The following is a 57,671-nucleotide window of genomic DNA, read 5'->3' on the forward strand; positions in this document are numbered from 1 at the left end:
GTGGGGAGTATGAAAAGGATTGAATATAAAAAAAGCGGAGAGTTTCATCTCCGCTTTCTCATTGATTGGAACCTCTTGTTTAGAACAAAAAGATTCGTTTCAACTAACGATTGGTATCGTTATTTTTTTGCTGTAACAGAAGGACCAGTTAAGTTTGCAGTTTTTCCTGAAACTGTGACACAAACATCCGGAAAGAGAAATCCGTCAACCTGTGTAGTTGTTTTCATTTCAAACAATACATCCCCATCGGTTTTCTTCAATGCACGGTGAATCGCCGCTGCTTTTACAGAATAGTTAGGAGAAGTTGCTTTATATGCATAATAAACCCCACTTGTAAATCCTGTTAGAAACCACTCAAAAAGTGAGAGTTCTGGCATTTCATCATTCATATTGATACCTTCATGATTGAACCAACCTAACTCATAGTTACAAGCTTTTGCAGATGTTTCTTGTCCAACATCGTAAGCTGCTGCAGCTAAAGGCAAAGTTGCTACTCCGGTTGAGTATCGAGAGGAGCTAGCAGTTTTACAGTTCATCATGATGAATGTAACTGAAAGTAGAACAACAATGATTTTTTTCATGTGCGCTCTCCCTTATTTCACAGGGCCAGTTTTTAAAGTGACTGCTTTTGCCTTAACCGTAACACAAGTACTAGAAGCAATGAAGTAGTTTGTAGATTCATACTCAAATCTTGGGTTTACAAGGTAGTTTGCACCTTCTACTTTAGAAATTGCGTCAAAGATCGCTTGTTGTTGAAGTGGGTCTGGTGTGAAAGCAGTTGATACAAATCCACTTTTGTTTGTAATACCAGTAGGGAAAATTAAGAATCTTCCACCACAAGATTTACCAGTTGTGTCACCGCTGATTGTGTAGTCTGCAGGAGCAAGAGCTACTGTTTCAGTGTGTAAGCCAGGGAAAGTTTTTGTAGTTGATGAGCAATTAGCAACGAACGCTACTGCTGCGATTAAAAAAAGTAAACTTTTTTTCAAGTTGAGTTCCTCCGAGAGACTAAGATTAGATACACGGTTATGAATCAGTCAAACAAATTCTAGATTTGTTCCCCAATTTCTTTCCAAATTTTTTGGAAGTTGCGAGTGCGGTCTAGGTAATTGTAGCGGTTATTCTGCAGTTCTTTTTGTTTTGATTCTAAACCTTCCACGTGTAAAACGGTCTTTGTTTCCATTTGGACCCAAACTAGCAAAAGTTTTGCTCTGACCCCTGCCATACAACCCCAGTCTTGCCCATTGAACCAACCGGCATTATGTGAGTAGGCGTATTGGATGATCGGAACCAGTAAAACCCCTTTTTTCCCTTTAAAATCAGCATTAGAAGAGACTGTCAGTTGTGGGATTTCGTTTGGGATATTGACATTGTCTGAACCCTCGTCTGCTACTTTGGTGAGATCCCTTTCAAACTGGATTTGGAATGATTTGGAAGGTTGGAATATGGTAAATTTCTGATAGGTTTTGAACTTGTTTGTCACGATGGATCGGACATAATTTACGGATTCCCCCTTAACCCCTGTTTCGTTTAGGAACTCGATTTGTTTGGTGACCACTTGTTCCCCCCAAATCGTTTTTTCGCGCGCGATTCCCCCTGAAAAATTGAGATCCCCCACAAACAGGTTTTTGTTGAAGATTTCCTTTTTGTTTGTGATGGGGATGAGGTCTTTTAAAAGAAAAATTTCTTCCGAAACAAAAAGTTCGGACTCGCCGAATGCTGGCAAACGGGTCAATGCAGAGCTTGCCGATCGGCAAGTCCAGAGAAAGGAAAGGAGAAGTAAAAGAAAAACAGGTCTTAGAGTGATCATTTCTGCTATTTCTATGCCGATGGACGGAATCAAAAAGCATTTTTTCATTTTGGCCTCTTCGGGAATTCTGACTTGTGCCTTGGAAAAAATGGGAAATAGGGAGGATCGTTTTTTTTGGAATCTATCTAAGCGTTTCCATTTTTGATATCCTTGCCAATCCAAAACCTGTTTGGGAAAGGGAAGCAAAATCCATGAAAGTTTGGGGTGGGCATACACCCACAAACGAATCTGATCAAAACTTATTACAGTCTTTACTGGATAACCCGAGTGTTAGGCGGCTTGGCTTTCATCCCGAATGGCTTGGACTTCTCCATTATAAACTTGTTGGAAAGGAAACCTACAAGAGCCAGGTGAAGGGATCATTGTTTTTTTTTGATGAAGACGGAGAAAACAATCCAACAAAGGAATTAGAGGCGACCCTTCGCAGTTTTTTGCTTGAGACACCCATTCCGGAGGGACAAATGCATCCCATTTGTTCCTTTCCTGCTCGGTACCAGTTCATAAAACGAATGTTTGGTGTTGATTTACAACATAAAAATGGAATTCGATGTGAACGGTTTGAACAATGGAAAGAGTCCTTAAATGTGGATTCTGTTTCCATTGTGTTTGCTTCTTATTATATGATGGCGCCAGCTTCTGTGTTTGGTCATACCATGGTGAAGTTCAATCAAAAATCCAATTCCGAAAATGATTCCGAAATTTTAGACTATGCGGTGAATGTGGCAGCCGATGTGCCAGAGACAGATCCCTTTCGGTATGCCTTTTACGGACTGTTTGGTGGCTACAAAGCAAAGTATACCTTGTTTCCTTATTACTTAAAGGTGAATGAATACAATGATTTAGAAAACCGAGACTTGTGGGAATACCGTTTGTCTCTGAAGCAAAATGAGTTGGACCTACTTCTAACCCATTTATGGGAATTGTCCCGGGGAGAATTTGATTATTATTTTTTAAATGCAAATTGTGGAACCTTTCTTGTGGAATTATTGGATGTCGTAAAACCAGAATTGAATTTGAAATCAAAGTTAGGTGCCGTTGTCAGTCCAGTGGATACGATTAAAATTTATACAAACACTGATGGATTGGTTGTCAGTGAAAAATACCGACCATCCTTATATTCGGAAATTGTAAATTTGGTAAAGGAGATGGATCCCGAGGAAAAAAAAGTATTTTGGAAGATTTTGGATGAACAACCAAACCAAACTTTAGATTTTACATCCTTGGAACCAGAGGGAAAAAAGATCCGAACTGCGCTGGTACTCGATGCCTATTTGCTTACAAACCGTTACCAAAAATCAAAATCCCAAAATTTAACTGAAAGTCAAAATATCAATTTTCAAAAAGCACTCGAAGCCCGATCGAAATTTCCTAGTGTCTACGATACAACACTTTTGAAGGAAATTCCCACTCCACCAGAAGGTTCCCATCCCAAATCGAGGGTGAGCTTGGGAGGAGGTAGTTCCAATTTTGGAAATTTTTTAGAATGGAAGTATCGGTTTGCCTACCATGATTTATTGAATCAGTCAAAAGGATCACCACCAAACAGTGAATTGGTGTTTTTTGATGCTGCACTTCGCCAATACGAAGGGAAACGATTGGAATTCACTTCTTTCACACTTGTACGGTTGGTTTCCCTTACCCCTTACAATGCCATCTCCAAACATTGGTCCTATCTTTTGGATTTAGGAATCCAAACAGCTCTCATCAAAAACAGGCAGAATGTTTGGTTTCGGGAAGGAATGGAAATTGAAGAGAAGCCTTGGCAGAGAAAACAGGTTCCGAATTTGGATGTGGCTTTCGGATGGACGTTTTCAGATGAATTTTCGAAAACAAAGGAGAGATGGGGGAGTGTATCGTTTCTTATGGGATTCAAATCGCAATTCCATCCCTTTTGGGATTTTGGTGGGCGGTATGGGCCAAATGTCCAAACGATCTACCAAAAAGAATGGGGAAACTGGAAGTTGTTAGGTGGAATACAATTCCAACATTATGTGAGCCAAACTCCAGAAAATTTATTACTTTCTAGTATCAGTTTGCGGTATCTTTTCTCCGATGTTACGGAACTAAGATTGGAAATGAAACAGGATCCAGTTTACCAAGAAGCAAACGGATCCTTTTTGTATTTATTTTAATCTAAATCATCCATGTAACAGTAGTTTTGTTTACGACCAATCGATTCCAATTGCATCCTGGAACCCACCTTATTTTGGATCAAAAAAACATGGCAAGTTTTCAAACTGTTTCTTTTGGTTCACCAAACCGTTTTTGGTTTCGGTAGTGGGCAAAGTAGGTGATGAGTACAAGAGTTCCCACAGGTACAGCAAAATAAATATGAACCTGGATGAGTCCTGCAATCATTCCGAGGATTCCACCTAAGAATTGTATGACGACAAGATTCCCACCCGTGTTGTCGAGAATCATTTTTTCTAAATCATCAGTGTCTAGTGCCATCACTCGTTCTTCGACAAGAGCCGTCACGTTGATGTTGTGGACAAACTTTTCAATATTGGTTTTGAGATAGGTTTTTCCTTCTTCACTATTCATAAACTCAAGAAGGCGTTTTTTTACCCAATCTACCGCACGAAAAAAGTTTTTTTCAATTTCTTCCCAATTATTCGGATCATCTAAATAGGCTTGCAAGCGTTCGATGCCGGAAGGTAATAGGTTTTGTCTCGCATAATCACCACTTGCCTCTAACCAGTTGGAAATTTTACCCGTAATGAATTCTTGGGTTTCCTTCGAATTGAGTCTTTCTTGTAATCCTGCCATCATATCATCCATCATTTTCATGAACTGATCCGATGTTTCAGGGTCTTTGACAAATCGTTCTAAAAGTTCACGAATGGCATCTTCGTTGAAGGAAAATATTTTTTTCACACCAATCCCAATTTTACCAAGCGTACTTCTCGTTTTTAAATATTCTTCAAGCCCTTCGTTCAGGAGGTTTGCGAGCTTCGGCATCTCTTCAAGTAAAACCACACGAAGTTGTTGCCCAAGTTCTTCTCGATTTGTTTCTTCCGTTAAGTAATACGTTAGGCGGTTTCGAGTGTATTCCCAAAGTTTTTGGACTTCCTCTGGGCGTTCTGCCATTTTTTTCATTGTCTCTTCTGAAAAATCAAAGATGACTTCTAAAATTTCTGGCCCACGTTCTTTTAACATGGAGATGATTTTTGTGACTAGGATGGTACGGATTTCGTCGTTGTGAATGGCTTCATCAATTTCTTTGACTATTTTTTGAATGCCAGTCTCCACCAAGTTCCTTTCATAAATATAAGCAAGGATGATATCGGGATGGAGTAAGTTACTTTGGATACTTTCGCCGAGTGATTTGGCAATTTTGGATTTGTTTTTGGGAACAAGTCCTGACCAACCTAGCACCTTACCATGTTTTGGTTGGAATAACATTTTGATTGCAAGGAAATTTGTATAATATCCTACCATCCCCGCCATGAGTACGACAAAGATTGCGTTGATCCAAACATTCCCTTCGTAGTATACCTGGAATCCTCCACATATAACAGAAGATAGTACAAGAAGTCTGCGATACCAAGTATCTAGTTTAGCGACATCCATCTTATTCCTCTTCTAGTTTCAAATATCGGCCACTCAGTTTTCGTAAAAAACCTCTTGGGATCAATTCTGATACAGTAATGGCACCTTGGTTAAAACTTCCTGTGATACAAACAGCTTGGTTGTATTTGAGCGCACTTAACGACTCTTCGACGACTTCATCTGCAGTTTGCCACATAAAGGATGGGTATTTGGATTTGTTGATCCCTGCTCTTTGATGGAAATCGGAATGAGTGAGGCCTGGGCAAAGAGCCTGCACATGGATTCCGTAGTTTTTTGCTTCTTCATGAATGGATTCAGTGAATGATTTTACAAAGGCTTTGGTTGCCGCATAAATCGCACTGCCTGGTGCTGGCAGATAACCTGCGATAGACGCAACATTGATCAAAAAACCTTTTTTATTTTTTTTGAAACGATTGAGGGCTGTGTGACTGAGGTGAACCAATGTTTTTACATTCAGATTGACTTCATCCAATTCTTTGTCTAAGGGGAGGGCGGCAAATTCACCAACGGTTCCAAATCCTGCATTGTTCACTAGAACTTCCGCATCTTTGTCTTTTTCAATGAGATTTGCTAGTTCTTCCACATCCTTTTTTTTAGTGAGATCCAAAGCATAATACTTTAACATCCCTCTCGACTTTGGTTCAAGTTCGACTATCACTTTTTTTAGGTCTGCTTCTGTACGTGAAATTAAAAATACGTTATAATCTTTGCCAAGAGCCCTAACAAATTCTTTTCCGATACCTTGCGATGCGCCAGTAACATATGCATTTTTCATTCGATGGGATTCCTCTTCATTAGAACGGCAGTTGATCCGTCCGGATAATATTTTTTACGTCTCTCGAGTTCAAAAAAACCAGCAGACAAATAAAGTTTGATTGCAGGTTCATTTGATTCTTTCACTTCTAAAAAAAATTCCTTTTTAGGAAATTTTTGGAAAAGTTGTTCTAATAACTGTTTTGCGAGACCTAATTTTCTAAATTTAGGAAGTGTGGCGATTCGGAAAATTTCAATTTCCCAAGGCGTTTCACAAACTAACGCATAACATTGGATCTCTGGGTTTCCCATTCCAAAAGCCACATGGAATTCCAAATGGGTTTGGATCATTTTTTCGGTCCATTCTTCGCCCGGAAAACATAAGGATTCCAAGGTTAGGATCTCTTTGAGATGATCTTCCCCCAAGCTTCGAAAACTAAGAGACATAATCACATTTTTTTCTTTTCATCCAAAAGAAAGAAACTAAAATCGAACCGATGGGCACAAAAAACAGCAGGTTTTCGTTGGTTTCCGCACTCAAAATGGGAATGCTCTTGAGTTTGGTGTCTTTTTTCACCCACTGCGAATACTTAAAGTCTCTGACCGAATCTAGGTACCGCAAACGGATTGGGGGAGAGCCTGCTTCCGAAAAAGACATCGTCAATTGGAAGGAAAAACTGGCCTTGGAAGAAGCAGAGATTGAGGAGATGGAAAAACGGATCCGGAAGTTGGTCCAAAAATCCAATCAGTCTGCGGCTCTCTCTTGGAAAATTGCTCGGGCTTACATGAGGGCAGGTTCTGCTGATGTGGGCGTTCGGTATTACGAAGAAGCCATCTCGGAATCCATTCCCAATGCCAAACAAGGTGGATTTGAAATCCATTCGTATGAATCTGCCTTACCTTATTTTGAAAAGGCCATCCAATCGGGAAAACTGGATAAACAGTTGTTATACGAGACTGCCGTTGCCTATGCAAATGCATCCAAAGATATGGGATGGGAAGTGACGCGGAGAAGCCGAGCTATATCTTTATTCAAACAATTGGTAAAGTTGGACAAAGAGGACACTCGTTTTCCTTTCCAAATGGCATTGATTTATTTTGATTCTTCTTTGAAAGATGAAGTTTGGAATGGAAAACTAAGTAGTGGTTATGAAGAAGTTGAAATCGCATTCTCCCTTCTCGACCAAATTTTAAGGAAAGAACCTTATAATGTCCCCACTCGATTTGCAAAGGCAAATTTTTTATACCAAGTGGGAAAAACGTCTCTGGCTTATGATGAATACTCTCGCATCAAATCCATTTTGGAAGAGATGAAAGAAAAAGGTAACATCCGAGAACCATTGGAAGAAAATACATCCTACAAAAATGTTTTAAAAAATTTGAACCTACTTGGGGCCCAAAACAAATCAAACTGACCTAATCCATTGTGGTTGTTTCCATTTTGGGTCATCCCAAGGTCACCTCTTATTTACGCAAAACAAAGATTTGGCGAAGTTACAATTCCTTTCCCAACTTATACAATGATTTACCAAAATTTTTTGTTAAGGAAGATTGGGAGAGGTGGCTTTTTGAATGCCAAATCTGGGAAAAAAATAAAGACCCCAATTGGCAGTTAGTCCATTTTTATGACGAATCTTATCCCCAATTATTAAAAGAAATTTACGATCCACCGCTTGTCCTCGTTTGTTTGGGAGATCTTTCCGTATTTCAGAGAGAACTTGTTGCCATTGTGGGAACAAGAAAATCCTCTCCCATCTCCCTTGTGGCAACAAAGGCCCTGGTGCAATCGCTTGCAAAAAAAGAAAAAATGGCAATCGTCTCAGGGTTGGCACTGGGGATCGACAGACAAGCGTTTGTCTCCGCACTGGACTTAGGAGTGCCCGTCCTTGGAGTCCTTGGAACAACACTCGGTATGGAATACCCTCCGGGAAACCGAGACCTCTACAAACGGATTAAATCGGACACAAAACAGTTGTTAATTTCTGAATTTCTTATGCAAACAGAACCGGCCAAATGGACTTTTCCCAAACGAAATCGGGTGATCTCAGGTCTTTGCCAGAAGGTCTACATTTTGGAATCAGGAAAAAAATCGGGGACCATTTCCACTGCCACAAGCGCCATGGAACAAAATCGTGAAATTTTTGTTTTTGATCATCCCCATCAATTTGATAATGAGGGTGGTAAGATGTTACTACGACAAGGTGCTGGACTTTTGACTGGGGAAATGACAGAACCATCAAAACAATGGATTGAAAAAAAAATCTTGAGTTATGAGGAATGGAGAAAACAAAAATCCACCAACTTCCTATCGAAAAAGGAAGAGGTGGAGGTGAATTTCAAATTTATCCTTTGAAGATAAATCCTGCAATTGTCGCCATTGCATAAATGATGAGTAAAAACACACCAAACGGGCGTTTGATTTTGTCTTTTGAGAATACAATCCCAAGGCGGAATAAAATCAAAACGGTGAGCATGGAAGGAAAATAAAAACTGAAAAAACTCACTGGAGCTTCGAGGCCAGTCCGAGTCACAGCCGCAGCGGCACCTGAGACAAAGAGCACATTTAAAATATCAGCACCGATGATATTTCCCACAGCAAGTTCGGAGTGGCCACGCCTTGAGGCTTGGATGGCTGTCACAAGTTCTGGTAAACTGGTTCCAAAGGCAACAAGAGTGGCACCAATAATGGACTCAGGAATCGACAACCGAACCGCTGTTTCTTGGACGGAAGGGATGAGAACTTTTGAAGACAATATCACAAGGGTGATCGCCACCACTAGTTTTAACAACACAATCCAAAATGGAGATTCGTCGTATTCGGTTGTGTCATCAATCCCTGCTTCGAGTTCGCCAGGTTTTGACCTTGACCAACGGATGCTAAGGTAAATGTAAACTCCAAGTAAGATTAAAAAGACAACGCCTGTTCCTTGGTCGATCCGCCCACCTGTGGAAAAAACAGAACTAAGGTTTGACCAGGGTAGTGCAGCAAATACCAGTAAAAACCCACTGAGCACTTGGATCCAACCTTGGCGGTTCACAAGACGTTTGTCGATGTCAGGTGGTGAGATGAGAATGGCGATCCCAAGGATGAGACCTGTATCACAGATGATGGAACCCACCGCATTTCCCAGGGCAATGCCTGGATTCCCTTCGAGTGCCGCAAGAACGGAAACGGAGACTTCAGGGAGAGTGGTCCCTAAACTGACAATCGTTGCCCCAATGATCATCTTGGGTACTCCCCATCTCGTTGAAAGGGAGACGGCTTCGTCCACTAAAACATCGGCGGCTTTCCCGAGGACAAGGATGGAGCCGATGATGACGAGAATGAGTATGGGTAAGGGAAGGGTTTGAAAAGTTGCAGTCAGAAATGCATCCATGGATAAAGGTCAGAATATGGATTACTTACTTCGACTGCGACTCTTTCTTTGGCTTGGGGCTCTCGGTTTTTTTTCGCCTAGTTACGGAGAACCACGAATGCCAAAAGAACCAACCCTTCCTTCCGTACCAAACGAAGAATCGAAGGAACCAAGGAATGCGCGTGGAGACAAAGATTCAGGTGAATCTAAGGTATTGAATTTGACCCTTTGTGATGGAAGGACTGTCCGGGGTGAGTCAACTAGCGGCAGTCAAACGATCTTTTTTGAACATACAAAAGATGGAATTTTATACAAAAAAAAATTGAGCTCGAATGAACTTGATTCTATCAAAATTGATTCCTGGGAGCTCAAATTAAAACGGGAAGAAAAAAAAGGGACTACCTACGAAGCTTTACCTAAAAAAATCCGAATCCGAACGAAAAACGGAGAAGTGTTTTATAAAGAAACCGGCATTGGTGATTTAAAACTCCTCAATATCGAAATCAAAAACAATAACGGTGAAACCACACTCTTCACCTATTGGGTGGATTTAAAATTCCCGGATGGAAAGTGGTATTCTGGTCTTCCGACGATTAAAGCTGACCATTTGGTTCGGGAAGACTGTTTGAAAGATGTGGTGCGAATGATGGAATGGGAATGAAGGATAAATTCAATTGGTTGTATCGATTCGATCAATGAAAACACCGATTGCTTGGATTTGAGGGATCGAATGAATAGGATCATTGTAGACAATCAATGCAGGTAATCAGTTTCCATTGAACTTCTAGAACCAGAGGGGTTTTTTTGTCGCCACCGTCTGGTTCTAGGGACCATTCCGATCTTAGATTCTTTTTTTTAAGATTCCATCACACAATCTACAAAGTAAGATAAGTGTCCTGTCTCCGATTTTTCTTCCACGAGGCCATGGATGTCTGTTTCAAACCCAGGGAACTTTGTATTAAACTCACGAGCAAATTGTAAATACCGAATGATGGTCGTATTGAACTTTTCGCCAGGGATGAGGAGAGGGATTCCGGGTGGGTAGGGAGTGAGAAGGACAGACGTAATCCTTCCTTCCAATTCATCAATCGGAACTCGTTCAATGTCACGGTGTGCCATTTTTGCGAATGCCTCTGAAGGCTTCATCGCAGGGATCATGGGACTCAAATACATTTCCGTTGTTAGGTGGGAAATGTTATTTGCCCGATACACTTCATGCATGGATTGGCAAAGATCTCGTAATCCAATCCGATCGTATTTCGGATAGGCTACCGTAAACTTTGGCATCACCCTCCAGAGAGGTTGGTTCGAATCATAATCATCTTTGAATTGTTGTAATTCAGTGACCATTGTATTCCAACGACCCTTTGTGATCCCGATCGTAAACATGATAAAGAAACTATAGAGTCCAGTTTTTTCGACGATGATTCCATGTTCTGCTAAGTATTTGGTGAGGATCAGCGCAGGGATTCCCCAATCCGCAAATTCCCCCTCCACACTCATACCAGGAGTGATGACAGTTGCCTTGATCGGATCTAACATATTAAATCCTTCTGCAATGTCACCAAATCCGTGCCAACGATCGTTTGCTTTTAGGATCCATTCATCCCTTTCGCCCGCACCTTCATCGGCAAGGGCTTCTGGACCCCAAACACTGAACCACCAATCTTCTTCTAATTCCAAACCTACTTTGCGCATGGCTCGCCGGAAATCCAATGCTTCCTCGATGGACTCTTCCACAAGAGCATTCCCACCAGGAGATTCCATCATGGCTGCCGCCACATCACAAGAAGCGATGATGGCATATTGTGGACTTGTGCTTGTGTGCATTAAAAAGGCTTCGTTGAATAAATTTCGATCTAAGGTCTCTTTTTCACTGTTTTGGACAAGGATCTGACTTGCTTGTGATAAACCTGCTAAGAGTTTGTGTGTGGACTGCGTGGCAAAGATCATACTTTCTTTTGGACGTGGTCTGTCAGATCCAATCGCATGCATCCCAGTATAAAAACGATGAAACGATGCGTGTGGTAACCATGCTTCATCAAAATGAAGTGTTGAGATTTTACCATCTAACTCTGATTTAATGTCTTCGACATTGTATAAAATTCCATCATATGTACTTTGTGTGATGGTAAGAATTCTAGGATTCCCTTTGACTTCTTTGGCAAACGGGTGTTCTGCGATTTTCTTTTTAATGTTTTCCCAAGTGAATTCTGATTTTGGGATAGGTCCAATGATTCCAAAATGGTTTCGTGTTGGCATAAGGAAAACTGGGATGGCACCAGTCATTGTGATGGCATGTAAGATACTTTTGTGACAGTTGCGGTCAACGATCACAACGTCTCCAGGAGCCACGGTGCTATGCCATACAATTTTATTGGAAGTAGATGTTCCATTTGTCACAAAATACAAACTATCACATTGGAAGATACGTGCTGCGTTTCTTTCACTGGCAGAAATGGGGCCTGTATGGTCTAGGAGTTGTCCGAGTTCATCAACCGCATTACACACGTCAGCTCGTAACATGTTCTCACCAAAAAACTGGTGGAACATTTGTCCCACAGGGCTTTTTAAAAAGGCAACGCCACCAGAGTGCCCAGGGCAGTGCCAACTATAACTTCCATCATGTGCATATTGGGTGAGAGCTCGGAAGAAAGGAGGAGGAAGGCTATCTAAGTATGATTTTACTTCTCGGTGGATGGCGCGTGCCATAAACTCTGGTGTGTCTTCAAACATATGAATGAAGCCATGGAGTTCTTTGAGGATACTATTCGGAATATGGCGACTAGTCCTTGTCTCCCCATACAAAAACAGTGGTATGTCGGCGTTTCTGTGACGCACTTGGGTGACAAAGTCTTTGAGTTGGCGAAGGGCATCGGGCACTTCCCCTTCTGTTTCGGGAGTGAACTCTTCATCGTCAATGGAGAGAATGAATCCGCAAGCCCGACTCTGTTGTTGTACAAAACTAGTAAGATCTCCGTAACTGGTGACACCCAGAACTTCGATTCCTTCGCCTTCCAAGGCCTTTGCAATTGCTCGAATGCCAAGACCACTGGCATTTTCGGAACGAAAATCTTCATCAATGATGATGATAGGAAATTGTACGATACCGTTTTGATACATCAACTCCATAGGAAGAGTGACCCACAGAGAATCAAATGATTTTAGTTTCTAAACTCGTTTTTTCGGAAGGTATTTATAATACTCCATCTCAACTGTGTTGATGAGATAGGTGTAGTATTTGACTAATTTTTTATCGAACTTCTTTTTGTTCATTTCTTCGCGGTAAAAATCAGCCAATTGGCTTCGGAAGAGTGCCGACTTCATATCATTTCGATTGATGAGAATGGTATTGGGTTGGTCTCGGACGGCCACGTCATCAGGGATCACCACAGTCGAGACGGATTGTAAAACCGCATATTCAACTGTGGATGCCACTTTGTCGTCGTCTTTTTCTTTGGCAAGGGTCATGTTGTTACGTTTGATATTGTCCAAATTTTCGTAGATGCGAGAACGTAAGGACTTTGGATCTAACACTTTGTCTGTGATTTTATTGAATCGTTTTGGGAAAACAAAATTGTCTGCCGCTTTGTAAATGTGCGAAAGTTTTTCTTCTTTTTTACTCGTTTCTTGTTCTTCTTCATAACTAGGAGTGGAACCAGAAGAATAACTTGGTTTTCCCCAATCGCCCACTCCAGAAAATTTCCCGGAATTTTTGATGTCTTCACGAATTTCTTCTGTCGTTTTTTCCCTGAAATAAATGGCGGCTAAAAACCCGAGTACCACAGAAAAAGGAACTCCAAAAAAGATTGGCATCGCCGAACGGAGATAATACGCACCAGTGATAAAAATCATTGTACTCACAACAAAGGTTAAAATCCCTGGGATGACATTAAATCGAGATCGGATTTCGTTGGACCTTTCTTTTTCCAGTTCCTCCACTTCCATGTTTTTGACATCGGCATTGAGTTTAGCGATTAACTCAGGTTTGAGTTTGCTATTGAGACCTGGGTGTTTGGGGTTAGAGAGTTTGTGATTGATGATTTTGGCATAACCCAATTGTTTTTTGTATTCGGGATTGTTTCTGCCTTCAAACGCAAGTTTGTGGATGACTGCGGCCATATACCCGTGGTCGACCACATAGTATACCGATCTACCATCAGGAGTTTTTTCTTCATGATACGAATGTTCGGATAATACATCATCTTTTAGGCGTTTGATGTATTCCGATACTTTTTCAGGATCTGTGATCCCAGCATTTGCCACTTCTTCTTCAAAGTTGATGCGAAGCAGTGTGTTATGGTTTTTTGTATGTTCTGGGATTTTACTGATGACAGCATTTTTTACCGTTCCGTAAATACTATCATCCTTTCTTGTTAATACGGAACCTTTTTCTTCAGAGAGTCGTTTTAAGATTTTGACACTGAGATCGATGGTTTCTTTGATCGAAAGAGCTCTGTTGTTTTTTTCAACAGGGAAAGGAAAGTTTTCAATGATGGATAAAAACTTTTTCACTTCCTCTTCTGGATTCATCTTAGTTTCCAAAGAAGAAAATTTTGGATTGGATGTGTATTCGTTAAACTGAGCTAGGAAAGATTCGTATTTTGCATCTTTTGCAAGTTTCGTGAGTTGTTCTTTTGTGAAATGTTCTAGTCCATTCAAATGAGCTAGGATTTGGTTCACTACTTCTGGCAATCGTTTGAAACTTCCATCTGGTAAAATATTGAGTTCATCAATGACAATATGGTAATCCGTTAGAATGGGAAGGGCTAAGTTTTGTTCTCTTGCAAACAATGTGAAGTCTTGTAAAAAGTCTGGCATTGGGATGTAAGGTAAGTTTCCAAAACCCTTTCGCACGAGAGATGAGATCTCCGCTTCGAGAGAACCTAACTTAGGATATAACCAAGTATTCCCATCTTTGTTTTTTTGTAAGAGCAAAGAACCTGGATTATCTTCGTCCCAGTTCCTTCCTTTTTTAGCCCGGTTTTCGAGTAAAACTTTGATGAGTTCTTGCGAAAAACGAAAACATGCCTGTCGATAGGGTTGTGTGTCCGTCTTATTCTCGTTTTGTGGTGCGATGAGTGCAATTTTAGATGTTATTTTGCTTCCATTGCGGATGAGGTATGGATACGCATAAGCGGCTCTGTTTTGGCCACGGTGGTCGATATCTAAAATTTGGCGAAGTGCATGGTGGATCGAGTTTTCGGATCTGCCTTGGGCACCTAGGTTTGTGTACTTCCCAAGTGCTTCGGGAAGTTTGTCCACAGTCATGAGATAGGATGCGTGTTTTTCCTTACTACCGTGTTTTTCTACACGTTTGTGCCAGTCTTTGAGTTCATCCAGGATACAACGTGCCGTCGGTGTTAGGCTACCAACAGAATCAGATAAAAAAATATAGGATTGAGCAGAAGGCCTGTCGGTAGAATTTTCATCACGGGATGAAGGGTTCTCTAAGACTGTGTCAGATAAATCGATACTATCTTCGCTCATTTGGATTTCGCCTGGTGAGAGGCCACAATTTCTGCTAGGATTTGGGCTCCCCTGGCTAATTCTTCTTCCTTACGGCAATATGTCAAACGTATGCAATCTTTGGTATGCGAAAAATCAGAGTTTAAGCCTGGAAAGAAATAATGTCCTGATACAATGAAGAGCCGTTTATCTTTACAAAGGTGATACAATTCATGATTGGTGATGGAAAGTGATGGGAACCTGACCCATAGGAAAAACCCACCCATCGGATCGTGGATTTCGTAATCCACACCCATTTTTTCAAAGGTTGTCGTGAATACGCCAAGCGCAAGATCGCGTTTTGATTCATAGAACGGACGTAAGATGTGTTTTGATAATTCGGGAAGGACCTTCTTTTGGAAGAGGATCTCCATCATGTACAGTCCCAAGTTCCCAACGGCAAGATTCCCAACAGCAGCAAAGGAAGAAAGGGTTTCAATTGTTTCTTCATCGGAAACCACGATTCCCAAACGAACACCAGGCAATCCAATTTTTGAAAAACTTAAGGAAAGGGTACGACCTTTTTCATAATGGATCGGAGCTTCGTTTCCAATCAAATTGGGAAATGGGTTTCCATACGCGAGGTCAATGAGAAAGGGAATGTTTTGTTTTCTCGTTCTTTCTTCCATCCATTCCAAATCGGAAAGGGAAAGAATATTCCCTGTTGGATTGGTTGGTCTCGAAATCGCAAGAACACCAACACCATCTAAATCAAATGCCTCTTTGTTCAATTCGTAACGGAAACGATGTTTTCCTGTCGGCACTACATTGGGTGGTGTTGCAATAAAAACATCGTTTGTGATTGTTTGGTCCGCATAACCAATGTATTCTGGAACAATTGGCAAAAGAATTTTTTGAAAACTACCATCTGCCATTGGACCGGAATGGAGGTTGAGAAGGAATGAATAGGCATTTTGGCTTCCGTTCAAAAAAGCGATGTTTTCTTTTTTTAGATTCGCACCGAGGTAGGGAGAGAGGGATTCAGCAGCCAGTTCTCGGAAGTGGTCGTTTCCAATCGGTGCTTGGTAGTCACCGAGAAGAGAGGTAAGGGATGGTTCTTTTGCCAAACTTAAAAATATATCCCGAAAAATGGCCTCTGCTTCTGGGATATGGGCGGGGTTCCCGCCACCGAGTAAGATTTCATCAGGATGGCCTGTGACTTGGCCTAAATCTTCCATCAGAGAACGAATCCCTTGGTTTTGGCGGAGTCGGTGGGCCCAGGAGGAGTAAATTTGGTCCATGGTTTCGGTCATTTTTTGCAAACTTCGTCTACTCAGAACCAATTTTCCTTGGAAATTCTAAAATTATGTTCGCATTTCGAAAAATGAAGTGACATAATTCGTAAATGGGTTACTTAAGTGACATAATAAAGAGGAGTGCTGTTGGATGAGCACCGAAACAATACAAAGACCGATTCGAAAAGAAAAAAACATCGAATTCTTCAAACCAACCCTTTCGAGAGAAGATCTGAAAGGTGTTTTAGAATGTCTCGTGGAAGAACATCTTTCCACAGGTGAAATCGTAGAACGATTTGAAAAAACGTTTTGCCATACATTTAAAATTAAATACGCGATATCCTCTAATTCATTAACATCTGCTTATCACCTCGCATTACTTGCATTAGGTGTAAAGGCTGGTGATTCTGTATTGTTATCTAGTTATGCACCTATCTCTGCTTTGGATGCCATTTTTTTAATCCAAGCAAAACCAGTGCTTATCGATTTAAAACGGAATTCTTTCCATCCATGCCCCGAAGAATTTTTACGCAAAAAAAATGAATCTGGTGCCAAGTTTGCTTTGTTTGATCATAGTTTTGGTTCCCTCATTCGATTGAATGAGTATTCAATTGAAGGATTGGAGGTGTTAGAAGATTTCACCGAAGCCATCGGTGCCACGTCTGAAAGTATCACAGTGGGAAAACAATCTAAAATTGCAATCTGTGGACTCAGTGCTGAAAACATCATCACAACTGGAAATGGTGCGATGATCATCACTTCTGAAAGTAATCTTGCAAGTAACGTAAGATCGTATAAGTCTGGAACATCCGCCAAACGTAACTTTGGTGAACCAAAATATGATTATAATTTGGTGGATTACCAAGCAGCGCTTGGGATCGAACAATTATCAAAACTTGGTGTGATTTTAGAACGTAAGAAAAAAATTGCATCGGCTTATTTACAAGCAGTGCAAAACTCACGTCTGGAAACCTATTTCCAAAATCCAAACGAAGACACCTTCCAAAGATTTCCGATCGTTGTCTCTGGACAAAATTATGAAGAAATCCAAAGGTATTTTAAATCCATTCATATTGGAACGCAAAGAACAGTAGAAGAACCTCTGCACCGTGTTTTGGAAGAAAACCATCTGGAGTATCCAAATGCGGAAAGGTTGTACCAAAGGGGTCATTGTATTCCGATTTATCCTAACTTAACAAAAGATAATGTACAGAGGATAGCAACTGCCATCCGACGTATCTATTGATTGGTGCCAAAGTTATACTATCTCGACTCATTATTTGAGTATCGCCTCCACTCTCCTCCACTAGGCCTCGATTCCTCTTTAAAAAGGAGGAACCGATGTTTGGAAAAACTTTTTTTCCCGATCACAAATGAAGATGATTATGTTTACGTGGATGAACTTCCAAACGATGAGCTCTATTCCCATTGGAAAGAGAAAGGACTCACGCCTGGAATCCCTTGGGAAATGGGAGGATTGTTAGAAAGTGTAACACTCGTGGAATGGGGGAATCGACACAATTGGGATGCGGGTGAACTGAGAATCGATCCCCTCCAAGAGGAAACTTCCAGATATCTCAATTCAAAAGTCACTCAATTGGATTTTCGAAAAAACCATTCCCCACTCAAAGCAAAACTAATTTCTTCCGAAGAACATCTGTTTGCTGAATTAGAAGAGTCAAAACTACCTGTTGTTTTAAAAAGTGAATATGGACTAGCAGGGCGAAACCATATTATTTTTAAATCGCCATCAGATTCATGGAAACTCGCTCAAATCAACAAACGTCTTTTTGGTTTTCCTCTTGTCTGCGAGGAGTGGGTAGGCGATTTTCGATTTTTTGATTTTTCAACCCTTTGGGATGTAAAAGATGGAGATTTTTTTTATCTCACATCCACGACGATGTGGATTGATCCTGAGGGTGGATTTCGAGGCATTCGGATTGGTGGTGGGGAAAACGAATATGAACCTCTCTTCCTTCCCAAAGTGTATGATTTAATCAAAGATTTAAACAACCTTGTGCCAAAAGAATATTCTGGTCCATGTGCGATTGATGGCTTTTTATATTCGGAGAATGGACATACTGTTGTGCAACCTGTATCTGAGTTTAACTTTCGTTATTCGATTGGTCGAATTTTATGGGAAGTTCGGAAAAAAAGAAAAACAAAGCCTGAAATCGTTTCTGGACTATTGGTTTTGCCTTATCCAAAACAGGGAAAACTGAAAGAATGGTCTGTCATCGAAAAATTAGAAACAGAGCTCAGTATTGAACTGATTTTGTTAACACCCGTTAGAGATCTTTCAGGGAAGGCTTACCAAAATGCTGTATTGTATTTTGAAACCACAGTAGAAAATGAAACTACTGTGGTGGAAACAATTTGGTCGGCTTGGACCGATCCTATTTGAAATAAACTTCGTTATACTTCGTCTCGGTTGAGAACAAACTCGTGTTTTCCGTTGATTTCAATAGTTGGGTCGGTCGCATTTCCCCTACGTTTGATTTCTAAGATATCTGTGTTGGTAAGAGGCAACGTTGCCTCTAAGCTAACAATGACTTTGTCACCTTTTTCGGTCCAAGTGCATAACATCTTTGCCGTTTCGTAACCCATTTCACAAGTTCCATCATTATGAAGTTGGATCCTTGCGATATTGGATTTGGTTTTCCATTTCCCAATGGCCCAAGTATTTTTGGGTGGGACAAGGGCTGAACCTGCTTGTTCTGAGTCAAACATCAGTTCGGCGATCGCAGTGTTTTCTGTATTGGTACCTTTGTAAACTTCTTGAATGGTTAAGGAAATTTCCTTTGCTCGAATTTCATTTTTAAACTCGATGACTTGTCTAGAAAGTGAATCTTTCAGTGTGACAACTTCTTCATTGCCAGTTTCCGTTGTGATCTTTAGTTTTTTAATTCGATTATTGGCAGCCCAAAGTTTTGGATCACCAAACCCATTGTAGATGGAAAGTGAACGAAAATTGATCGGAGATTTGTATTTGATTTGAAGAGTTTCACCGACTCCTTCTCCTTCCACTCCTTCCACCCAGCTGGTTTTGAGTTTTCCATCCATGGCAAAAACAGGTATGTATTTTTTTGTTTTTGGTTGGAGTTGGCTTGTGGACGTGATGGTAGGTGGATTTAATGATTCTGAAAAGAGTGGTAAACAAATGCTAATGATGAGGATTGTGAATTTGGAAAAAGAACGATTCATAGAGCAAAATCATAAGTATCTAATAGAATGGGCAAGTAGGAAATCAAAATAATGGAAATAGAAAAGAATTATGTGACAGTTTATACTACTTTTCCTTCAAAAGAAGAAGCAAAAAAGACGGCCAAGATTGTGATTTCAGAACAATTGGCCGCATGTGCAAATCTAATCGACAAAATGGAATCGATTTATGTCTGGAACAACCGTTTGGAAGAATCAAACGAAGTGGTTTGTTTTTTAAAAACGACAGCAGAAAAATCGGATTCACTCATGCAAAGGATCAAAGAATTACATTCCTATGATACTCCTTGCATCGTGGTTTGGCCAATACTCACTGGAGATAAAGATTATTTGGATTGGATTCGAAAGTCTTTGTAAAACTCCTTAATTTTTTCAAATAAAATGTCATATCCAAGATTGTTCCTCCATTGGAGGAAAGGTTCAGGCATGGTGACGGAAGTAAACCATGGATAAGCAGGGGATTCTTTTGGTTCAGAAAGCATTCCCATTAAGCTAGCAAGGGTTAAATCAACTCTTCCAAAAGAATTCCCATTAAAATATTTTTTCGATTTATAAATTTGAATGAGTTCTTTGGAACATTCATCTAAGGCAAGTTTCACAACTTCCAAGTTTTTGGGAGTGATTTTATACCTTCGTTTCAGAGACAAAGCAATCAATTCGAAATGTTCTGGAGGTGCAACCGTTTCAGAAATGTCAGCTGGCTTTAGTAAAAATAATTTCCCCACAATTTCGGGATAATCCAATATAAAATGGTATAACAGGGTTTGTAGGCTTTTCCCGATTTGGTTGTCAATTTTTTCTTCCATCTGTTTTTCTTCATCAGAGGCACGTCTTCCAAATGCTTTTTCTTCTACTAAATCTAAAATGGCACCGGATCCTTGTATGATGCCTGAATCAGTTTCCAGTACTGGAACATATAATTCAGAGACTTTAGGTTTTAAAGTTTGGATGTGTTGGCCAGGGATTAGTGGATTTAACTCGTAAGGATAATTTGCTAAATCAAGACCCCATCTGGCTTTTTCAGAAAAATGAGAAATTGGGAATGTATATAAATTTGCACTCATCTGTTCACATTCATAAAAAATAAATCTTTAGGCAACTCAGTTTTTCCTTATGAAAATGGATTGTCGAAAGAGTTCTCTTGTTTAATATGATTCCATCTTTATGAGATTTTGGTTTTTTTTGGTAACATTTATTTTTCCCTTAGGGTTGTTATATGCCAACGAACCACAATCTTACTGTTCCATGAATCGTGTTTGCGTGGATTTTGTTCCGAGTCGCAATGGAGTGGATGTTTATTTTCAAAATAAAATTGCTACGAGTGCCACTGAGACTTCCCTTTTAGTGGATGCGATTGTTAAGAACATGAAAAGTTCTAAACCACTACCCATTTTAACCATTTTGAAAGGAAACAAAAGAAAAAAACTCTTTCAATTTAAAGCCACTCAATCCTTAAAAAAGGCATCTTATAAAATCCAATATAAATGGATCCTAGGGAATTATAAAGTAACGCATAATTCACATTATATTTATGAATTACCATTTGATCCAAAACTAAAAGTAAGGGTATTCCAAGGGTATCACGGAAAAAAAACTCATACGGGAGACAATCGGTTTTCGATCGATTTTGGATTAAAGGAAGATGATTTGATCACGGCAGCAAGACCTGGAACTGTCATTGATACGGAAGAAAAAAACAATGAAGGAGGATTTGATCCGAAATTCAAGCAGTCTGCCAATTTTGTAAAAATCCTTCACGAGGATGGAACGATTGCCGAATATGCCCATTTACGTTATATGGGAGTTTTGGTCAAAAGAGGCCAACATGTAGGAACTGGAACACAGCTTGGTTATGCGGGAAGTACAGGATACAGCGAAGGGCCACACCTTCATTTTGAAGTGTACCAACCCACAAAATCACTCCGGAAAAAAACAATTCCGACCAAATTTAGAACACAATCGGCTGACTCCGAATATCTTTCTGAAGGAGCACTTGTTTGGCGGAGAGAGTCTTTTGTACCAAGCGAAAAGAAGTTAGTCGATGTAGATCAGATCCACTTGTGCGACAATATTGACATTGTTGCAGCAGTCAATTGTAACCAAACTGGCTTTTCGAAATTATCTCCTATTTACATTACACTTCCTATTTTAAGACCAGATGTTTATTCTTTTCAGTTGAATTTGCGTAAAAAAGATAGTAGTATGATATATGAATACACTTGGGAATCCAAAAAAGAAGATTGGATGTCCTCTTTTATGATCCCCATCCAAGATTTTCAAGAACCATTGGAGGGAGATTGGATCGTAAGTGTATCAGTGAATCAAAATTTCCAAAAGAAAATTGAATTTCAGATAACGAGTTTAAAGTGAAAAAGTTAATTTTAGTCTTAATTTTATATTCGATTGGTTTTCCAATATCAGCATCACCAGAGCTCGTTGGTAAGGAAGAATGTATTGTCGAAAATACATGTACGATCCTTGTTCCAATTGAAAATGGATACGAATTGTATTTGAAAAATAAAAGTCCTAATTTGGAAATCATTAAGTCAGTTGTATTTAATTTATCGGTAAAGAATTTAATTTCAAATCAAGAGTTCCCCAAATATTTCGTATTAAAAGGAGGAGAACCTGTATTTGTCACTAGGCTTACAATTGATGATCCATCTAAATCTAATTTTTTTTCATATTCCATTACTGTGAATATTGGAGATTGGGATGCCATTCACGATGATTCGATAACATATTCACTGCCTTTTCCAGATGGAATACGATCGAGAGTCGGGCAGGGATATAACGGAGGATTTACACATTCTGGTAATTTAAAATACTCAATCGATTTTTCCTTACCAATTGGGACTCCGATCCATGCTGCAAGAAAAGGGACAGTTGTTTCTTTAGTCAAAAAGTATACGGAAGGTGGGATTCGAAAGGATTTATTGTCAAAAGCAAATTACGTGATGATCCAACATGAAGATGGAACGATCGCCAATTATGCACATTTAAAGAAAGAAGGAGTTGTCGTCAGTGTTGGAGAAACAGTTACGGAAGGTCAGTTGATTGGATATTCAGGTAACACAGGTTACTCGCAAGGACCTCATTTACATTTTGAAGTTCATAAACCAACAAAAGATTCTCAAATCATAACATTACCTACTTATTTTAGAACTCAATATTCCGATCGCGAAACTTTGTCACAATCTTATTTATACTGGCAACCGAGGCAGGGGATTGATCCACCATTAACAAATTTATTAGAAGAAGACATTCTTCTTTGCAAATCTAATGGAAGAGAAGTGTTGCAACAATGTAAAGATACTCAGTTTCGTTTAGGTGATCGGTATGCGATACAATTGGAATATGCGAAACCCACAAAGAATCAGATTGAACTTTTTTTAACGATCGATGGAAACACTGTGGAACCTTTTTATTTGAAATGGTTTTCCGAAAGAGAGAATGCGATTGAAATTCGTTTTTTTGAAATTCCCAAATTTTCGAATTTTATCGGGAAATGGAAAATGGTCGTAAAGGTGAATGGAGAAGAAAAAAAAGTATTTTTTTTCCAAGTGAGTGCGTAATCGTTTGACAAGCAAATATATGTATAGTAGTATGGCTTTGGGCTTTCCAAGACCATTTGGTCGTACTGTGGGGGTGTAAACCCCCATCTTTTTTCGGCCCTTTCCCCAAGAAACAACTTCCCCAACTTGCCCTCGCTTGTTTCCTTTACATTTGGTAGGAAAATGGACGAATCTTTAAATGTACTTGGTGGGCCACTTTTGCCTTGTTCTACGGATCCTTTGACTGGATTTTTTCGTGATGGGTGTTGCAATACTTCCGACGAGGATTTTGGTTCTCATACTGTCTGTGTGTTAGCAACCAAAGAATTTTTAGAATCCCAAAAAGAATCGGGAAACGACCTCATCACACCTTGGCCTGAATATGCCTTCCCTGGAGTCAAACCGGGCGAACATTGGTGTTTATGTGCATCGAGATGGTTGGAGGCATACCGCAATGGGGTTGCTCCAAAAGTATTTTTAGAGTCAACCCACAAACGAGCGTTAGAAATTATTCCATTGGAACTACTCGAACGTTTTGCTATCGAACCTATCGACTAATTTTTTTTTGGTAAGGCATCCAAATATGCCCTTGTATGTTTGGATGTATTTCTAAGTAAAGATGCTAATATTGTATGGATTGGATGGTTTTCCTCATACAATGTTTCATACTTTGGAATGTTTAAATTTTCCAATTGTTCATCTGTAGGTTCGCCTGCATCATATGCTTCTTTGCAAACATTGACACGCAGGTCATCTAAACTTTTCCATTCAACATGATCATTGGCACCAAATGCCATAATCGAAGTTACAACTGGGTGATTCCAATTTTTAGTCATAATTAGATTTTTGATTAGGTAATATTGGTATTCTTCGATCAATGTATGGCGACCAGAAACAAATTGAATCATGTTATCCTTCGGAGTTTGGTAACCTACTATCGATACAAGCTGAACTCCAATTTGTTTCGATGCACCCACTCTTGGTAACACGGATGAATGGTAAGGTTGAGTCAGATCTTGGATATAATGGAGAGCCCATCCAGCAAATCGATAACCCCAATAAGGATGTCCTTTTGAAAAAGCTAACTTCGATAATTCGGTAAATTGATGGATTCTTAATTCAGGATAGGTACGTTTTAAAAAACCTGCTAATGTAAAAATGATTTTTGGTTCATAAAAAAATCCCATATGGAATGGTGCTTGTGATGAATATTCGACAGCAGGGTTTCCAAAAGGTTGGTAACCAAAACCGTATACTTTTCCAACCTCACTGACACTATCTTCAAACAGATGCAGGTCCAAATCATAGTCAGGTTCATCAGTAGCTGATACTAATACTTCATCTGCGCCAATCATCTGTCCTTCTTGCAAAGAAAGAAAGGTTTCATTTACCAACTTACCTTTTTCATTTAAAGTAGTGAGTTGTCCAAGCGGATGGAGTTTTCCATTCTTTTTGGGAACAGATTGGACATAGAGAGTTGCTTTGTGATTGGGATTCACACGGAGTGCTTTGTAAAATTGTGTCACAATATCACTTTCTTTTGTGAGATTGGAAAATTTTAACTCATCTTTGGTTTTTGTTAGATGAGGAAGTCGTGCCAAAGCCCATTCTTCAGAAATGGAAAGAGTTTCTTGGATGGAGTTTTTTTCTTTCGTCAAAAATGATTTTAACGATTCAACTTTGACCATTGGAGTTTTTTGATCCTTCCAGTGGTCCTTTAAGATTAGATAGGTGATTCCTGCATGGTTGTTCCAAGCAAAACTTGGAAATGAAAAAGCGATTAAAGTTACGATGATGATTTGTTTTTTCATTCGATTCTATTTTTCCTTTTTTTGAAATAATGATCCATTCCAAGTATATTCCGTTTGGTAATAGTCATGTTGGTTTGGATCCTCCACATCGAAACTATGCATCACTTCGATGATCGTGTTATCTTTCCCTTTTACCAATTTACGAGAGATCTTTTTATCTTCTGGTAAAGTATCCTTTGGAAATACCAACCATGTCTCAGAACAGGATGGTGGGTCACATGCTCCGGGATTCCAAGAAAACTGTGGTGAAATTTTATTCTCTGAGTTCAAAATGAATATTTGTTCATTTGAATAACCATACTCAATTTCTGAAAAGATTAAAAATTTGATAGCAAATAATGCATTTGGACTTGGTGAAAATTGTTTGGATTCGTAAATCGTATGGTCCCATGTTTCATTGCTCATTGGGCCAACTTCCCAACTACCGTGGCTTAAAAGTTTGGAATCCTGAATGATTTTTAATTCTAATTTACGAGTTTTGATTCCTAGATTTTTACAAAGTACCAAATATTCTTTGAATGGGAACGAATAGTCTGCAATTAAACCACCCCAAAGATAACCTATCTCTTCACCAACTTGTACCTTATACCAGTATTCTTTTACTGAATTCTGTTCTAAGATTTGGTTCGTTTTTGTGAGGACTTTAACAGAACTACCTAAATTGAGTTTTTTGATTACCTTTCCGTTTATGTTACTTGCATCTCTTAGATTTACATTATCACCAAATATTGGATAGGTGGATCCAATATTTTTTTCAGCTATATAATCTTCCCAATGATTTTGTGAATAAAGGGAGGATATGAAACATAGGACTAGTATAAAAAAGGATACTTTGTAACCCGACATAGTGTTATAAAATGGGAACTTTTGAACGAGAGTCGATCTCTTTTCGATTCGGAGGGTATTTTTCTGAACGATAGAAGACGATACTTTTAGAGAGCTTCGTTTGAAGAAACGATTTTATATGTATTTGGACCCAGTATGAAACCCTATTCGTTAGAACAAATTCGAATCTTAGAAGAGAAGATGATCACCTATGAAATCTGGGTGTTCGTATTGGTATTATTTGTTGCCGTACTTCTCCTAATCGTTGTCATGCAAAGACTTGCTTTGGCAAAATTGAAATCTTCGGAACTGTTTCGGATCAAACAAAACCTCAAATCTAATGATAAAGAATCAATGAGTAAAGAATCAATGAGTAAAGAGTTGTTTGATACGAACATGATTGATGTTCACACAGTGACTCAAACACCTCTCCATAGCGAGTTGATCGTTTCAGGGAAAGACTTACCGGAACCAGGCACGCTTTATAAGTTTTCAGTCCCAAGTGAAGGTAATCGATTGTTCATGATTGGCCAGAGAGAAGGGAATGTGATCACTCGTTCATCTGAAGTATTAGATCACCATTTGACAATTGAGATAAACCCATTCGATCAAACGAATGAAGAATATTTATCATATCAGATAGAGTTTCGAAGAGAAGGAAAGGTTTTAGTCCAACTTCCTGATGGTAAAGATTTTATAGAGATGGATATGAAAGAAACTGTTTTGATTTCTCCAACTCCATCCCAAGAAAAAGTTCCATCATTCTCGCATGTGAGCATGAATTCACCGATTCGTTTTCGTTTGGGAGGTAAATTGAATGTGGATGGGAAATTTAAACTTGGTTATCTTGAATTTCATTTGTATATGAAAGATATTTTAGAGCGAACGAGTAGTGGAACGAAGCGAAAAGAAAAACAATTTTATCTGAAATTGTTTAAGATCTTTCCAGGTTACGATACCGCAAGGCAGTCTCGGGATGGGATTGTCCCGATGCTTGAGAGGTTTGGTGGGAAGGTGTGAATCTAGTATCCCCGCCCTGAATTGGGTGGGGTTAACCACCCGCCACCCAATACGTCCTCTCTACCACAACCCATCCTTTCTTACAAACCTCTTCCGAAAAACCGGAAATTCTTTTCAAAAGAGTTCACCTTTTGCATCATTCGATTTCTTAAAATATTTCCCCACAAAAAAAGCCAAGGTGTTACCCTTGGCTTTTTAATCGATCTTTCGAACGAACGTAATTGAATCTTAGATTCGAATTATGGTCTTTCTACAATCATTGATCCTGCAATTCCACCGTGTGCACAAGCAGTCACGAGAACCTTTTTTGCATCTTTGTTTTCATGGAAGTCCATGATCGCATTGTGTAGGAGGCGAACCCCAGTCGCACCAAACGGGTGTCCAATGGCGATAGATCCACCATTTGGATTGATCTTTTTGGCATCAAAGTTCTTTTCCCAATCAAATCCTGTTCTGATTTTGATTTCTTCAAGAGCTGCCACTGCAGTTGCTGCGAATGCTTCATGGATTTCGATCACGTCGATGTTTTCCACTTTTTCGCCAACTTCTTCGAGTAGTCCAAGAGTTGCTTCTGCTTGTCCAAGTCCCATAAGGTTAGGATCCACACCTTTCATTTTGAAACCTGTGACCACTGCTTCTGCTTTCAGACCTAATCTTTTTGCAGCAGCTTCAGAAGCGACAATGATTCCAGCCGCTCCATCAGAACGTGGGCTTGCATTGAAGATGGAAACCGTAGGGCCATGTGATTTTTTTAAATCTTTTCCGTACTTTTCTTTCCAAGCATCAAATTTCATTGCTGGGTTATCAAACATAAGCATTGCGCGACCCATACGAGTTGGGTTTTTCACAAGACCTTCACGAAGGAGAACTGCTTCGTCAGCTTGTAACATGTTCCCTTCATCGTCTTTTACTTCCATAATATACGGTTTGTAACGACCTTCTTGAGTTGCTTCGAAAGCTCTTTTGAAAGATTCGTAAGCCACTTTGTCTTGCGTTTCACGTGGAAGTGCGTAGTTTTGTGCGAGGATTTCTGCTGTGACTTGCATCCCATAAGAAGTTTCTCCATCACCAAGACCATCTTCCAATGTATCACGAAGTTCCACACCTTCTGGAAGGTCGTTTGGAAGGAGTTTTACAAGTGAATCTAAGCTGTTTGTTTTTTTGTTGAGGCGAGCATTTTTCACAACGAAAGGCATAGAAGTTTGAGATTCTTCACCAATCACGAGGAAAACTTCCCCTTCACCTAACATAATTCGGCGAGATGCTTCTGCCACTGCTTCGAGACCTGATACACAGTTGTTTGCCACTGTTAAACAAGGAATTTCTAAAGGCAGGTTCATGAGGTTTGCAATCACACGAGCAGAGTTTGGTGCATTGGCAAAACCCTCTCCCACAATCACACCGTCAATGTCAGTTGGTTTCAAACCACTGCGTTTCATAACTTCATCACCAACAAGTTTCCCTAAGTGGTGGCCTGGATACTGAGCGAGCGCCTTGCCAATTTGTGCAAAAGGAGTTCGTGCAGGTGCTGCGAGTACAATCTTTTGTGTTACTTTCATATATAATCCTTCTTCCTTTCTTTCTTTTAACTAAAGTTACCTAAACAATTACTTTGCGAGCCACTTCATCATGGAACGTAGTTTAGTTCCTACTGCTTCAATTGGGTGTGCCGCATTTTTTTCTTTGAGTTTTTTGTATTCAGGGTATCCAGCTTTTGTATCGGCCATCCAACGTTTTGCAAACGCTGCTCCCTTGTCTTTTTGGATGTCAGTGAGAACATCTTTCATGCGAGCTTTCACACCAGCATCAATCACACGTGGTCCACTGATATAGTCTCCATACTCTGCTGTGTCAGAGATAGAGAAACGCATACGAGCAAGGCCACCTTCATAGATCAGGTCCGTGATGAGTTTCACTTCATGCAAACATTCAAAGTAAGCGATCTCTGGATCGTATCCAGCTTCGGTAAGAGTTTCAAATCCACTCATGATGAGGTTTGCCACACCACCACAAAGAACTGCTTGTTCTCCGAAAAGGTCTGTTTCTGTTTCTTCACGGAAAGAGGTTTCTAAAATTCCTGCTCTTCCTCCACCAACTCCACTTGCGTGTGCGAGTGCACGAGCTTTTGCTTGGCCTGTTGCATCTTGGTAGATGGCGATAAGGCAAGGCACTCCACCACCTTCTGTATACACACGGCGAACTAAATGTCCAGGTCCTTTAGGAGCCACCATATACACGTCTACGTTTTTTGGAGGAGTGATGAGATCGTAGTGGATGTTAAATCCATGAGAGAAAACAAGAGCTTTCCCTTCTGACAGGTTTGGTTCAATGTCCGCCTTATACATGTCAGCTTGGATGGTATCTGGAGCAAGGATTTGGATGATGTCCGCTTTTTTGGAAGCTTCTGCTACATTATAAACTTCGAAACCAGCTTCTTTTGCTTCTTTGACTGATTTGGATCCATCGCGAAGTCCAATGATGACTTTCAAACCAGAATCTTTCATGTTTTGAGCTTGGGCGTGACCTTGGCTTCCGTAGCCAATCACTGCAATGGTTTTACCTTTAAGGAGATTGAGATCGCAACTGTCGTCGTAATAGATATTTGCCATGGATGGGCACACTTCCTGCGGAAAATTTAACTGATTTTTCCATCATTTTGAACTATAACGAGGGAAACAAGAACGAATTAGGGCGCCTTTCCTTGCTTGCTCCGGACTCTCGCTTTCGCTTCGGTCCTTCGGACGGCTTGCGCCTCCTCCGCATCAAGGGCGCAAGGTGACATAATTTGCTTTCGATTCCGACCTCTCCTTTTGATCCCAGAAAAATCATTCGTATAGGTATTATCCGCAAATGCGGAAACCCTCCATTTCAGAATCATCGTTTGGCCACTATACTTCACTCATGATGAACCAAATCAATTATGAATCCATCCAAACCATGAATCGTAAAAAGATAGTTAGGTGGATCATTTCCCTTTTGTTTCTTGGAGGACTTTCCTTCTTTAGTGTGGGGTGTATCACTCCGGACATGGGAAATGAATCCTATTACTCAAGAAATCAAGAGGAGAGTGGTCCATATTACCGTCAAAATCACATCCCGTATCATGGAAATTCCTATCGGTATGGAGTTCCTTACCATGGTAGAGGAACCCAGTTCCATCATCCTAAGTCGGGAGGTGGTCACAACCCGATGCATATCCCTGGAGGGCGTTACCAAAACTTAGGCCGGCCTGGTAAGTGGAGGTTATAGAATTTTGGAACTCAAGGACTACCAAAAACGGGGAAATTTTTTAAGAGAGATCCATCGTATCCTTTGTCTGTTTCGATGGAAATTCTTTGAGCGAAACAATTTGATTGTTTCTAAAGATTCATTCCTTTGCCCTTTTCCTTTCGTACGATCCGTACTTTGTATTTGGACCCTCGGTGTCTCTCTCGTATTGGGGACGAGTTGCGTTAGCCTTCTACCTTCCGAAAGGCGAGTGTATCCGAAAAATCCAGTCAAGTTACCTGCAGGAATGGACATCCATGATTGGATGGAAACAAAGAAGCAACAATTCCCAGACCGACTCCGTAACTATTCTCCCTATGAAAATTCTTATAAGATTATGTTCTATCGAAAAGAATTCACAAGATTAGGATCCTATATCTCTTGTGGGGCTTATGTTCGCCAAACAGACAAACATGCGGTGGAACTGATCGAAATGGTCTCGAATGTCAATTATGCAGACTATTCGATCTCAAACATTCCAAAAGGGGGAGAACTTGGTCCCATGAATGAAAAAGAACGCACCGAAATCCTTCTCCCATGCATCGAAGAATTTTTAACCCCTCCTCAATGAAAGGAATGATCTATCTGTGAAATATCTCGTATTTAGTTGTCTCTTATGTTTGACTCAATGTGCCTTTGTCAATTTAGAAAACCAACTCAAACCCTTTCCAAAAGAATGGCAGAAAGACAAAATTGGTGAGTCCATTACCATTTTAAATCAAAACCGAGTTTTTTATCAGAAAGGTCATAAACGATTTGTTGAAACCAATCCCATGTTTGGAATGCCTTGGAGTGAATTCTTTCTTAAAAAACAAAAGGAAATCGGAAGTTCTCGTTACAAATGGAAAACAATTTATATCCATAACATAGAAGATAAAAATTTCGAACTCACAAATGTGAAAACAGACTATGTACTTTTTGTTGTGGCAAATCGTCCTAAGAGTGATTGGGATGAAGGGAATCTAGGCCAAGTATTACAAATGTTAACTCTTTGTATATACCCATGCCAACAAAAGTTAAGTTTAGACGTTACGGTTAAACTATATTATCAAAACCGATTGGTTTTGGAGAAAACAAACACCCAATTGGCGACAAGGTATTTGAGTCCTTGGTATGTTTTGGTACCGTATCGGTTCCAAATGCGCGATTATGGCAATGCTCTCAATGAACCAAATACATTTTCTGCGATGTATATACAGGGATTCCAGGAAGCCACTGATGAAATCCAACTAAACCTACGAAATGAAGTGGCACAAGAAACAAATGATGCCCCATAAACAAAGGAGCAGCGTATGTTTGTTCTTATGTTTTGGTTGAAAGGAGGAAAGGTGGATTTATGAACGTTAAGTACCCAATTTGTAATTTTTTTTGGACCAAAAAAATTGGATTCCTTAGTTTTGTTTTTTTGGTTTTGCAATGCGTAAGTTTGCTTCCACCTGAAAGAAGGATGTATCCGAAAAATCCTGTGCCACTTCCCAAAGGGATGAACATCCATGACTGGATGGATACCAAAAAGAAACAATTCCCGGAAAACTTAAAAAGCCATACTCCGTATGGAGTTGTATATAAAATTATGTACTTTCGTAAGCAGAAAACGAGTTTCGGCTCTTATATTTCTTGTAGTGCCTATATCAGGCAAATTCAAGGCAATTCCATAGAACTTATCGAACTGGGATCACTTGTTAATTATTCCGACTATCACAAATCAGTGAGTCGATTCAATAAAGGTGGAGACATAGGTCCCATGAATGAAACGGAGCGAACCGAAATCCTTCTCCCTTGTATTGAAGAATTTTTAACTCAAACCTGAAACCAAGGATAAATTGAACATTCCCAAAAGAATCATTTTTTCATGAGTAAAGATTCTTTTGTTTGAATCGAAAGTATCAACTGACACCCGTATAACGAATGAGCCCAAGAGTTAAGTCATCTTGGATGGCTTGGATTCCTCCAGATAAGTGGATCACCGATTGGAAAACTTCGTCTTGGATCTGGACGAGTGGTTGGTTTCGTAGTTCTCGAACCAAGTGGAGTAGTTTATCTTCACCAAACATTTGTAAGGAAGACGGGTCTCTTGCTTCCGTGAGGCCATCGGTGAGCATCACAATCAAATCACCTTTTTCCAGTTGGAATTTTTCTTCTTCCGCAAGGATATCAAAGATGGGAGTGATGATCCTACCCATTGGTTTTAAGCTAACAAGGGCACCTGATTTTCGAATGATGAATAAAGGGAAATGGCCTGCACGAGCAAATGTAAGTGCTCCTGATTCTGTATGTAGATGGACAAAGCTTGCCGTCACAAAATGTTCTCTTAAATTCGGTATGATTTGATTACGGATGGATTCCAAACTTTCCTTCAAGTCACTTGGGTCTTCTTTCCATTTTTCAAGTGAAGTTTTGACAAGGGCACTTAAAAGGGCTGCAGGGATTCCATGCCCAGACACATCGCAAATAAATACACCTAACTCTTGCTTGTCGTGTCTCCATACAATGTCATACAAGTCACCTCCCACTTTCATCATGGGAATGTTTTTGAATAAAATCTCAACACCATTAGGTATAATTTCTTTTTGAGGGAAAAGGGATTCTTGGATTCTTTTTGCCATATCCAATTGTTTTTCGATTTCGATCCTTTGTTCCTCTATGACAGCAGTTCGTTCTAAAACTTTTTGTTCTAGTTCTTCATTGGCTTGTTCTTTCAGTTCGTTTAACACTTGTAATGATTTTAGAGACGTTTCTTGGGCTCGTTCTCTTTCGCGCGTGGCCGTCACAAGGAAGTAAGCTATCCCACTGATACAAAATAAGAACGCGTCCAGAAAGATAAGTGAATCATTGATCGAAAGTCCACTCGCATCACGTCTTGCAAAGACACCTTTCCCTTCAATGGTGAGTGTGACTGCAATGAATGATAAAACTACCGTTGACAAGGTGGCCCCAAATTGACGGAAGCGAATGCTTGTGACAATCACGAAGGGAATGGGAACAAAGAGGAGGGGCCATTCATCACTGAACGCAATGGATCCAGAAATATATACGATGACGATCCATAAAAAAAGTTCCAATTGTTTTGAAAGTTCTAAGTTTAATTTGGATTTGGGATAAAACCAAACATACAGGAGTGGGGCAACGATGAGAAATCCAAGCATCTCTCCTGAAAACCAAGTAAAGAAAACATTAAAATACAATTCAGATGATAAAAAATCCCAATACCATAAACTCGTCACTCCCATCACGGCGCTAATCAAAGATCCAGGAAAGGTTCCAATGCTTAGGAAATAAATTAAATCCTTTGTGGAATACAAAGGATCCGTTTTTTCTGTCACTCGTTTGATGATGCGGTAATTGACGTAACTACTGAGAGTGTTTCCAATTCCTATAATAAACGCTGTTTGGAAATGTGGGTTATTGTAGAAATTGGCAAGGGTGGCGCCGAGGTAAATTCCCGGTAAAGCCACAGGTCCAAGGAGTAAAAGAGAAGAAAGGCCTACACCTTCCGGTGGCCAAACAGGTGAAACTTGGCTATTGAGAAATGCAATATTGAACCAATTTGTGCTGAGATGAAATACCCAATGAGGATGATGGGGGTCCAAAGGAGAATTCTTGTATACTGGACCGTTTTCATTCGGTTTGAAACATTTCCCATTCCTCCATTTTGTAAAGAATTTCCGTCTCAATCGTTTGGATTTCTTCGGATATTTTGTTCAGTTCCATATGATCATTTGCGAATGTACTCAATTTTGATTCTAAAATTGCCTTTTTCCCTTCAAGAGAAGCGATTTCTTTTTCGAGTGTTTGGATTTTCTTTTGGTCTTGTTTCGAATGTTTGGGTTTTTCAATCGTTTTTACCATTTCTTGGGGGGAATTCGGTTTCATAGAACTTAGTTCGTTTTCGGTTTCGAGTGAATCAGTTTCCAAAAAGGAAGAAAAGGTTCCAATGAAATGGTCGAGTTTGCCTTCTTTGCGAAAGATGAGGAGGCTTTCTGCCGTTCGGTCGAGAAAATAACGATCATGCGAAACAATCACTACCGTTCCAGGAAACTCATCTAAAAAAGATTCCAAAACGGAAAGGGTTTGGATGTCGAGATCATTGGTTGGTTCATCCAAGATGAGAAAGTTTGGCCCTGTCATTAAAATTTGAACAAGATAAAGCCTGCGCCTTTCACCACCCGATAGTTTGGCGATCGGTGTGTATTGTAATTTCCCATCAAATAAAAACCGTTCCAACATTTTTGCTGCTGAAATTTTTTCACCTGATTCGGTTTCAATCATCTCACCTGCCACATCTTTGATGTATTCGAGTACATTTCGATCTAATGGAAGTTCAGCACTCGTTTGGTCAAAGTACCCAACTTTGGTATTGAGCCCTGGTTTCAAATAACCGCTATCGGGTGTTAGTCGACCTGCCATCAAATTGAGAAGAGTGGATTTCCCTATCCCATTGGGGCCAATGATCCCGAGTCTTTCTTTGGCTTTGAAGGTATAGGTAAATTCATTGATGAGAACTCTGTCACCAATGGATTTTTTAAGATTATGAATCTCTAATATGGTTTTCCCTTGGCGTTTTGCGGCGACACTGAGTTCTAAATCTTTTTGGATTTCTCGTTTTTCTCTCGTTTGTAGTTCGTTTGCGCGGTCAATCCTTGCTTTTTGTTTCGTTGTCCGAGCTTTGGGTTGTCTTTTCAGCCACTTCACTTCTTGTTTCAAGAATTGTTTGATTTTATCTTCTTGTTTTTGAAGGGTTTCTTCTCGTTCTACCTTTCGTTCTAAATAAATGGAATAGTTGCCTTCGTATAAAAAATAATTACCACGATCAAGTTCCAAAATTTTTGTTACGATGCGATCTAAAAAATAACGGTCGTGTGTGATGAGTAAAATGGCTTTGTCAAGACCAGCCAAATAATCTTCTAACCATAAAATGGATTTTACATCCAAATGGTTGGTTGGTTCATCGAGGATGAGTAAATTACTTTCATCAATGAGGGATTTGGCAAGTTCTACCTTTTTTAACATTCCACCTGATAATTCAGACATCTTTCGTTCTAATTTTTCGACGCCTAATTCGCGTAAAATGGACTTAATTTGTTGTTCATAATCCCATGCAGAGAGTCTGTCCATTTCTTGGGAAGCATTTGTGAATTCATCATCGAGACCTTCTTCTCCTTCGCTCATACGTTCGCAAATATCTTCATACTTACGGATGGTTTTTACGAGTTTGTTATCCCCTTTGTAAATATGATCGAGGATGGTTTCTTTTGGATCAAAGATAGGATTTTGATCCAGGAGGGAAATTTTAAGTTGGTTGTTTTTGATGATTTGGCCAGAATCTGTTTCTTCATTCCCTAAGATGGCACGTAGCAGTGTGGACTTACCTGATCCGTTGATCCCAACGATGGCAAGTTTTTCTCCTTCACTGATGGAGAAATCTAAGTTAGAAAAAAGTTTTTTTTCGCCGATGGTTTTGGAAAGTTTGGATACAGAGACTAGCACAATGTCCATGAGAAAGAAATGGCCTCTTTCGGACAATCGTTATCAGCATTAATGTTTCAAAAGCCAGTGTTTCAGTTTCTCCGCAATCGTATTTAGGACAACAGGTTTTGAAATGTAATCATTCATACCACTTTCCAAACATCTGTTTTCTTCATCCGAAAGCGTGCCTGCTGTGAGTGCAATGATCGGAACATTGTGGCCAATATTCAATTTTCTGATTTCTCTCGTAGCATCATAACCATTCATTTCTGGCATTTGGATGTCCATTAAGATGAGATCTGGCTCCGTCTTTTTGAAATGCTCTACAGCTTCCAATCCGTTCGTAGCTTCGATGATGATTGCTGATTGCAGAATTTTTGATACAATCGTTTTCGTTAACATCATGTTTACCGGATTGTCTTCCACAATCATTACTTTTGTTTTTTCATTAGTGATGATGGGTTGGAATTTTTCCTTTTTTGTAGTGTTTGTATCAGAATGCCTTCCTGAGATCAGATCAAAAAGACTTTCATATAAAATATTGGTTTGGATTGGTTTGAGTAAAATGACACCAACGCCCAACTCTTTTCCTTTTTCATAAATGATGTCTTCATTGGAAGAGGAATGGATGGTAAAGAAAGGGAGTTTTTCTTTTTTTGTAAGTGCCATATTTTTCAGTTGGGCGATGAACTCAAGTCCATTCATTTCAGGCATATTATAGTCTGAGATGATCACGTCATAATTGTTTCCTTTTTGGAAGTCTTGCAGTGCTAAAATTGGAGAGTTGAATGTATACGTTTCAATGTTTTTATAGGAAAGCATTTCTTTGACGACAGAAAGATTGGTTTCATTGTCATCCACAACCATTACTTTTTGAATCGAATGTAAGTCTGGTTCTTTGTTTCTTTCGTTGTCCGCGATTGTAGTGAATTTAAAGTAAAATCTAGAACCATGGTTTAGTTCTGATTCTAATTCAATCTTGGAATCAAATAACTGTAACAATTTTGAAGATATGGAAAGTCCGAGTCCTGTTCCACCAAACTGACGTGTTGTGGAGCTATCTGCTTGGGCAAATACTTCAAAAATTTTGTTTTGGTTTTCTTTGTTGATTCCAATTCCTGTATCAATCACTTCAAATAAAAATTCAAATTCATTTTGATTTACAGGCGTTGCTGTTAATTTGATTTGGATTTCACCTTTGAGTGTGAATTTCAGCGCATTACCAATCAAATTCAAAAGGATTTGTCTCAGTCGCAATGAATCTACAAATACATTTCTTGGAACTTTGGGGGAAATATTTAAGATGAGTTCCAATCCTTTTTCGTAAGCTTTGTGTTTGACGATTTCTGCAATTTGGTGGAGTAAATCAAAAATATTCACCCTTTCTTTATAAAGTTCCATCTTACCGGATTCAATTTTGGAAAAGTCAAGGATATCGTTGATCAAATCGAGTAGAGACAATGCAGATAAATGGACTGTCTCCATGTACTTTCTTTGGACTTGATTTAGGTCGGTGCGCATGAGAAGGTCTGCAAATCCGATCACACCATTGAGGGGAGTACGGATCTCGTGGCTCATGTTTGCTAAAAAATTAGATTTTGCGATTGATGCATTTTCTGCTTTTTCTCTGGCAATGATCAAATCATTTTCTAAAATCTTTCTGTGGGTGATGTCTGTATGGGTTCCAATCACCCGTAATGGTTTTCCATCTTCGTTGCGTTCGATGACCTTTCCTCGATCCAAAATCCATTTATAACTACCGTCTTTACACTTCATACGATGTTCGTTCATGTAAATATTGGTCTCACCATTATAATGTTTTTCCAAAGCGAGAAGGCATTGGTTTAGATCATCGGGGTGTACTCTTTTTTCCCATTCCGAAATATCGGTTCCGATTTCCGAATCAGCATATCCAAGCATGGCCTTCCACTGATTGGAAAAATACACTTGGTCTGTTTCTGCATTCCAATCCCAAATCCCATCTCCCGAACCTTCCAGGGCAAACTGCCAACGCCTTTCACTCTCGCGTAACGCTTCTTCGGTGGCTTTTTGAGCGGAAATATCAATCCCAATCCCCAAAAACCCGGTGATTTCACCTTTTGGGTTTTTGCTCGCTGTGATCACAAGTTGCACTGGGAATTCGGTACCATCTTTTCTGATATACGTCCACTCGTGAGAATCAAAGGCACCTAATCTTGCTTTGTGGACAAAAGTTTCGAATCCAAAAATTGGAACACCGAATTCTTGTGATAAAGATTCTGCACGGTATAAAACTTCATCTTCTTTGTGTAGGATGGATGGAGATGTTTTTCCAATCATTTCTTCCGCTGTGTATTGTAAGTGGTATTCAGCACCCTTATTAAAATGAGTGATGATTCCATTTATATCTGTTCCGATGATGGTCACATGAGTTGTGGCATCCAAAATGGTTTCCAGTTTGGATAAGGCTTCTTCTTTTTGTTTGTCTAAATTGACACTATTTGTGATGTCTTGGAAACTTCCAAACACACGGATACATTTCTCATTTTCAAAAACACCGTGACCAATGGTGCGAACCCATTTGGATTTACCTGTGAATGTTTTGATTTGTAAAATCTGTTCATAGGATTTACGATTTTTGATGGCTTCTTCGAATGCTTTCTTTAGTGCAATTTGTTCCGATTCCACTGGATAAAATTGGAATGCAGTTTCTAAATTCGGAACATAGTCTTCCGGTACTTCATGGATTCTTTTGGTTTCTTTTGCCCAATAAATCGAATTGTGAACCAAATCAACTTCCCAAGCTCCCACATTGGCGGCAGCGTTTGTTTCTTCGAACAAAACTCGGATTCGGTTCAGTTCGTCTCTTTGGTTTTTAATCTCTAATTCTTTTTCTTTTCGTTCACTAATGTCTGAGAGATAAGAAATTTTTTCTGTCGGATAAGAATCATAATAACTAACAACGCTATATTCCGAAATATAGATATAGTGACCGTCTGGTTTTTTGAAACGAAACTCTCTTTGGTAAGTCCTTTGTTTTTGATTGATGTATTCTTTTTCTTCAATTTCGATTTGTTTTTTGTCATCAGGATGGACTAAATTTTCTATCTTCAACATCCCTTTTTTAAAATCCCCTGTTTGATAACCTAGGTTAAGCGAAACATTGGGAGAAACATAGGTGATCAAAAATTCAGAATCAAATTTGTAACGAAAAATCACATAGGGGCCACTATCAAGGATGACACCTTCGATATTAAAATTGGGTTCACCTCGTAAGATGACACAAGGCCCCACTTTTGTCTCGAGGAACCGTCCCACGATGCGGTATTGGTTGCCAAGGAGTGAGGTAAAAAACTGGAATGGAATCCGTCGGCTTAAGGTTTCCTGGCAAAGATTGGATAAAATGAGTCCATCTCTTGGGATAATGGGGAGTTCTTTGATGTGTTTGCCGGTCCCGATGGAATCTTTGGGGAGGTAGAGGTTGGGAGAGGTTTGCGAAAATTGGATTTCTAAATTCCCATCCATGATGATGAGGAATTCGTCAAAACTTTCCACAATGGTTTGGTAATCGAAACTTTCTGCCATTTCCCTTTATGTCACTTGACCAAATCCCTTGGTCCTAGAGAATCAAAGATACGATGAAGAGTCGACTGTCACTTTCTATTTTTTTCAGTTTCATCATCTTTGGTTCCCTTACATCTATATACGCACAAAACCAAAGAAATCATGGTTGGGTCGTTTCTGGAACACAAGGAAAATTACTCATCCAAGGAAAGGAACAACTGACCATCCGAGATGATTTTCGTTTCAAATCTCCAGACACACTCTCACCCAACCAAGAAATTGATTTTTATCTGATGCTTGGCGAATACTACCTCAAAAAAAAAGACAAAGTCGGGATCGCGAATATTCTTTATGACCTTCGGACAAAAAAAGGGGAGTATAGTTTTGCAGATTTTTTACTCACTTCTCTTTGGAAACAATCCCAAGGAGACGAAGTCCAAGCCATCAAAACATTGGATACATACATCCAAAAAGAACCCAATACCTATTTTCGTAATTTAGCAAAGAACATGCGAACCAATCTTTTCCAATCAGGAGAAGATGAAAAAAAAACAATGGTTCGAATGGATTGTCAAAAAACAAAACCATACTATGCCCTTTGTCGTGTTTTCCGTCTGCAATACTACATTGATCTTCCCACTGGCAAAGACAAGGACATGCACAAACATTTTGTGAACATCATGCGAGTGAGTTCACCTTTTTTTGAAGATACCAATTTAGAATGGATCCCACTCCTTGATCGGATTGATGAAGATTTACCAGCAAAATTGTCCTATTTGGGATTTGTGAAAGAAGGAATCCACTTTCAAAAAATGATTATGGATTTGGAAAAAATCACAGATGGAAATACAAATGAAAACTCAATTGAAAGATTGGCATTTTTTCAGATCTTATCTGGTGATTATATCAGTGCCGAAGAATCTTATTTGAATTTTTTAAAATCAGCACGAGGCAAAAAAACATCTATACTGAATCGAATTTATGTGAAGTTAGGTGCTCTTTCCTACTTTCAAAAAGAATACAAAAAATCCTTGGACTTTTATTTAAAACTGGATTTGAGCAATTGGTCTTCTGATATCAATCATCCTTTTTTAAATGAGCCAATGTCCCTTGCAGAAGTAAAAGATTTAATTTCCGTAACCTTATACAAAGTGAGCGGAGCCGATTCGGCACTCAAAGCCTTACAAAAAATCAAAGACCCTGAAAAGTTAACAGAGGCAGATATCTGGCCTAAACTTCGCATCTCACAAATGTTAATGGACCAGAACCCAGAATTGGCTTCTCGAATGACAGATGAGATCATCTATATGGCTCAGGAAAAAAAATGGAGAAGGCTCGAATATGCCGCTACCATTTTACAAGGTTACAACCAAATCTATCGAAAAGAGTATCGGAAATCAACCATTGAACTTACGAAAAGCCGTGGGATTTTGGATGAAGAAAATGCTTTTTATGCCGCTGAGTTTTTACGAAACTTTGGATTTATTTTTGCCCATATTGCATCGGGAAAAAAAGGCCCAGTGAATGGAAACATCCGGGAAGGAGTCAGTGATTATTTATCCAATCATCCTTACGAAGATTTATATACCATTCGCAATTACAGACCACTTGCATTCTCCACGGATTTATTTTTCGAATATGCTTTGAGCCATTTGCGAGATGACAATGATGTTTGGGGATTATTTGATACTCTCTTTAAATACAATGCTGTGAAAATCCAAAAGAATCAAAAGGGAAGCCCTCATTCCCTTTTCCAAATTCCTTTTGTGAACCAACAGTTTAAATTTTTGTCAGGATTTTCTACTGCTAGAGAATCTAAGTTTTTTGATTCTACTTATGCTGAGAGCAGAGAATCCGAAAATGGTATCCAACGAAAGAATGAAGAAGAAAACACACGTTCTCTTGAATCGGTGAAATTACCTACCGTCTTACTACTCCCTTACAAAGAGGAATTTTATCTCTTCACGTTCAATCCTAAGGAAACCAAACGAAACCAATTGAATTGGAAAATGGTAAGAACCCAAAGGCCAGACGCATCGGAAATTTTAGACACGGTAAAAGAGCTTGTTTCTTCCAATAAGGATCATGACAAAATCCAAATTTATTTGAATGAAGCTGGTATCGGATTGTTCCGTTCTTTAAAAAAAGAAATCAAAGACCAATCGTTTGTGTTTTTCTTTAGTTTGTATCCAAATACAGACACTCATAAACCCCTCAATTTATACTCTTGGAAATGCCCGGCAAACATGCGTTCTATGGAAGGAAAAGGCCTGACACTTGTCGACACAGCTTACTTTGAAGGATCACGGATTTTGAAAGACAAAGAACGATTGCACCTTTGGGATTTTCCTGCCATGACCAATGGTTCCTCGCTAGGGCCTGTTCTCAGTTGGTCCTGTCGGTCCGACAATGGGACTTCAGAAGAAATTTCGCTCTTAAAATTATACCGTCGTATTGATTACCGGACCGTGCCTAAGATGATTGTTTACACAGAACGAGTGTTAGGGAAGTCTTGGTCGGAACCTTCTCTCCACCACCAATGGTTACATTTCTGGTTTCGTTCTGGGACAAAAAAAATAGGTTACCTTCCGACCTTACCTGTTCTTGATTCAATCTCCATCCAAAGTCTCTCGGAACCTGCTGCCTACAAAGAGGATGGATTTTGGATCTACGCAAGCGCCCAATAAAAGGGACATAATTCTACGACTGGTATCTGCATCTTTGGGATTTGCCTATCGGAAGGGATTTCGTCTCTTTGGAAGGAAAGTGGTTAGCATCTCGCTTTTCCTGGGATTTGGTCTCAAATTGTAGGCGACACTAGAAGATCGGTCCAAAATACTTAATTCTGTTCCTCATTATACAATGGACCCTGATTTTAAAACTTTAGTGGTGTTGAAGTTCCTATGGAAATAATCGGCATCTTTCTTATCTTCCTCCTTGTCTTTGTCAATGGTTTCTTCGTCGCTGCAGAGTTTGCGATGGTATCAATTCGCCCCTCTCGACTCGAGGAGCTTGTCAAAGAAAACCGGGCCATGTCCCATATCACCAAAAAAGCCATCTCCAAAATCGACGATATGTTGTCGGTATGCCAAGTGGGGATCACCGTTGCGAGTTTACTCCTTGGTTGGATTGGTGAAGCATTATTTGCAAGTGTTGTCTCTGGCTCCTTACGAATGTTGCAAATCGAATTGGATGTTGTCACCATTCATAGTATCTCCATTGGAGTTTCGTTTACACTCATCACTCTCCTTCATGTGATTTTAGGAGAGTTGGTTCCAAAAACGTTAGCGATTCAAAATACCGAAGCGATTGCGTTAGGTGTTTCGGCACCCATGTGGTTGTTCTACTATTTATTTTTCCCAGTTACGTTTATCATGAATCGATTGGCTGGTGGAATCCTCACACTCTTTCGTTTGCAACGAACAGGTGATAAATATGTTCATTCAGCCGAAGAGTTGATGATCATCATTGAGGAACAAAGGAAACAAGGTCGGATTGATAATGCAGAAATGCAACTCATCCAAAAGACGTTTGATTTTTCCGAACATACAGCCAAAGACGTGATGACACATCGATTGTCCATCATTGGAATCCCACAAGAATCAACGATCGATAAACTCCTTCCCCTCATTGCCGAACATAGTTTTTCCAGATACCCAGTGTATCACCAAACTTTGGATAAAATTGTGGGGATTGTCCATGTCCAAAAGTATTTAAAATGGCAAGCCGAGCATCTTTCCGCCAAAGGCAAAAAGGAAAAAATCACTGTCATCATGGAAAAGGATTTTGTAAAGGTTCCGGAATCCATGTCCATCGAACGTGTGATGACAAAACTCCGAGAGAAAAAACAACATATGGCAATTGTTATTGATGAATATGGTGGAGTCTCCGGCTTACTCACGTTAGAAGATATTATCGAGGAATTTTTTGGTGAAATCCGAGATGAAACGGATACCGATGAAGTGGATGTTACATCCAAAAATAAAAAAACGAAAACCATTACCTTAGATGGTGAAACCGAACTCTCTAGCCTAACAGATATTTTAGAAGGGGAAGAACCTTCGGATATGGAAGAAGTTCGGACGATTGCTGGTTACTTCATGGAAAAAAACGAAGATATGCCCAAAGAAGGTAGCATCGTTCAAATCAAAAAAGGTAGTTTAAAAGTGAAAAAAATGGAAGGAAACAAAATCATTTCCATCCTTTTCACGCCGAAATTAGAAGAAGACCATGATTCCGAAATGGAACGGGAACTCTCTTACGAGGATCGGTAAATGAAAGAAATCATCATCGCAGTCTCAGGTTCCATTGCTTCTTACAAGGCATGTGATTTGGTAAGAGGGCTTACCAAAACTGGTTACCCTGTGCGAGTGATCATGACTTCCAACGCCACAAAATTTGTGGGTAAAATTACCTTCGAAGCCCTAACAGGAAAACCTGTACGTGTGGATGAATTTGATACAGGGATGGCCCATATCGAAATCAAAAACATTGCGTCTGTGTTTGCCGTCGTTCCTGCTTCCGCCAATATCATTGGAAAAATGGCAAACGGAATTGCCGATGATTTAGTGACGTCAACCTATCTCGCTTGCACCTCACCTGTATTAGTTGCTCCTTCGATGAATCCTGGGATGTATCTCCATCCAGCAGTGCAGAGGAATTTAAAAACACTAGAGGCCGATGGCGTACACATTGTATCCCCAGAAAAGGGCATAGTGGTTTGTGGTGATGAAGGGTATGGCAAACTGGCGACAGTCGAAACCATTATGGAACAAATCATCGAACTCCACAAAAAGAATTCATGAATTTAAAATTCAAACGAGTCATTGTCACCTCAGGACCCACGAGAGAATGGATTGACCCAGTTCGGTACATCTCGAATGCCTCATCTGGCAAAATGGGATATGAAATTGCAAAATCATTTTTACAATATCCAGTGGATGTGATCTACATCCATGGAAATACCTTAGAGCGATATGCCAATCTTCCTGGCGCCAAACAAAACGTAGAGGTTGAAACCACAATGCAACTTCGAGATGCGGTACTCGCACAAATGGAAAATGATACGCTACTTGTGATGGCCGCAGCTCCCGCTGACTTTCGACCCATCATGACCGCAGAACATAAAATCAAAAAAGAAAGATCCTCGGAAGGGAGTAAGGGACTTTTACTCGAGTTAGAAGAAAATCCCGATGTTTTGAAACAAGTGTTTGAATATGTATCTGAAAACCAAATTCAAAACTCCATCCGTGTGGGTTTTGCCGCTGAAACAAACGATTTAGAAAAACATGCCAAGGACAAACTTGTTCGCAAAGGATTACAATTCATCGTTGGAAATTATGTGGGTCATGGCAAAGGATTTGGAGAAGTGGATTCTACTTTGCGTATTTACAGTCAAGTAGGTCTCGTCAAAGAAATTGGTCCCATGCCAAAAGAAAACTTAGCTGAATCACTTGTTCAATTTTTAGTGACTGTTTGAATGATTGCCAAATCCAAAGGCAAAATATCCAGCAAGTAAAATCAAACCAAAACTCACCACATAGTTCCATTTGATTCTTTCACCAAGAAATAAGGTGGCAAAGAGTATGAAGACAAAGATGGTGATGATCTCTTGGATGATTTTTAACTGGAACCCTTCGAATTTGTAGACTGTATACCCGATGCGATTGGCTGGCACCATAAGCACATATTCAAAAAAGGCGATACCCCAAGAAAATAGAATCACGTAAAACATTTGGTTTGATTTTGCATATTTTAAATGACCATACCAAGCAAAGGTCATAAAGATATTGGAAAAAATAAGTAAAACAACTGTTAGCATAAATTTAAGTCCTATTTTAGAATTGAATTTTGTGTTAGTGTAAGATATTATATTTCAAAGAATATCAGATTTACATTCTGTAAAATTTCATGACTTCATTCCTAATCGGTTAGAGCTAAAATTTAACTCTAACTCTTTTGAGATTACAAGGAATCTTATTCCATAGTTTCATCTGGAAATACTTCCTTCCAAATTTGAGGTAATACTTCTCCCGATTTCCCATCAAAGTGATGTTTCATGGAAGGTGTTAGATTTGTTTCCTCTGGATTGATTTCAATCCCGATGGCACCATTGCGAATGGCGGTTTGGGCCAAATTGGTTGGAACCGATACATTGGCACTTGTTCCGATCAAAATCACCACTTGCGATTGTTTACAAAGTTCCCAACTCTTCGTGAGTAAATTTTGGTTGTATTCTTCACCAAACCAGACAATATCAGGGCGGAGTAGGGAATCACATTCTTTACAAAATTTGAGTCCTGGATGATCCAATCCATCTTTTTCCAAATGGAATATTGACGTACAATTTGTACACCTCACTCGAAAGATATTCCCATGTAATTCGATCAGAGTTTCACTTCCGGCACGAGGGTGGAGTCCATCTACATTTTGTGTGATGAGATGAACGGAACTAGATTTTTTTTGCCATTTTGCGATGATTAGGTGGCCGAGGTTTGGTTTTGCTTTTTGACAAATTTCCCTTCTCCAATCATACCATTCCCATACAAGTTTTGGATTCTTTTGAAAGGCTTCGGGTGTTGCCAGATCCTCTGCTCGGAAGTTTTTCCAAAGGCCACCTTCTCCGCGAAAGGTAGGAATCCCACTTTCGCTCGAAATGCCAGCACCTGTTAAAAAAACGATGGAAGGAGCGTTTTGTATGAGTTCCAAAGAATCTTGGGGCAAAAGGTTCATTTCTTTGGTTCATTCTAACAAATTCTTTCAAAATTTAAATCGGAAAAAATTTCAGTCTAGGAATTCTGGTCGTTGTGAACCGTCATTGGCAAGAAATTCAAAAAAAATTGGAATCCATCAAGGAAAAACAATTGTTCCGGGAAACCAAATCTTACCAAGGCATTGATTTTTGTTCGAATGATTATATGGGTCTAACATCTAACCCGAATCTGTTAGAATACTTTGAATCCTTGAAAGATGAGTATCCCTTTGGTTCGACTGCGTCTCGCCTTGTCCGAGGGAATTATGATTCCATGGACCAATTCGAACGTGAATTTGCAAACTTTGTTTATGGAGAAGCGGCACTCCTCGTGTCAACTGGGTTTGTGGCCAATTTTGGGCTAATTGATTCAATTGCAGCGCCTGATTGTTATGTGTTTTGCGACCGTTTGAACCATGCTTCCATCTTAGATGGAATTCGAATTTCAGGTGCCAAAAAAAAATACTACAACCATTTAGACTTACAACATTTGAAATCATTATTGGATAAGGCCGACAAAGAAGATCCGCAAAAAAAACAGAAACGCATCGTCGTGACCGAATCTCTTTTTGGTATGGATGGGGATAGTCCTGATTTTAAAACTCTCCTCAAACTCAAAGAAGAATACGACTTTGTTCTCGTTGTGGATGAAGCGCATTCATTGGGTGTGTATGGGCCAGAAGGAAAAGGGATTTTATTTCGTGACTTAACAATGGATGACATCCAATCCATTGACTACCGAGTGTATACCTTGGGAAAATCATTTGGTTTGGAAGGTGGGATTATTGTTACCAAAAAAATGGGACGTGATCACCTCGTCAATGTGATGCGGCCTTTCATTTTTTCCACAGCACCACTTCCGATTGTATCCAAATTAGCAATCTTTGCTTTAGAACTTTTAAGGTCGATGGATACTTTGCGTTCTGAGTTACATACTCTGTCCGTTGATTTTAAAAATTCTCTTTTGGCGATTGGGTTTTCGATCACGAGTACCGAAACACATATCGTTCCATTGTTATTACCATCTGAAAGTGAAGCTTTGTATTATGCCAAACGATTGCAGGAGATGGGTCTTGATGTGCGCGCGATTCGTCCACCAACGGTTCCCACACCTAGATTACGGATCAGTTTGAATGCCAAATTGACAAAAAAAGACACAGAGGCCTTGGTTACGGCTCTCGTCCAAATCCGTAAGGATTGGGATGAGTCTGTTCCTTTGGTGTGAAATTTTTAAAGGAACAAAAGTTCGCTCGCGATTGAGATCATTCTCCTCGGCCCGAACCAAAATTGAAACCGAGGGAGGAATTTGTAATCTTCTGTTATGATTCTTCGAATTTGCGGATTTTTTCTTTGATGGCGTCTGTCGTGGATGCCAATGATTCTTTGGAGTTCGGAGAGTCTAGTTTTAGCCGGTCCTTTGATTTTTTGGTTCCGTATCGATAAATTCCAAACAAACCAAGGATTCCTAATCCAAGTAAGGTGGCATTGATCCAAGTATCATCGGGTTTTGCTAAAATTTTGGGACCAAATCCGTACACAATGGAATCCACCATACCTTGGTTTCCGTTTTCTTGGAACATAAGTATAATAGGATCTTGTAATACGGTATCTCCAAATCCATTTTCCATTTTGGAAATGATCTCTTCCTCACCCATACCATCTTTGATTCTATTTTCAATAAAAGTTTTGAGATAACTGGATGCGGCACACATATTAAACGAACAAGATTGGATGGGAAGGCTTGGCAAACAAATACAACGGATTTTTTCCGTTACCTTGAGAAAGGTTTGGATTTGTTGTTCTTCTTTCAGGTTGGTTGTTGTTTTTTGTGAAAATAAAACACTAGCAGATCCAAAAAACAAAAGAATTCCCAATATGATTCGATAGGTCATACCTAACTCTCCTTTGTTCGATTCTTTTTTTCTCCGATGGGGAGTAACAAAAAGATACCAGATAAAAAATACAATAAGGAACCAATCCAAATCAATTTCACAAGTGGGTTGATCCAAACTTCTAAGTTTGCTACAATTTGCCTTGGGAAGTTTAAGAAGGATTTGAGTTTATCAGTTTGGCTTCCTGGGGTAAAATAATACTGCATAAACATCAGCGGTAGGTCAGGGTTTTCCGATTTTAAATCAGAAGTTTCGATTGCACCAAGTTGGATGTAAAAGTCTTCTTTTGCCATGGAATGGATGGCGGGTTCACTTGTTGGGATATGTGTTTCGAAATCACCTGTTAGGTGGGAAATTTGTGGATAAAATCTTCTTTCAGTCTCGAGAGTTGCAATTTTTTCCAATCCACGATAAATTCCATAACTTGCTTCCTGAGAAACGATCACATTTTGAATGTTAGGTTCACCACCGAGTCCAGAAATGAGGACGGGTTTGATTTTTAATGTGGATGCTTCGATTTGGTAACCACCAATCATTGCCTTGTCGATGGATTGGTAGATGATTTCTTCAGAAGTAGGAGGTTGTAGTTCATAAAAAAAACGGACAGAGGTATTGATCTTAAAGGCATTCCCTGCATATCCGATGAAGATGAGAACCAGTGAGAAGTGCACTAAATATCCACCATACCTCCGTTTGTTTTTTAACATTAGGTTTAAGGCGGCTCGTAACAAAGATTCATCTTTGTGTTCTTCTTTTCTTGCTTTGATCCCGCGGTAGTATTCTTGCACAATCCCCGCAATGGTAAACATTCCGATGCCTACAGTGAGAACCGAATACACTTCTGCAAGGACGTCCCCATACTTACTGTCGGGTTTGGTAAAGTTTTGGGAATAAAATAGGATGTAAATTCCCCCACCAAAAATTCCAAAGAGGAATGGTTTGAGTAATGTGGATAAAAAGACAGATCCTGCTCCCTTTCTCCAAGCAAGGAGAGGTGCCGATCCCATCAGCAATAATAAAAAGATCCCGGCAGGAACTCCCCAAGAATTGAACCAAGGTGCTTTAAATTCTTTTCCATACAAAAGCGGAGAAAATACACCGAGTAAAATGGCAGCCGTCGAAAGTACCAAAAGAAAATTATTGAGTAAAAAACTCCCTTCTTTGGAAGTGATGGCCTCTAAGTTTCTTTCTGGTGTGAGTTCTTTCCTTCGGTAAATCACAAATCCTGTGAAGAATAAAAAACTACCGATGATATAAACAATAAAAGGTGTTCCGATGGTGGATTTGGAAAAACTATGTGGACCTTCGAGTACTCCCGAACGTGTGATCCAAGTTCCAAGCAAACTAAAATGGAAGGCAAGGATCACAAGCAACATATTCCAAAACTTTAACATCCCTCTACGTTCTTGGATGACAACGGAATGGACAAAGGCACTTGTGAGTAACCAAGGCATCAAGGATGCATTTTCCACTGGATCCCATGCCCAATACCCTCCCCAACCTAACTCTTCGTAGGCCCATTTGGATCCAAGTAGAATTCCTGTTCCTAAGAAAAACCAAGAAAACAAAGTCCATTTCCGAATGAACTTCATCCAATCCTCAGAGAGTTGACCTGAAACAAGAGCTGACATGGCTATGGCAAATGGAATGGATATACTCACATAACCAATGTAAAGGATTGGTGGGTGGATGATCATTGCCCAATGTTGGAGAAGGGGGTTTAGTCCTCTGCCCGCAGCTGCTTCGGGAACAAATTCACGAAACGGTTGGGCATCCCCATAAAACACAGCAAGGAAACTAAAAAATCCCGACAATACCGCAAGGATAAGATTCATCATTGGGATTCGGTCTTCGATCGACTTTCGTGTTTGCCACAAAACAATAAAGGTAAACACATTTAAGATCAAATTCCAAAAAAGTAAACTTCCAGAAGATCCAGACCAGATGGAAGTCATTTTATAAAATAAAGGTAAGTGTTCGCTTGAATGCATGACCACATAATAGTTGCTATAGTCAGATCGAACGAGTTGTGTGAGTAAAACGATAAATGCTAATACGATGACAAATGGATTTGTCATGAGAGCCAAACGACCAAGTTCGACTCCTTTTCTTTGTGAATATAATATTCCGTAGATCGTTTGTAAGGCGGAAAAAATTAAAATAGCGAGTGATGCTGAAAGTAAGATGGTCCCTAAATTATTCATTTTTCCTCTGCATACCCAGCTTCATATTTGGAGGCACATTTTGCTTCCACATGGTTTGAAACAAGTACTCCACGTTCCAGTTTTCCATCCACCCTTGCCCTTGCTCCTTCTTTGAAGGCATCCGGTAAAAGTGTTTCCCCCGTGAAAAAAACAGGGATGATTTGATCATTGAGTTCCAAATCAAATTTCGCTTTTTTTCCTTCTCGGACTAAACTTCCCACACGGACAAATCCTCTGACTCGCAAATTTTGTTCTGAGTATTTGGTTTGGTTGGCAGCTAGTTCAGACGCATCCAATAATAGGTAGGATGTTTCTTGGGATGAAAAATAGGCAATGCCTCCGAGAGAGATTGCGATGAGAAATAAAAGGGTTAAAAACTTACGATTCATGGTCCATTCTTTAGACGAAATCTCGTCTTTCCTCTAACCTCTCTGATTGCAAGTTTCGGTCAAACAAAAAGGTCATTGGAAAACCTTGAAAAAATCCCGGTTTTATAGGTAGGATTTGGTCCGATACACAAAATACCCAACCCATTCTTTGATGCTGAGAGTGGTTAAATCCAAATACCCAGCAGATGGCAGGTAGAGCTCAAACGCGCCCGAATCGGTATTAAATGATCGGTAATCTGTGGGAAAAGGGAATACATTCAGATTTTGTTTTTGGAAACAACCAAGAGAACGTTTCATATGAAAGGCTGAGGTGATGAGAAGAAAAGATTGGAAGTTTTTTTCCATCAAAATTTTTTTTGTTTCCACAGCATTTTCATGGGTGTTACGTGAATTGTTTTCTAAGATAATATCCTCTTCTTTGACACCGAGGTCGATGAACAAAGATTTGGCTAAGTCGGCTTCTCTGTACGTATCAGAAAGTAATAATCCAGAACCTCCCGTAAAAAGTATCTTTTTCACTTTGCCTGCTTTGTAGAGCCGTATAGCATCAGTAATACGATCTGCAGAATCTGTGAGTTCAGGTCTAGCTTTGACAGAGGAGATAGTTTGGATCATCCCACCAAGGACAATGGCAACATCAACTTTGGGAGCATCTTGCAAGGAGACAGGTGGATACTCTTTTTCTAATTCTGTCACCAATCGGTTGGCGATAAAGGAACTGGATGCGAGGTATAAAAAAAGGCAAATGATAAAAAATAGGAATTTTGTTTTCCCAGATTTGATACGGAACAAAAGATAAAAACAAAGTAGAAAAAAAACTGGTAGTGGATAGAGAAAGATAGTGAGTACTTTTGAAAGGATAAAAAAGAAAGATTCCATAAGGAAATGATCGTAAAGGGTGTGTTTTTTACCAGTCCAAATCAGGACCAAGGACCCCAATCCCACTCCCCCAATATTGAGAAGGGTGAGGGTAACGGACAGAAACTCCGAGTGGTGAGCGAGAATACTTCCAGTCTCTTGCAATTTGTTTTCTGAGTTGCATCTGCTCTTCTGAAACTCCCATCTCTGAGGCATTTAAAAACTGTTTGGTGAGCTCAACCCATTCTTTGATGGCCGCTGGGTTTTGTTTTTTTAAATCTTGGATGAGAATTCGAAGTTCAAATTCTGCATCTTCCCTTAGGTCTCTCGCAATTTCTGAAATTTCCGCATTGGATCCGAAAACAGTTTCGTTTCCTTCTGTTCGATCGACAGCATCTCGCCATTTCGCATAAGCGATGAACAAATTTTTTGTTTCGTCGTATCGATACATCGTAGTAAGTGATTGTGCTTGGGAATCGGAAAAAGGCAATCGAAAAATGAATCCATCCGATTGTGACTAGTCACAGTCTAAAGTAAGTGAAATGGAAGTCATTTGTAACTCTAGTTTTATTCTTTGCTCTGTCACTTGGATCGGCCATGCAACTACCCTGATTCAAATTGATGGACTCAATATTTTAACCGATCCCATCTGGAGTGAGAGGTGTTCCCCTTTCTCGTTTGCTGGTCCCAAACGGTACACACCACCAGGAATTTCCATAAATCACCTGCCAAACATTGACATAGTCATTTTATCCCATAACCATTATGACCATACAGACCTTCCCACTTTGAAACAATTAGAAGAAAAATTCCATCCAATGGTTTTAACAGGACTAGGTAACAAAAAATTATTGTTAGGTGAAGGTATGCATAATGTAAAGGAGATGGATTGGTGGGAAAAAATTTCTTTTGGTTCTGTTACATTCACATTTACACCGACCCAACATTTTAGTGGGCGGAGTCTATTTGACCGCGATGAAACTCTTTGGGGGAGCTTTATGGTGGTTGGGAAAAAAGAAAAAGTGTATTTTGCCGGAGATACAGGTTATTTCTCTCATTTTAAAGACATCGCCAGCCGGTTTGGATCCATCGACATTGCCATTTTGCCCATTGGAGCTACAGAACCGCGGTGGCTTATGGAACCAGTTCATATCGGTCCCACCCAAGCCGTGATGTCATTTCTCGACCTCAAGGCAAAATTCCTCGTTCCTATGCACTACATGACCTTTGTTTTATCAGATGAACCACTCGATTCTCCTGTGCCCCGCACAAAAGAAGCGATGAAACAATCGGGAATCTCCGAATCTGCGTTTGTTCCTTTAAAAATTGGAGAATCACGCTTTTTTTAGTTCCATGTGATTTCTCTTTCGGGTATGCTGTCCTAAAAAAAATAGGATGGTGAGCACGTTGAAGAAGCTTCTCACATTGATGGTTTTCCTGGTATGTTTGTCTGTGACAACTGCAGGGTTATTTGCCGAAGAACCAACTCCGGTTCCAACAGAAACAACAACACAAGAGGAAACAGGGCATTCCTCACATGGTGAATCCGTTCACGAAGAACTCCCGTATTGGACTGTTTTACCTTTCGTGGCAATTCTTTTATCGATTGCGATTTTACCAGTTGCCTCTCACAAAACAGCGCATTGGTGGGAAGACAATAACAATAAACTGATTTTAGCAGCGGGACTTGGCGCCATTTCGTTTGTTGTTTTAATCGTGTATGGTTATAGTCATAATATCATTCACACAGTTTTTTTCGATTATGTACCTTTTATCATCTTGCTTGGTTCTTTGTTTTATATCTCCGGCGGGATCGTGATCAAGGGTGATATCAAAGCAACTCCACTTAATAACACATTGTACCTGTTAATCGGTGCGGGCCTTGCTTCCTTTATTGGAACCACTGGTGCTTCCATGTTACTCATTCGTCCTTTATTAAAAACAAATAGCGAACGGAAACATGTGGTTCATACTGTAGTGTTTTTTATCTTTCTTGTATCAAACATTGGTGGATCCTTAACCCCACTCGGTGACCCTCCACTATTTTTGGGATATTTAAAAGGAGTTCCTTTCACTTGGACTTTCAAACTTCTTCCAGAAATGTTGGTGGCACTCGCGATCTTACTCACAGTCTATTATGTTTGGGATACGATGGCGTATAAAAAAGAAACCAAAAAAGATTTGGCTCTCGATACAAAACTTGCCACTCCGTTTTCGATCAGTGGTCAAGTGAACTTTCTTTGGTTACTCGGTGTGATCTTAGCCGTTGCTTTTTTAAATAGCAACTACATCCCACAAATCAACCAAACACCAACTCTTGGCTTCATTCGAGAAGCAGTACTCATTGTTCTCATTGCACTTTCATGGTTTACGTCAAAAGCGGAACATAGAAAGTTCAATAACTTTACCCTCCACCCCATCCAAGAAGTGGCTTACCTCTTCATTGGAATTTTCATCACCATGATTCCTGCACTCGTATTACTCGAAGCACATGGAAAGGAACTTGGGATCACACAAAACTGGCAATTTTTCTGGGCGACAGGAGTATTTTCCTCAGTTCTCGATAACGCTCCCACCTACTTAACCTTTGGATCATTGGCATCGGGACTTCTCACTCCTGCAGGTTCCGCTCCACTCACACTGGGTCAATTCATTGGGAATGTCCAAGCAGAAGAGATCTTAAAAGCAATCTCTGTGGGCGCGGTGTTTATGGGTGCCAATACATACATTGGGAATGCTCCTAACTTTATGGTGAAGTCAGTTGCAGAAGAAAACAAAGTGAAGATGCCTTCGTTTGGTGGGTATTTAGCATATTCAATGGGAATTTTAGTTCCTGTTTTTATCCTCATCACTTTCATTTTCTTCGTCTAAGTAACAATCAAACCGGGGTCAATGCCCCGGTTTTGTCCATCCATGTACCTTCAATTATCCGATTTACATTCATTCGCAGATTCTGGATCGTTTTCTCACTTACAAGAGCGAAAAAAAAGTTTGGAAGAAGAACGTGAGAGATTAGAAACAATTCTCAAAACCTCATCTGACAAACTGATTTATGGAATCCATACAGGTTTTGGTCCTCATGCCTTTACTTCCAATGAAGAACTTCATCTCATTCAAAAATCTCTTATATACCACCTAACAGTGGAACCTATATTGACCTTGGAAGGAACCCCTCATTCGAATCTCACTCACAAAGAAGCAAGAGTGGTTCTTTGTGCCCGACTTTTTAGTTTAGCACTCGGCGGTTCTGGGATTCGGTTTGAAACCTTAGATGTTTTGAACCAACTTTTAGAATTCGATTGTATCCCCATCCTTCCTGAAAAAGGATCTCTTTCGGCTTCTGGAGACCTAATCCCTCTCAGTTATATTCCCTTGGCTCTACTAGGTGAATCTGGATTTACAGGAAAAGGGAAGGGCTTAGGGCCCACCAAACAAAATGGGAAAACTTCAAAAATTCCTGGCCTTCCTTGGACACCCCATCCGAAAGAAGCCATCTCGCTGACGAATGGAACTAGTTTTACAACAGCCTTACTTGGTTACCAAGTGGTGGAATTTCGAAATTTGTTTTTACAGTCCATCGAACTCTTACGGTATCTCTTCCATTACCATTCTATTTTCCCTGATGCCTTCCATCCAGGATACCACGATCACAAACAATTCGATGGACCCAAACGGATCGCAAATTTTTTATACCCAATCATTTCCAAAAATCCAAAATCGAAAGTAGAAGGAAAACGAATCCAAGATATTTATTCGGTGCGTTGTATCCCTCAAATCTTAGGTTCCATTTGGGATGAATTAGACTCGATTGGTTTGGTCGTAGAACAAGAGTTAAATTCATTATCCGACAATCCGATTCTCATCTCTGAGTCAAAAAATGGAGAAATTTTACATCGTTTTGCTGAAGGTGGTGGTTTTTACGCATCCCAAGTGAGTTTTGCTGCTGATCGATTGCAAAATGCCATGGCTGTTTGGTTCACTTGGATAGACCGTTTTCTGAATTATTTAATGGAACCAAAAGAAAATGATGAGTTTCCGCTTATGTTATCGGCAAAACCTGGAACCTATGCAGGTTTATCTGGATTGGGACTGATGGCAACTCACCTAACGGCAGAAGTGCGACGAGATAGTATGCCTGGATCAATGCAGTCGATTCCCACCAATGGAAATAACCAAGACATTGTCCCTATGGGAGCTATCTCTGTTTTAAGAAATCGTAGAACTGTACATAGTGCGAAGAAAATACTCGCCATTTTTAGTTATGCGATCTTCCAATCTTCTCTGTTTGCTAAAAAAAAGGAATTGGTTCCATACTTTGAATTGTTTCGCGATTTAAATACGATGGAGGAAGATAGAAGCCTGGACTTTGAAATCCAGACTTTAATGGAAAGAATTGATAACTCTATTTCTTTTCTTGTAATGACTCCAAACGATTGAGTCCCAATCCTAAAACCAAACCAAATACAAGTGCAAAAATGGGAATTTGGGCTTCGGAAACATCTTTTGGCAAGATGTTTTTGGCGGTTGCAATTTGGATGTCCCGTTTCACTTCGCCAGACCGACCCACAACGGTTTGGCCATTGGCATAATCTTTAAACGGCCATAGGATAAAAAACGATCCAAGAATAAGCCCAAGTAAAAATGTCATTGTGTGAGATTTGTATTTAACAAATAACCATTTTACAATGTGTGTAAAGATCAAAAGACCTAACAAACATCCAAACCCAAACGCTGCCAAAAATACGATGGAACTTGGTTCTAAGATAGTGGATAGTTTTCCAATGACGATCTGGTATTCACCTAACACGAGCATGATGTAAGATCCTGAGATCCCTGGAAGGATCATTGCGGAAATGGCTACAACTCCCGTCACAAAAGCAAACATTGGATTTTCGGAACCAGTGTTTTCTCCCATAAAAAAACTAGGAACGATGGTGACTAAAATCCCGGGGAGTAAAAATAACCAAACCACTACACTATGTTTTTCAATGAGTTTGTAAGGGACCACAAGAGAAGGAATGATAAGTCCGATAAATAAGGCGAGAGTTGCTTCCGGATGGTTTTGTAATAGGTATTGGATGAGTTTGGCGCCAGAGACAACAGAAAGTAAGAGTCCAATCCCGAGAAATACCAAAAACCAAAAATCGATCCGTTTCATTTCCAAAGCAAACCGTGTACGCACCTCTTCTTTCCAAAATCCAACGAGTAAGGATAAAGAAACTTTGATGGTTTCTAAATTTAAGGAAGTGATGGCTGTGATGAGTCTGTCATAAAGACCAAGTATGAGTGCAAATGTACCACCAGACACACCTGGGATTAGGTTTGCAATTCCAATGAGAAACCCGTTGAGAATGCAGAATAGAATTTCTTTTTTTGTAAGAGGCATATCGGAAAGGATGGAAATTTACAAACTTTAGGCAAGGTTTTTTCGTAGAGTCCAAACCCAAAGCAAACCATAAGAAATGAGGGAAACTAAGAACAATCCAATGAATATAATGAGCCGATCCATTCCCATCATATGGAATAAAAAGTGGAGGCCAAGTACAAGTCCATTGAGAAGGGAAAATACAAAGAGAGAACCAATTTTACCCAACTTAGTTTCTGTTAGTTTTTGGTAGAGATGTTCTCTATGAGCTTGGAAAAGGTGTTTTTTCTGGAGGAATCGTTTGATAAGGATCGTGATCCCATCAATCCAAAAGAAGGGAAATAAATAAAAGTAGTCGGTTAGATCCCAAAAGACTCCCTCTTTTGTTATTTGGTTTTGGAGCTTGGAATGGTGCAGTAGGGGAAGGACCAAAACAAAAAAACCAAGTGCCAAAGAACCACTATCACCCATAAATAATTTTGCTTTTGGGAAATTGTAAACAATAAATCCAAACATCGAAAGAAGTAAGATCACGTACAAACTGAATCCAAAATTAGGAATCGAATAAAAGTTGGGAAGGACCAAACCAATGGAAAAAAAACAAATGAAGAAAGTGAGAACCAAATACCAATCCATTCCATCCATAAAGTTGACTAAGTTGATCCCAAAGACAAGAAATATCGTTAGAAATAGAATTTCTGCCACCCATGGAATTTCTACAAAACCAAAAGCCGTAATCGTAGGATGTATTCCCCATAAACAAATAAAAACGATTCCAAACTCTAGGACAAGTCGTAGTTTTGGAGTTAGGTGATATAAATCATCCACAAAACCTAAAATGGAAAATATGAAAATACCAACTAACAGAAGATAAAAATTATCTTTAGGAATCAAACTTGGATTTTCCAATAATGGATGTGCCCATTCTGGGTTAAAATGAAACAAGAGGCTAGCGACCAAAAAAAGAGGGATAAAAAACATCCCACCCGATTTTTTTGTAACGGTGTCGTGCAAACTCCGTTCATTGGGCACGTCTTTCACGCCAAATCGCGAATGCACATAGATTGAGTGCAAAAAGAGGCTAAATAAGCCTAAAAAGAGGAGTGAAACAGGGAAAAAAGGGACCATTTTCGCAAAGTTTCTCAGATCAGGGTGTTTTGGCAGTTTTTTATTGCAAAAAACAGTCCCTCCTCGATGTTTAATTTATGTTTCAGGGCGTTTATACTGCGGTCATCACCCCCTTCCGCCAGGGGAAAATCGATTATGATA

53 protein-coding genes (2 of these 53 only partly in view) are annotated in these 57,671 nt (G+C 39.7%); 25 read left to right on the forward strand and 28 right to left on the reverse strand.

Features of this window, described 5'->3' with window-relative positions; all coding sequences use genetic code 11:
- Window positions 1-23: the final stretch of a serine hydrolase domain-containing protein gene (locus LEPBI_RS03350; RefSeq protein ID WP_226992871.1), read on the forward strand. It extends 1,876 nt beyond the left edge of the window; only the last 23 of its 1,899 coding nucleotides appear in the window; its start codon lies off the left edge, out of view; it ends in the stop codon at window positions 21-23.
- 96 nt (window positions 24-119) lie between these two features.
- Here LEPBI_RS03350 and LEPBI_RS03355 read toward each other — a convergent pair whose 3' ends face one another.
- Genes LEPBI_RS03355 through LEPBI_RS03365 form a run of 3 tightly spaced genes read right to left on the reverse strand, consistent with a single transcriptional unit; the run spans window position 120 to window position 1,858 of the window.
- On the reverse strand, window positions 120-581 hold the full coding sequence (locus LEPBI_RS03355) for an LEPBI_I0682 family protein (RefSeq protein WP_012387701.1): 462 nt from the start codon (window positions 579-581) through the stop codon (window positions 120-122).
- Between the two features lie 12 nt (window positions 582-593).
- Complete coding sequence (locus LEPBI_RS03360) at window positions 594-989, reverse strand: hypothetical protein (RefSeq protein ID WP_012387702.1); 396 nt, start codon at window positions 987-989, stop codon at window positions 594-596.
- A gap of 59 nt (window positions 990-1,048) precedes the next feature.
- Window positions 1,049-1,858 carry a nucleoid-associated protein gene (locus LEPBI_RS03365; protein ID WP_012387703.1) on the reverse strand — a complete coding sequence of 270 codons (810 nt, stop codon included), beginning with the start codon at window positions 1,856-1,858 and terminating at the stop codon, window positions 1,049-1,051.
- A gap of 26 nt (window positions 1,859-1,884) precedes the next feature.
- On the opposite strand from LEPBI_RS03365, the gene LEPBI_RS03370 reads away from it, so the two are divergent.
- Window positions 1,885-3,942 carry an Lnb N-terminal periplasmic domain-containing protein gene (locus tag LEPBI_RS03370; RefSeq protein ID WP_012476144.1) on the forward strand — a complete coding sequence of 686 codons (2,058 nt, stop codon included), beginning with the start codon at window positions 1,885-1,887 and terminating at the stop codon, window positions 3,940-3,942.
- A gap of 100 nt (window positions 3,943-4,042) precedes the next feature.
- On the opposite strand, the gene LEPBI_RS03375 is transcribed toward LEPBI_RS03370, so the two are convergent.
- Genes LEPBI_RS03375 through LEPBI_RS03385 form a run of 3 tightly spaced genes read right to left on the reverse strand, consistent with a single transcriptional unit; the run spans window position 4,043 to window position 6,583 of the window.
- Window positions 4,043-5,383: a DUF445 family protein gene (locus LEPBI_RS03375; protein WP_012387705.1), complete on the reverse strand. Its 1,341-nt coding sequence runs from the start codon at window positions 5,381-5,383 to the stop codon at window positions 4,043-4,045.
- A gap of 1 nt (window position 5,384) precedes the next feature.
- Window positions 5,385-6,158 carry an SDR family NAD(P)-dependent oxidoreductase gene (locus LEPBI_RS03380; RefSeq protein WP_012387706.1) on the reverse strand — a complete coding sequence of 258 codons (774 nt, stop codon included), beginning with the start codon at window positions 6,156-6,158 and terminating at the stop codon, window positions 5,385-5,387.
- Window positions 6,155-6,583: a GNAT family N-acetyltransferase gene (locus LEPBI_RS03385; protein ID WP_012387707.1), complete on the reverse strand. Its 429-nt coding sequence runs from the start codon at window positions 6,581-6,583 to the stop codon at window positions 6,155-6,157. Before LEPBI_RS03385 ends, LEPBI_RS03380 begins: the two co-directional genes overlap by 4 nt.
- A 50-nt stretch (window positions 6,584-6,633) precedes the next feature.
- Between LEPBI_RS03385 and LEPBI_RS03390 the strand changes: the two genes are divergently transcribed.
- Both LEPBI_RS03390 and LEPBI_RS03395 read left to right on the forward strand, forming a co-directional pair.
- Entirely contained in the window at window positions 6,634-7,551 is a 918-nt protein-coding gene (locus tag LEPBI_RS03390) for a tetratricopeptide repeat protein (RefSeq protein ID WP_012387708.1), read from the forward strand.
- Window positions 7,552-7,562: 11 nt separating this feature from the next.
- Window positions 7,563-8,489, forward strand: coding sequence for a DNA-processing protein DprA (locus tag LEPBI_RS03395; RefSeq protein WP_012387709.1), 927 nt, complete (start codon window positions 7,563-7,565; stop codon window positions 8,487-8,489).
- On the opposite strand, the gene LEPBI_RS03400 is transcribed toward LEPBI_RS03395, so the two are convergent.
- Window positions 8,479-9,513 (reverse strand): calcium/sodium antiporter, encoded by a 1,035-nt coding sequence (locus LEPBI_RS03400; RefSeq protein WP_012387710.1) that lies wholly within the window; start codon window positions 9,511-9,513, stop codon window positions 8,479-8,481. The genes LEPBI_RS03395 and LEPBI_RS03400 overlap by 11 nt on opposite strands.
- On the opposite strand from LEPBI_RS03400, the gene LEPBI_RS03405 reads away from it, so the two are divergent.
- Entirely contained in the window at window positions 9,512-10,153 is a 642-nt protein-coding gene (locus tag LEPBI_RS03405) for a hypothetical protein (RefSeq protein WP_041769623.1), read from the forward strand. The genes LEPBI_RS03400 and LEPBI_RS03405 overlap by 2 nt on opposite strands.
- Before the next feature lie 194 nt (window positions 10,154-10,347).
- Here the strand turns inward: LEPBI_RS03405 and LEPBI_RS03410 are convergent, their stop codons facing one another.
- The 3 genes from LEPBI_RS03410 to LEPBI_RS03420 are packed head-to-tail and all read right to left on the reverse strand — an operon-like array spanning window position 10,348 to window position 16,253.
- Window positions 10,348-12,615, reverse strand: a complete 2,268-nt coding sequence (locus LEPBI_RS03410; protein WP_012387712.1) for an arginine/lysine/ornithine decarboxylase — start codon at window positions 12,613-12,615, stop codon at window positions 10,348-10,350.
- A 48-nt stretch (window positions 12,616-12,663) separates the two neighbouring features.
- Window positions 12,664-14,982, reverse strand: a complete 2,319-nt coding sequence (locus LEPBI_RS03415; protein ID WP_012387713.1) for a hypothetical protein — start codon at window positions 14,980-14,982, stop codon at window positions 12,664-12,666.
- Entirely contained in the window at window positions 14,979-16,253 is a 1,275-nt protein-coding gene (locus LEPBI_RS03420; RefSeq protein ID WP_012387714.1) for a valine--pyruvate transaminase, read from the reverse strand. The genes LEPBI_RS03415 and LEPBI_RS03420 overlap by 4 nt, the downstream gene beginning before the upstream one ends.
- A 133-nt stretch (window positions 16,254-16,386) precedes the next feature.
- On the opposite strand from LEPBI_RS03420, the gene LEPBI_RS03425 reads away from it, so the two are divergent.
- Window positions 16,387-17,481 carry a DegT/DnrJ/EryC1/StrS family aminotransferase gene (locus LEPBI_RS03425; RefSeq protein WP_012387715.1) on the forward strand — a complete coding sequence of 365 codons (1,095 nt, stop codon included), beginning with the start codon at window positions 16,387-16,389 and terminating at the stop codon, window positions 17,479-17,481.
- 99 nt (window positions 17,482-17,580) lie between these two features.
- The gene (locus LEPBI_RS03430) at window positions 17,581-18,639 is read left to right on the forward strand and encodes a hypothetical protein (RefSeq protein ID WP_012387716.1); all 1,059 of its coding nucleotides are present in this window, start codon (window positions 17,581-17,583) and stop codon (window positions 18,637-18,639) included.
- Between the two features lie 11 nt (window positions 18,640-18,650).
- Here the strand turns inward: LEPBI_RS03430 and LEPBI_RS03435 are convergent, their stop codons facing one another.
- Window positions 18,651-19,439 carry an NADase-type glycan-binding domain-containing protein gene (locus tag LEPBI_RS03435; RefSeq protein WP_012476146.1) on the reverse strand — a complete coding sequence of 263 codons (789 nt, stop codon included), beginning with the start codon at window positions 19,437-19,439 and terminating at the stop codon, window positions 18,651-18,653.
- 51 nt (window positions 19,440-19,490) lie between these two features.
- Here LEPBI_RS03435 and cutA point away from each other — a divergent pair, with 51 nt between their 5' ends.
- Window positions 19,491-19,814, forward strand: coding sequence for a divalent-cation tolerance protein CutA (gene cutA, locus LEPBI_RS03440; protein ID WP_012387718.1), 324 nt, complete (start codon window positions 19,491-19,493; stop codon window positions 19,812-19,814).
- On the opposite strand, the gene LEPBI_RS03445 is transcribed toward cutA, so the two are convergent.
- A complete protein-coding gene (locus tag LEPBI_RS03445) occupies window positions 19,784-20,521 on the reverse strand; it encodes a glutathione S-transferase N-terminal domain-containing protein (RefSeq protein WP_012387719.1) in 738 nt (245 codons plus the stop codon). The genes cutA and LEPBI_RS03445 overlap by 31 nt on opposite strands.
- Before the next feature lie 181 nt (window positions 20,522-20,702).
- Here LEPBI_RS03445 and LEPBI_RS03450 point away from each other — a divergent pair, with 181 nt between their 5' ends.
- The 3 genes from LEPBI_RS03450 (at window position 20,703) to LEPBI_RS03460 (ending at window position 23,569) form a co-directional block, all read left to right on the forward strand.
- Window positions 20,703-21,827: a M23 family metallopeptidase gene (locus LEPBI_RS03450; RefSeq protein WP_338033424.1), complete on the forward strand. Its 1,125-nt coding sequence runs from the start codon at window positions 20,703-20,705 to the stop codon at window positions 21,825-21,827.
- Window positions 21,824-23,032 (forward strand): M23 family metallopeptidase, encoded by a 1,209-nt coding sequence (locus tag LEPBI_RS03455; protein WP_012387721.1) that lies wholly within the window; start codon window positions 21,824-21,826, stop codon window positions 23,030-23,032. Before LEPBI_RS03450 ends, LEPBI_RS03455 begins: the two co-directional genes overlap by 4 nt.
- 162 nt (window positions 23,033-23,194) lie before the next feature.
- Window positions 23,195-23,569, forward strand: a complete 375-nt coding sequence (locus LEPBI_RS03460) for a DUF2237 family protein (RefSeq protein WP_012387722.1) — start codon at window positions 23,195-23,197, stop codon at window positions 23,567-23,569.
- On the opposite strand, the gene LEPBI_RS03465 is transcribed toward LEPBI_RS03460, so the two are convergent.
- Window positions 23,566-24,822, reverse strand: a complete 1,257-nt coding sequence (locus LEPBI_RS03465) for a phospholipase C/P1 nuclease family protein (protein WP_012387723.1) — start codon at window positions 24,820-24,822, stop codon at window positions 23,566-23,568. The genes LEPBI_RS03460 and LEPBI_RS03465 overlap by 4 nt on opposite strands.
- Window positions 24,823-24,828: 6 nt before the next feature.
- Window positions 24,829-25,668 (reverse strand): SH3 domain-containing protein, encoded by an 840-nt coding sequence (locus tag LEPBI_RS03470; protein WP_012387724.1) that lies wholly within the window; start codon window positions 25,666-25,668, stop codon window positions 24,829-24,831.
- A gap of 135 nt (window positions 25,669-25,803) precedes the next feature.
- Here LEPBI_RS03470 and LEPBI_RS03475 point away from each other — a divergent pair, with 135 nt between their 5' ends.
- A complete protein-coding gene (locus LEPBI_RS03475) occupies window positions 25,804-26,667 on the forward strand; it encodes a hypothetical protein (protein ID WP_012387725.1) in 864 nt (287 codons plus the stop codon).
- 239 nt (window positions 26,668-26,906) lie between these two features.
- Here LEPBI_RS03475 and LEPBI_RS03485 read toward each other — a convergent pair whose 3' ends face one another.
- Window positions 26,907-28,226, reverse strand: a complete 1,320-nt coding sequence (locus LEPBI_RS03485; protein WP_012387726.1) for a thiolase family protein — start codon at window positions 28,224-28,226, stop codon at window positions 26,907-26,909.
- 48 nt (window positions 28,227-28,274) lie between these two features.
- On the reverse strand, window positions 28,275-29,276 hold the full coding sequence (gene ilvC / locus LEPBI_RS03490) for a ketol-acid reductoisomerase (protein WP_012387727.1): 1,002 nt from the start codon (window positions 29,274-29,276) through the stop codon (window positions 28,275-28,277).
- Between the two features lie 241 nt (window positions 29,277-29,517).
- Between ilvC and LEPBI_RS03495 the strand changes: the two genes are divergently transcribed.
- The 4 genes from LEPBI_RS03495 to LEPBI_RS03510 are packed head-to-tail and all read left to right on the forward strand — an operon-like array spanning window position 29,518 to window position 31,744.
- Complete coding sequence (locus tag LEPBI_RS03495; RefSeq protein ID WP_012476148.1) at window positions 29,518-29,916, forward strand: hypothetical protein; 399 nt, start codon at window positions 29,518-29,520, stop codon at window positions 29,914-29,916.
- A 4-nt stretch (window positions 29,917-29,920) separates the two neighbouring features.
- Window positions 29,921-30,505: a hypothetical protein gene (locus LEPBI_RS03500; protein ID WP_012387729.1), complete on the forward strand. Its 585-nt coding sequence runs from the start codon at window positions 29,921-29,923 to the stop codon at window positions 30,503-30,505.
- Between the two features lie 16 nt (window positions 30,506-30,521).
- Window positions 30,522-31,211, forward strand: coding sequence for a hypothetical protein (locus LEPBI_RS03505; protein WP_012387730.1), 690 nt, complete (start codon window positions 30,522-30,524; stop codon window positions 31,209-31,211).
- A 59-nt stretch (window positions 31,212-31,270) separates the two neighbouring features.
- Window positions 31,271-31,744: a hypothetical protein gene (locus LEPBI_RS03510; protein WP_012387731.1), complete on the forward strand. Its 474-nt coding sequence runs from the start codon at window positions 31,271-31,273 to the stop codon at window positions 31,742-31,744.
- A 76-nt stretch (window positions 31,745-31,820) separates the two neighbouring features.
- Here LEPBI_RS03510 and LEPBI_RS03515 read toward each other — a convergent pair whose 3' ends face one another.
- From LEPBI_RS03515 to LEPBI_RS03525, 3 genes are read right to left on the reverse strand one after another with little or no spacing between them, the layout of a single operon-like run.
- A complete protein-coding gene (locus LEPBI_RS03515) occupies window positions 31,821-33,524 on the reverse strand; it encodes a SpoIIE family protein phosphatase (protein WP_012387732.1) in 1,704 nt (567 codons plus the stop codon).
- A gap of 28 nt (window positions 33,525-33,552) precedes the next feature.
- A complete protein-coding gene (locus LEPBI_RS03520; RefSeq protein ID WP_012387733.1) occupies window positions 33,553-35,430 on the reverse strand; it encodes an ABC-F family ATP-binding cassette domain-containing protein in 1,878 nt (625 codons plus the stop codon).
- Window positions 35,431-35,469: 39 nt separating this feature from the next.
- The gene (locus LEPBI_RS03525) at window positions 35,470-38,964 is read right to left on the reverse strand and encodes a PAS domain-containing hybrid sensor histidine kinase/response regulator (protein WP_012387734.1); all 3,495 of its coding nucleotides are present in this window, start codon (window positions 38,962-38,964) and stop codon (window positions 35,470-35,472) included.
- A gap of 53 nt (window positions 38,965-39,017) precedes the next feature.
- Here LEPBI_RS03525 and LEPBI_RS03530 point away from each other — a divergent pair, with 53 nt between their 5' ends.
- From LEPBI_RS03530 to LEPBI_RS03545, 4 genes are all read left to right on the forward strand, one after another.
- A complete protein-coding gene (locus LEPBI_RS03530; protein ID WP_012387735.1) occupies window positions 39,018-41,630 on the forward strand; it encodes a hypothetical protein in 2,613 nt (870 codons plus the stop codon).
- Window positions 41,631-41,846: 216 nt separating this feature from the next.
- Window positions 41,847-43,217, forward strand: a complete 1,371-nt coding sequence (locus tag LEPBI_RS03535) for a hemolysin family protein (RefSeq protein WP_012387736.1) — start codon at window positions 41,847-41,849, stop codon at window positions 43,215-43,217.
- Window positions 43,218-43,748, forward strand: coding sequence for a phosphopantothenoylcysteine decarboxylase (locus tag LEPBI_RS03540; protein ID WP_012387737.1), 531 nt, complete (start codon window positions 43,218-43,220; stop codon window positions 43,746-43,748).
- Window positions 43,745-44,422: a phosphopantothenoylcysteine decarboxylase domain-containing protein gene (locus tag LEPBI_RS03545; protein ID WP_012387738.1), complete on the forward strand. Its 678-nt coding sequence runs from the start codon at window positions 43,745-43,747 to the stop codon at window positions 44,420-44,422. Before LEPBI_RS03540 ends, LEPBI_RS03545 begins: the two co-directional genes overlap by 4 nt.
- On the opposite strand, the gene LEPBI_RS03550 is transcribed toward LEPBI_RS03545, so the two are convergent.
- Both LEPBI_RS03550 and LEPBI_RS03555 read right to left on the reverse strand, forming a co-directional pair.
- The gene (locus LEPBI_RS03550) at window positions 44,408-44,764 is read right to left on the reverse strand and encodes a DMT family protein (RefSeq protein WP_012387739.1); all 357 of its coding nucleotides are present in this window, start codon (window positions 44,762-44,764) and stop codon (window positions 44,408-44,410) included. The genes LEPBI_RS03545 and LEPBI_RS03550 overlap by 15 nt on opposite strands.
- A 155-nt stretch (window positions 44,765-44,919) precedes the next feature.
- Window positions 44,920-45,675, reverse strand: coding sequence for an SIR2 family NAD-dependent protein deacylase (locus LEPBI_RS03555; RefSeq protein ID WP_012387740.1), 756 nt, complete (start codon window positions 45,673-45,675; stop codon window positions 44,920-44,922).
- A gap of 74 nt (window positions 45,676-45,749) precedes the next feature.
- On the opposite strand from LEPBI_RS03555, the gene LEPBI_RS03560 reads away from it, so the two are divergent.
- On the forward strand, window positions 45,750-46,919 hold the full coding sequence (locus LEPBI_RS03560; RefSeq protein ID WP_012387741.1) for an aminotransferase class I/II-fold pyridoxal phosphate-dependent enzyme: 1,170 nt from the start codon (window positions 45,750-45,752) through the stop codon (window positions 46,917-46,919).
- A gap of 94 nt (window positions 46,920-47,013) precedes the next feature.
- Here LEPBI_RS03560 and LEPBI_RS03565 read toward each other — a convergent pair whose 3' ends face one another.
- The 5 genes from LEPBI_RS03565 to LEPBI_RS03585 form a co-directional block, all read right to left on the reverse strand.
- On the reverse strand, window positions 47,014-47,586 hold the full coding sequence (locus LEPBI_RS03565; RefSeq protein WP_012387742.1) for a cytochrome c-type biogenesis protein CcmH: 573 nt from the start codon (window positions 47,584-47,586) through the stop codon (window positions 47,014-47,016).
- 2 nt (window positions 47,587-47,588) lie between these two features.
- Window positions 47,589-49,790, reverse strand: a complete 2,202-nt coding sequence (locus LEPBI_RS03570; RefSeq protein ID WP_012387743.1) for a heme lyase CcmF/NrfE family subunit — start codon at window positions 49,788-49,790, stop codon at window positions 47,589-47,591.
- Entirely contained in the window at window positions 49,787-50,179 is a 393-nt protein-coding gene (locus tag LEPBI_RS03575; protein ID WP_012387744.1) for a cytochrome c maturation protein CcmE domain-containing protein, read from the reverse strand. Before LEPBI_RS03575 ends, LEPBI_RS03570 begins: the two co-directional genes overlap by 4 nt.
- Window positions 50,180-50,281: 102 nt before the next feature.
- Window positions 50,282-51,109: a YdcF family protein gene (locus LEPBI_RS03580; protein WP_226992872.1), complete on the reverse strand. Its 828-nt coding sequence runs from the start codon at window positions 51,107-51,109 to the stop codon at window positions 50,282-50,284.
- On the reverse strand, window positions 51,087-51,488 hold the full coding sequence (locus tag LEPBI_RS03585) for a hypothetical protein (protein WP_041769953.1): 402 nt from the start codon (window positions 51,486-51,488) through the stop codon (window positions 51,087-51,089). Before LEPBI_RS03585 ends, LEPBI_RS03580 begins: the two co-directional genes overlap by 23 nt.
- Window positions 51,489-51,579: 91 nt before the next feature.
- Between LEPBI_RS03585 and LEPBI_RS03590 the strand changes: the two genes are divergently transcribed.
- The 3 genes from LEPBI_RS03590 to LEPBI_RS03600 are packed head-to-tail and all read left to right on the forward strand — an operon-like array spanning window position 51,580 to window position 55,474.
- Window positions 51,580-52,386 carry an MBL fold metallo-hydrolase gene (locus LEPBI_RS03590; RefSeq protein ID WP_012387747.1) on the forward strand — a complete coding sequence of 269 codons (807 nt, stop codon included), beginning with the start codon at window positions 51,580-51,582 and terminating at the stop codon, window positions 52,384-52,386.
- Between the two features lie 58 nt (window positions 52,387-52,444).
- Window positions 52,445-53,908 (forward strand): sodium:proton antiporter, encoded by a 1,464-nt coding sequence (locus LEPBI_RS03595; protein ID WP_420804580.1) that lies wholly within the window; start codon window positions 52,445-52,447, stop codon window positions 53,906-53,908.
- 42 nt (window positions 53,909-53,950) lie between these two features.
- Window positions 53,951-55,474: an aromatic amino acid ammonia-lyase gene (locus LEPBI_RS03600; RefSeq protein WP_226992873.1), complete on the forward strand. Its 1,524-nt coding sequence runs from the start codon at window positions 53,951-53,953 to the stop codon at window positions 55,472-55,474.
- Here LEPBI_RS03600 and LEPBI_RS03605 read toward each other — a convergent pair.
- Window positions 55,440-56,423 (reverse strand): DUF368 domain-containing protein, encoded by a 984-nt coding sequence (locus LEPBI_RS03605; RefSeq protein ID WP_012387750.1) that lies wholly within the window; start codon window positions 56,421-56,423, stop codon window positions 55,440-55,442. The genes LEPBI_RS03600 and LEPBI_RS03605 overlap by 35 nt on opposite strands.
- Window positions 56,424-56,450: 27 nt before the next feature.
- Window positions 56,451-57,530 (reverse strand): MraY family glycosyltransferase, encoded by a 1,080-nt coding sequence (locus LEPBI_RS03610; protein ID WP_012387751.1) that lies wholly within the window; start codon window positions 57,528-57,530, stop codon window positions 56,451-56,453.
- 77 nt (window positions 57,531-57,607) lie between these two features.
- Between LEPBI_RS03610 and dapA the strand changes: the two genes are divergently transcribed.
- A protein-coding gene (gene dapA / locus LEPBI_RS03615; RefSeq protein ID WP_012387752.1) for a 4-hydroxy-tetrahydrodipicolinate synthase crosses the window boundary here: on the forward strand, window positions 57,608-57,671 show its 5' end (the start). The gene runs 821 nt beyond the window's last position; the window shows 64 of its 885 coding nt (coding positions 1-64); the start codon lies at window positions 57,608-57,610; its stop codon lies beyond the right edge, outside the window.

The sequence above is a fragment of the Leptospira biflexa serovar Patoc strain 'Patoc 1 (Paris)' genome, from assembly GCF_000017685.1.
GTDB classification, from domain to species: domain Bacteria; phylum Spirochaetota; class Leptospiria; order Leptospirales; family Leptospiraceae; genus Leptospira_A; species Leptospira_A biflexa.

What these genes read in the sequence shown, in the direction of transcription:
- LEPBI_RS03355 (WP_012387701.1), bottom strand. Translation starts at nt 581, where the DNA reads ATGAAAAAAATCATTGTTGTTCTACTTTCAGTTACATTCATCATGATG.
- LEPBI_RS03365 (WP_012387703.1), bottom strand. Translation starts at nt 1,858, where the DNA reads ATGAAAAAATGCTTTTTGATTCCGTCCATCGGCATAGAAATAGCAGAA.
- LEPBI_RS03375 (WP_012387705.1), bottom strand. Translation starts at nt 5,383, where the DNA reads ATGGATGTCGCTAAACTAGATACTTGGTATCGCAGACTTCTTGTACTA.
- LEPBI_RS03380 (WP_012387706.1), bottom strand. Translation starts at nt 6,158, where the DNA reads ATGAAAAATGCATATGTTACTGGCGCATCGCAAGGTATCGGAAAAGAA.
- LEPBI_RS03385 (WP_012387707.1), bottom strand. Translation starts at nt 6,583, where the DNA reads ATGTCTCTTAGTTTTCGAAGCTTGGGGGAAGATCATCTCAAAGAGATC.
- LEPBI_RS03390 (WP_012387708.1), top strand. Translation starts at nt 6,634, where the DNA reads ATGGGCACAAAAAACAGCAGGTTTTCGTTGGTTTCCGCACTCAAAATG.
- LEPBI_RS03405 (WP_041769623.1), top strand. Translation starts at nt 9,512, where the DNA reads ATGGATAAAGGTCAGAATATGGATTACTTACTTCGACTGCGACTCTTT.
- LEPBI_RS03400 (WP_012387710.1), bottom strand. Translation starts at nt 9,513, where the DNA reads ATGGATGCATTTCTGACTGCAACTTTTCAAACCCTTCCCTTACCCATA.
- LEPBI_RS03410 (WP_012387712.1), bottom strand. Translation starts at nt 12,615, where the DNA reads ATGTATCAAAACGGTATCGTACAATTTCCTATCATCATCATTGATGAA.
- LEPBI_RS03415 (WP_012387713.1), bottom strand. Translation starts at nt 14,982, where the DNA reads ATGAGCGAAGATAGTATCGATTTATCTGACACAGTCTTAGAGAACCCT.
- LEPBI_RS03420 (WP_012387714.1), bottom strand. Translation starts at nt 16,253, where the DNA reads ATGACCGAAACCATGGACCAAATTTACTCCTCCTGGGCCCACCGACTC.
- LEPBI_RS03425 (WP_012387715.1), top strand. Translation starts at nt 16,387, where the DNA reads ATGAGCACCGAAACAATACAAAGACCGATTCGAAAAGAAAAAAACATC.
- LEPBI_RS03435 (WP_012476146.1), bottom strand. Translation starts at nt 19,439, where the DNA reads ATGAATCGTTCTTTTTCCAAATTCACAATCCTCATCATTAGCATTTGT.
- cutA (WP_012387718.1), top strand. Translation starts at nt 19,491, where the DNA reads ATGGAAATAGAAAAGAATTATGTGACAGTTTATACTACTTTTCCTTCA.
- LEPBI_RS03445 (WP_012387719.1), bottom strand. Translation starts at nt 20,521, where the DNA reads ATGAGTGCAAATTTATATACATTCCCAATTTCTCATTTTTCTGAAAAA.
- LEPBI_RS03450 (WP_338033424.1), top strand. Translation starts at nt 20,703, where the DNA reads ATGAATCGTGTTTGCGTGGATTTTGTTCCGAGTCGCAATGGAGTGGAT.
- LEPBI_RS03460 (WP_012387722.1), top strand. Translation starts at nt 23,195, where the DNA reads ATGGACGAATCTTTAAATGTACTTGGTGGGCCACTTTTGCCTTGTTCT.
- LEPBI_RS03465 (WP_012387723.1), bottom strand. Translation starts at nt 24,822, where the DNA reads ATGAAAAAACAAATCATCATCGTAACTTTAATCGCTTTTTCATTTCCA.
- LEPBI_RS03470 (WP_012387724.1), bottom strand. Translation starts at nt 25,668, where the DNA reads ATGTCGGGTTACAAAGTATCCTTTTTTATACTAGTCCTATGTTTCATA.
- LEPBI_RS03475 (WP_012387725.1), top strand. Translation starts at nt 25,804, where the DNA reads ATGAAACCCTATTCGTTAGAACAAATTCGAATCTTAGAAGAGAAGATG.
- LEPBI_RS03485 (WP_012387726.1), bottom strand. Translation starts at nt 28,226, where the DNA reads ATGAAAGTAACACAAAAGATTGTACTCGCAGCACCTGCACGAACTCCT.
- ilvC (WP_012387727.1), bottom strand. Translation starts at nt 29,276, where the DNA reads ATGGCAAATATCTATTACGACGACAGTTGCGATCTCAATCTCCTTAAA.
- LEPBI_RS03495 (WP_012476148.1), top strand. Translation starts at nt 29,518, where the DNA reads ATGCGGAAACCCTCCATTTCAGAATCATCGTTTGGCCACTATACTTCA.
- LEPBI_RS03510 (WP_012387731.1), top strand. Translation starts at nt 31,271, where the DNA reads ATGAACGTTAAGTACCCAATTTGTAATTTTTTTTGGACCAAAAAAATT.
- LEPBI_RS03520 (WP_012387733.1), bottom strand. Translation starts at nt 35,430, where the DNA reads ATGGACATTGTGCTAGTCTCTGTATCCAAACTTTCCAAAACCATCGGC.
- LEPBI_RS03525 (WP_012387734.1), bottom strand. Translation starts at nt 38,964, where the DNA reads ATGGCAGAAAGTTTCGATTACCAAACCATTGTGGAAAGTTTTGACGAA.
- LEPBI_RS03530 (WP_012387735.1), top strand. Translation starts at nt 39,018, where the DNA reads ATGAAGAGTCGACTGTCACTTTCTATTTTTTTCAGTTTCATCATCTTT.
- LEPBI_RS03535 (WP_012387736.1), top strand. Translation starts at nt 41,847, where the DNA reads ATGGAAATAATCGGCATCTTTCTTATCTTCCTCCTTGTCTTTGTCAAT.
- LEPBI_RS03540 (WP_012387737.1), top strand. Translation starts at nt 43,218, where the DNA reads ATGAAAGAAATCATCATCGCAGTCTCAGGTTCCATTGCTTCTTACAAG.
- LEPBI_RS03545 (WP_012387738.1), top strand. Translation starts at nt 43,745, where the DNA reads ATGAATTTAAAATTCAAACGAGTCATTGTCACCTCAGGACCCACGAGA.
- LEPBI_RS03550 (WP_012387739.1), bottom strand. Translation starts at nt 44,764, where the DNA reads ATGCTAACAGTTGTTTTACTTATTTTTTCCAATATCTTTATGACCTTT.
- LEPBI_RS03555 (WP_012387740.1), bottom strand. Translation starts at nt 45,675, where the DNA reads ATGAACCTTTTGCCCCAAGATTCTTTGGAACTCATACAAAACGCTCCT.
- LEPBI_RS03565 (WP_012387742.1), bottom strand. Translation starts at nt 47,586, where the DNA reads ATGACCTATCGAATCATATTGGGAATTCTTTTGTTTTTTGGATCTGCT.
- LEPBI_RS03570 (WP_012387743.1), bottom strand. Translation starts at nt 49,790, where the DNA reads ATGAATAATTTAGGGACCATCTTACTTTCAGCATCACTCGCTATTTTA.
- LEPBI_RS03575 (WP_012387744.1), bottom strand. Translation starts at nt 50,179, where the DNA reads ATGAATCGTAAGTTTTTAACCCTTTTATTTCTCATCGCAATCTCTCTC.
- LEPBI_RS03585 (WP_041769953.1), bottom strand. Translation starts at nt 51,488, where the DNA reads ATGTATCGATACGACGAAACAAAAAATTTGTTCATCGCTTATGCGAAA.
- LEPBI_RS03590 (WP_012387747.1), top strand. Translation starts at nt 51,580, where the DNA reads ATGGAAGTCATTTGTAACTCTAGTTTTATTCTTTGCTCTGTCACTTGG.
- LEPBI_RS03600 (WP_226992873.1), top strand. Translation starts at nt 53,951, where the DNA reads ATGTACCTTCAATTATCCGATTTACATTCATTCGCAGATTCTGGATCG.
- LEPBI_RS03605 (WP_012387750.1), bottom strand. Translation starts at nt 56,423, where the DNA reads ATGCCTCTTACAAAAAAAGAAATTCTATTCTGCATTCTCAACGGGTTT.
- LEPBI_RS03610 (WP_012387751.1), bottom strand. Translation starts at nt 57,530, where the DNA reads ATGGTCCCTTTTTTCCCTGTTTCACTCCTCTTTTTAGGCTTATTTAGC.